This window comes from Acrocarpospora pleiomorpha (genome assembly GCF_009687885.1).
In the GTDB taxonomy this organism is placed as follows: Bacteria; Actinomycetota; Actinomycetes; order Streptosporangiales; family Streptosporangiaceae; genus Acrocarpospora; species Acrocarpospora pleiomorpha.
The window spans coordinates 1-57,671 of record NZ_BLAF01000012.1; the positions used below are offsets into that span (position 1 = coordinate 1).

The following is a 57,671-nucleotide window of genomic DNA, read 5'->3' on the forward strand; positions in this document are numbered from 1 at the left end:
CCAGGTCCAGGCGGGTGGGTCCGGCAGTGGCCGTGCCATGACCGTTATGACCCGTGCCCGCCTCCGGCTGGGACGCCGCTGCCGTGCCGGTCGGGACGATGCGCATGGTCATGCCCGCCGCACGGTGCCCGGCCACCGTGCACCAGCCGTCCACCGGCTCGCCCAGCGGCGCCAGCTTCAGCGTGGCGCTCTTGCCCGAGGCCAGCATCGGGGTACGCTCACCGGTCGCCAAGCGCAGGTCGTGCCGCTGGGCGTCGGCGTTCGTGACACGCAGGGTCAGCACGGTGCCCACGGGCGCCTCGATCACGGCCGGGCGGATACTCATCCCGGACAACGTCACCTCGACCGTACGGGAACCCGTCGCGGCCACCGTGGACGGACCCGACACGTCGGTCGTGGCGACGACGACCGCGGCAGCGGTCAGCAGGCAGCCAACGACCACCCCGGCGATGGCCGCAGGCGACTGGCGCCACGTCCTGCCGCCCTTCACCCTCATGGCCTCCTCGGCGGCGACCGCAGGCCCGGTGCCGGTCAGGGAGCGCGTGAGCACGATCACGCACCCGGCGAACATCAGCAGAGCGACCGCCGCAAGCACGCCACCCAACGTGCGCACGACTTGGGCGGCGGCCAGGTCCCCGGCCACCCGCACCACTACCGCCGCGTGCAGCGCCACCAGCGGCATGTAGAGGACGGGCCGGTACGGCAGCCGCAGCCGCAGCAGCGCAGGCAGGATCACGAGGGCGTGCCCGAACACCATCGACATGACGAAACCGAGGAAGAGCGCATGAAGCGCGGCGTCGTACAGATACCGGCCCGACGCCAGGCCGGTGGCCGCCCACAGCGCCCCGGCCACCGCCAGCCAGCAGTACCCTGCCAGCAGGCAGGCGGCCGCGTACCGGGAGAGCCCAGCACCACGCACGGTCCGCCGCGCCACGTCGAAAAGGCCGAGCCACCCGGCGACCACGACCATCCCCGCCCCGGCCGTACGCGCGCCCGCGACCGGGGCGGAGAGGGACACCACGGCCCCCACGCCCACCAGCGCGGCGGCGGCCAGCAGGCCGGCCCAGGCGATGGGCCGCAGAAACACGACGTGCGCCAACTCCAGCCGCTCGGCGGCGATCGTCAGCACGAGGAAGACGGCGAACCAGACGACCAGCTCCGGCACCGGCCGCCCCGTGAGCCACAACCCGCCGGCCACTGGCCACGCCACCGCCCCGCCGAGCTGGAGGAACATCTCACGCGACCGCCGCCGGCCGAGCAGCGCCAGGTAGATGGCCACCAGCCAGCCGCCACCGGCGGTCAGTGCCACGCGGCCCATCTGCTCGGCACCGGCGGCAAGAGCCACCGCCCCCGCCGCGGCGAACGCCGGCGCCACGTATCCCCAAGGGCGGCGCAGCGCCACCGCACGTTCGAGCGCGATCAATGTGCCGAGGAAGCCGAGCGCCATGAGCGGCCCGTGCTGCTCGATGAACGACGCCGGTGCCGGAATCTCGTCCACCAGCAGCGCGAGTCCGCCGACGACCCCGGCGACCAGTGCGACCGCCGCCCCACCCATCAGAGGCAATCGCCTCCAGGCCACTCGGCGCCCCGGCAGTCTTCGCCGGGTGGCCTGTCCCGGCTGATCGGAGTATCCGGGTTGCGCTGCCTGTGGCGGCGCGCTGGGAGTCTGCGGTGTCGCCATGGTCTGTCACGCCCTCCGTTGCGCGTTCGTCATGTCGTCCTCACGTGATCGTGGATTCATAGGTGGCCGCGGCTGCGCGCCGCGAAATGTCCTCGTCTCATCCCCAGCTCACAGGTCGTGGCGCGGCCTATGGACCAAGGTCCCGACCTTCGGGAACTTACGGAGTGTGGAGGTGCCGGGCCAGGTCGCTCTGGTAGGGGAAGCTGCCCGGCTCGTAGCCGCACCAGGGTTCTTCGGCGAGCACGTCGCCAGTGCAGGCGTACGCGCGCGACCGCGAGCCGCCGCAGATAGTCCGGAACTCGCACGCCCCGCACCGCCCGCCCAGCCGGTCGGGATCGCGCAGCGCGGCGAACAACGGGGCGGACCGGTAGATCTCGGTCAGCGGCCGATCGCGTACGTTGCCCGCGCCCAGCGGCAGGAACCCTGACGGGTGCACGGTCCCGGTGTGGGAGACGAACACGAAGCCGCGCCCGGCGTTCACATCGACGGGCGGACGGCGCACCCGCGAGTCCCTGATCAGCCCGGACCGCCGTGCCCGCCGGCACAGGTTCCGGTAGAGCGGACCCAGCGTCTCGGCGTGGTCGGCGCCATGCTCGGCCAGGATGAGCCGCTGGACGGCCACGCGCCGGAAATGGTGCGCCTCAGTGGTCTTGACCGGGATCGTGGTGCCGAGGTCGTACAGGAAGTGCAGCACGTCCTCGGCCTCGGGCGGGCTCAACGCCGACAGCGCGCGGCCCCGGCCGGTCGGCACCAGGAAGAAAACGCTCCGCAGCAGCGCGCCCTGGTCGCATACCAGCCGGGCGATGTCCGGCACGAACAGTGGCGCGGGCCGGCCGAAATCTGCCATCTGCCGTATCAGCTCGCCGGCCTCGGCGGTGGTCAGCTCCTCGGGGTGCCGATCAGGCACGGCCTCGGCACGGCAGTGCAGGCAGGCCAGCGGACAGGCCCGGGTGGCCTCCCAGATCACGATGAACGGGCCGTCCGCGACATCTCGCCGGACCCGCCGCAACGGTGATCCATCGGACGGCCGCCTGCTGGAGCGCCCGGTTCCCGGTGCGGCTCCGCCCGGCCGGCCGGTCTCCCGCGCCGGCTGGACAGCCTCCGACCGCTCGGTCATACCCGCGCTCCCAGCAGGATGTGGGCTACCACGTCCGCGGCGGCGTGCTCGGGCACGCCGTCGGAACGCGCCCCCGAGCCGGTCCAGCGGGCCAGCTCAGCACGGTAGGACTCCTCGGCGGCCAGCGTGCCCTCGGCCACGGCGACCAGGTCCAGCACACGCCGCGCCGCCCGGCCCTTGACCAGGACCAGCGTGGCACCCTCCGGATAGGCCGCGGTGACCAGGTCGAGGAAGACGTTCCTCGGCAGCGGCCGGCCATCGAAGGGAAAGCGGTTGGTACGCCGGTGCGGGATCATGTCGTACAGCAGCCGCTCGTCCTGGTCGGGCGGGCCACCCGGTTCGGCGCGTACGGTGGCCAGCAGGTCGGGACGCCCGCCGGGATCGGGCAGTGGCAGGACCTGGGGGTGGTGCCCCGTCATCCGGATCGCCAGCCGCAGGTTGAACAGCGCGGCCCCGCAACTGATGCCGAGCCCGCGCCCCATGGGATCGGTGACGGCCAGCAGCCGGTCGAGGTCGGCGTACAGGTCCATGGTGGCGTCGTCGACGCGGCGGAAGCGCCACGGCTGGGTGTTGTGCACTGAGGGCGCCGCGACGGCGGCGTGCACGAGCCTGCGCACGCCGGTCCGCGTGGCGAAGGGTTTCTCCCCGACTGCGGACTGCGGGACGGCATAGGGCCCAGCGCCGGGAACACCGGGCTCAGAGATCGTGCCGGTTCCGGTCATAGGGCCATTCCCAGCGCAGAGGTAAGAACGGACATGGACCCAAAGATCCCGCGTTGCACCGTGTTCACAGCAGGGACCAAAGTCCTTCAGAGCGCGTCTGATAGACCGCTTTCGCCAAGACGCCGAATGGTGATCACCCGAGCGTGCTGGAGGATGGCATGGTGCTGAGCGAGGCGGTCCCGGAGGCGTTACCGAAACAGCCCGGACGCCTTCTGGCGGGACACGCGGCGATCTTGGATACTTGGCTCATGACCATGATTGCCAGGGTCTGGTTAGGGGTGATGCTCCTCGGTGGGTTGCTCACGGGGTGCAGTGACGGCAGCCCTGCCGCGACCGGCCCACCTGCGGGATCTTCCATACCGACCACATCCACCACCACGTCCACCACATCGACCGCACCGGCACGGCCGTTCGCTCTGCCGACGGACTGTGACGATCCCCGGTTGGCCGCGGCCATGGGCGCGTTGATCAAGGGCAAGAAGTTCGACCAGCGGTATGACTCCGCCGGCAAGGTGACCTGCTCGTGGGGGAAGGCGGTTCCCACGGCCGCGGTGACGATCGCCCTACCGTCGGCGCCACCCACGTACAAGGACTTCCCCGTGGTCGAGGTCCCTGAACTGACCGCTCTCGGCGTCGAAGCGCAGTCCGGCGGCACCGAGATCGCCGTTGGCGAGCGATCCCTGTACAACCAGGCGTTCGTGGTCATCGCCCCGCAGTTCCGGCTCACCGTCGACCAGACGAGCGAGGAGCGCCGCGACGACGATCTGCGCGAGGCCGCCGTCGCCCTCACCACGTGGTTGATGTCGTAGCGCCCCAGCTCAGGACACCCCCAGCTCCCGGCTGCTCTCGACCCGGAAGGAGCTGCCGTCGGGGACCATGGTGAGCCTGCTCACGGTCCCGTCCGCGCCGAGGCGGAATACCCGTGCGCCCGCCGAGGTGACCGCTTCCAGGGCGATGGCGCGCGCACCGGCGCCCGACGCGGCCGACAGCAGCGTCGTCGCCCGACCGGACGGCCACTCCCCCGTGATCATCTCAGCCGAATTCGGCTGCGGATCGGCCGGCCAGACGTGATCCAGCTTCCACACGGTTCCGGCCTTGCGCATCTCCATGACCACGCCGCCGGTACGGTAGTCGGTGGTGGAATCGCTGGTCGTGACCGTCTGGCCCCAGACCAGCACGACGACCCGGTCAGTGCGTGCGGCGATGATGCCGCTCTCGGATGCCACTGCCTTCTGCACGATCTTGTCGCCGTGGATGCGCTGCGCCTGGTCCTGGAGCCGGCCGGTGTACTCCACGTCCGCACGTCCTGTGGTCGCATCGTCCACTGCCCGAAGATCCTGGTCAAGCGTCTTGTAGCCGAAGCCGTTGATGACGCTGTAGGCGCTGCGTGCCGCTGTCTCGGCCTGCTGGGCGTAGAGCGGCGGCGGCGCAAGTACACCCCGCGTCTCCGCGCTTACCTGCCCGCCTCCGTCGCCGGCCCCTGCCCGCCCTCTCCACGTCACCGCACCGGCCCCACCGGCGATCACGACGACTGTTACCACCGCAACGATCCATCCCCGCTTCCATCCACGCGTCCGCGCCGACACGCCGACAGGCTTCATCGAGGTGCGGTCGACGAGATGGTAGAGGAGGTCCTGGGCGGACGGGCGGACAGCTGGGTCTTTGGCCAGGCAAGTCTGGAGGATTGCGCGCAGGAAGCCGCCCACCTCGGTGTCCGTGCCCAGGTCGGGTTCCCGATGGAGAACGCGGTAGACGACGGTCGGCACCGCGCCGTCACCGAAAGGAGGACGGCCTGTCGCGGCGTAGGCGAGCGTCGCGGCCCACGAGAAGATGTCAGCGGCGGTGGTCGGCGGATGTCCGGCCAACTGCTCGGGCGCGATGAACGCAGGAGTGCCGGCAATGACGGCATCCGTGGTGAGGTCGCCGACGGCGCGAGCAAGACCGAAGTCGACGACGCGGGGGCCGTCCGGACCGATGATCACATTGCGGGGGGTCAAGTCGAGGTGGGCGACGCCCGCGCGATGGATCGCGGTCAACGCGGTGGCGGTGGCGACGGCCAGCCGTTCCAGCGCTCCACCGCGACGGGGACCCTCGCGCCGGACCAGCTCGGCCAGAGTCGGACCGGGGACATACTCGGTGACGATGTGTGGCGGGTCAGCGGCCAGATCGGCGTCGAGCACCTGGACCGTGCAGAATCCGGAGACCCTGCGGAGCAGATCGAGCTCAGCCGCCACGCGGTGCCGCGTGGTCTCATCGGAGATCCGGGGGAGCACCTTCACGGCGACCTGCCGTCCGTCGTCCCCTACGGCGAGAAGGACGACACCCTGGCCGCCCGCGCCCAGCCGTCCGAGCACCCGGTATCGTCCGACCCTTTCCGGATCCCCTGAACGCAGCGGGGCGAACGGGCTCATTGGGTGCGCCGCTCGAACATGGACCGGTTGTCCTTCGGTGACGTGACGTCCTCCACCTTCCATTGCCCGTCGACCCGGCGCAGGTGCAGCCGGTAACCCACGACGTTGTGGTCGGGGGCTCTGGCCGAGTCGCCGAGGTGGATCAAGGTCGCGACATCGGGCCCGTCGAACCGTTCGAAGGCCGTACCGATGTCTCGGTATTGCCAGGTCCACCAGTCGGGAACCTGGTCATCGGGGATCGCGGCCAACTCTCGCCACCACTGCCCGGCCCGTCCTGTAGTGCAACGATCGAAGAAGTCCGGACGCTCTTCCAGGCGGGGCCCGTTGATGAAGGCCTCGCTCTGGCAACGGGCGGCATCGGCGACCATGCCCCGAACCTCGGCCGGCGGCCAAGCAGCGTCGGCCGGAGCCGCGGAGCCGGATGGTGTGGTCCGCGCATAATCCATCTTCCAGCCCTCGCCTGAGGGAATCATCTCGGCGAACAGCAGGGGATCGTCCGACTTCGCCGGAGTTCCGTTCCGGGTGATGGCGCTGAGTCCCGTGACGATGACCGACACCCGCTGCGGCGAGGCCCACACGATTCCCACGGCGGTCGCCCGCGCCGTCTGCTTCGCCTTCGCGGCCACCACCGCGTTCTTGGAGTTGCCGATCAGATGCTGGTAGTCCTGCGCCGCCACCCCGGAGAGCAGCGCCAGCGTACGCCGCGCTCCGCCGTCGTAGTCGGTGTAGTCGAGGCTGTACCACGTCTCAAAGATCGTCCGTGCCGCCCCCGCCGCCGCCAGAGCATACCCGGGAGGCTCGTGAGTCGTTGCGGACTGCGTGACCGTCGTCGCCTTCCCCGTGCCGTGCGGGGTGTCTCTCGCCCACCAGAGGGCCCCTGCTGTCAGGGTGAGCGCCGCGACGATCGCGCCCGACGCTAAGATCGTCCGGCGCCGCACCCTTGGCGGCTTCGTTCGTGCTCCCGCCGCGCCGCGTCCGGCACGACGCGGCTCGGCTTGAGGGCTGACGCCGAGATCCATGATGGACAGCGGAAGCTCGGATGCCGTGGGGCGGTCGGCGGGATCCTTGGAAAGGCAGCGTCCTACCAGGGAGCGGAGATGGCCAGGAAGGGCGCCGAGGTCAGGCGGCTCGTGGAGCACGCGGAACAGGACAGCCGGAAGCGTGTTGGCCTCGAACGGGGAGCGGCCGGTGGCGGCGTGGACGATGGTGGCGCCCCAGGCGAAGATGTCGGCGGCGGGCCCGAACTCCTCGCCCCGGATCTGCTCGGGAGCCATGTATCGGGGAGTGCCCACGTGGGCGCTGGCGACGGCGGCGCCGTCCTGAAGAACGCGGGCGATGCCGAAGTCGATGACGCGTGGACCGTCGCGCCCCAACAGGACGTTCTGCGGTTTGAAATCGCGATGGACGATGCCCGCCCGGTGAATCGCGATGAGAGCCGTGGCCGTCGCCACCGCGAGCCGGTCAAGCTCGGCTCCCGTGAGAGGCCCGTGTTCGGCGATGAAGGCATGGAGAGACTGACCGGCAACGTACTCACTGACGATGTAAGGCGGGTCGGCCGTCACATCGGCATCGAGGACCTGCGCGGTGCAGAAGCCGGACACGCGCCGCAGAACGGCGAACTCACGCTCGAACAGGCGGCGGGCATCGGAGCCGACCTCGGCGTTGATGACCTTTAACGCCACCTGGGCGCCGTCTGGCGCGTTGGCCAAATAGACGATGCCTTGGCCGCCGGCCCCCAGCCGCCCCGTCAACGCATAACGCCCGACGTGCTTCGGGTCGCCTGGAAGCAGCCCTTCAACACTCATCACCGCACACAGTAATGGCCATTCAACCGACCGGCCAGACTCACGGCTCAACCGTGTCCTGGAGGGGTTGAGGTTCAGGAACCCGGCTGGTCGGGGTCGAGTGGGGAGCGCAGGGCGCCGACCACGGTGGCGATCTCGGCCAGGAGGCCGGACACGGTGGTTCGGTCGGTGCCGTTGATCGATACCGTGCGTACTTCCTGAGGCTTGGGTAGTTTCGCCATGATCTCGGGCAGGGAGGCGATCAGCAGCGCCTGCAGGCTGGCCGGGGTCTGCTGGTTCTCGATGTCGGCCCGCAGCCGCGCGCGCTCCACGTCGAGCAGGGCCCGCTGGTGGTCGGACTGCGCCTGGGAGCGGGCCAGCGCGAGTTCGCCGTCGAGTTCCAGGCGCTTGAGCTCCTGCTCGCGCTCGATCCTGAGCCTGCCGGTCTCGGCCTCCTCGGCGTGCCGGTCGCGTTCCATGCGCAGCGCGTGCAGGGTGGTCTCGGTCTCCAGCTCGGACACCGCCCTGGCGTCGTCGTGTTCCCGCTGGGTGCGCCGCAGCCGCTCGGCCGCCTCGGTGTCGAACTGCCAGGCCTCGTTGCGGGCGCGCAGTTCGGCGAGCTCCCGCTCGTACTCCAGGCGCTGGGTCTCCTTGAGCCGTTCGGTCGCCATCTCCCGCTGGGCGATGGCCTCCTCGGCCTGCAGCTCGGCCAGCCGGGCGATCTGACCCTGCTCGGACCGGTACGGCTTCTGCAGGTTCTCCCAGAGCCGCGACGAGCTGACGACGGCCTCCTTGATCTGGACGGTGACGATGCGCAGGCCGAGCCCTTGGTCGCTGTTGTCCTCGCCCTCGGCCACGGCGCGCAGCCGGGCGGTCAGCTCCTCGATGATGGGCTGCTTGTCGCTGAGCACGTCGCGGACGCCCATGGTCGCGACCTTGTCCTTGATCGCCGCCTCCGCCTGCTCCCGCAGCTGGAGGTTGACCAGCCGCATCGGGTCCTCCAGGTCACCGAAGTCCAGCTTGCGGTAGGCGGTGCCGAAGTCCTGGATGATCCACTGCACGTAGCCCTGCACCAGCACGCCCTGCAATTCCCGGCAGACGCAGTACGCGTTGATCAGGATGGTCTGGGTGGCCCCCGGCACCACCAGGAAGGAGTCGGTGGCGGGATTGAAGCGGAACGACTCCCCGAGCCCGATGTGCAGCGGCTTCGCCCGGCCGCGCCGGGTGTGCACGACGAACGCGTTGGGCGGCACGAGCACGTTCTTCCAGCGCCAGAAGCCGGTGATCCGCACATCCACCGGCCCTGGCGTCAGCTTCTCGGCCACGCCCAGTGCCCCATCGCGCTTGACCAGCGGGCTTGCCCGCCTGGCCGCCGGAGCCGCGGGCGCCGCTCCGGCCACGGCGGCGCCGCGGCGCGACTTGAGATCGTCCTCAAGCACCGCCTGCTGCGCGACGACCTGTTCCAAATAGGCATTGCTGCCTTTGTCGGCGGCGCTCATCGTCCCCTCCTCGTGATCGCCGACGAGTCTCGCCTAAGCCGCCAAGTCCCCGCAACCGGAATGCACCGGGAAAACCCGGTCAGCCGGCGATCAGCTGGTCGCGGAGGGTGGTGCGGACGTCGCAGTTGGCGAGGGCGAAGGAGTCGGCCAGGGCGATGAGGTCGTCGTCGGTGAGGTCGCGGAAGAGTTCGGCGTACTCCTGCGCCAGGGGCTGGGCCACGGTGAGGTTGAGGATCAAGGTGCGGACCCAGTCGAAGCGGCCCCAGGGGTACGGGTCGAAGTCGGGGAACTCTTCGGCGATCATCGAGTAGAAGGGCTTGGTGATCTCGGAGATGCCGTAGCCGTCGCTGCCCCACTGGTCGGCGCCGAGACGGTTCTTCTTGGCGACGAAATCACCGAAGCGCTTCAGGTACGGGGAGTCCGGGCGGACCATGACCAGGCCCTGGCGGCCCAGGTCCTTGTACATCCAGATGGACCAGCCGGCGTCGTCGCGGCGGTAGATGTCGAGCTGGTCGGTCAGCAGCTCGCGGCGCATGGCGTCGGTGCGCTCGTCGCCGGTGTAGATGGGGCCGAACTCGCCGACCCAGACGGGGGTGCCGGTGCGGCGGCAGTATTCGGTGCGCTCGGCGTACTTGGCTTCCAGGGCGGCCTTGTCGAAGTACCTGCCGTCGGTCGTGCCGGGGTAGTCGCCACCGCCGCCGAGGCCGGGCGCGGCGTAGTCGTGGCAGACGTAGACGGTGTTCTCCCACGGCTCGTCGAAGACGTCGAACTCGGTGGAGTAGGTGTTGCCGTCCAGGAACAGGATGTGCCGGTCGTCGATCGCGCGGATGGCCTCGACCAGGCGGGTGTAGAACGGGCCGACCACCAGGCGCGACTCGTCGGCGGGCTCGTTGATCGGGTTGTACCCGGCCACCCAGGGGTTGTCCTTGTAGTGTTCGGCGATATGCTCCCACATCGCCACCACGCGGTCCTGGAAGTGCGGGTGGTCCCAGAACGCGGGGCGGTGGGTGGGGTTGTCGGAGTGCCAGTGGTGGTTCTGCGAGCCGGGCAGCGCGTGCAGGTCGATGACCGAGTAGATGCCGTGCCGCGCGCACGCCTCGATGGCCCGGTCCAGGTGCCGGAACCCGTCCTTCTTGAACTCGAACGGCTTGCTGTCGTCCTCGAAGTGGCGGTAGTTGACCGGGAAGCGCACGCAGTTCATGCCCGCGCCGGCCAGCAGTTTCGCGTCGTCCTCGCCGAAGAACGCGGTCAGCAGGCGCTCGAAGAAGAGCTCGTAGCGGTCCTCGCCCAGGACGGCACGGACCGTGGCGCGCATGAGGGACTCGTTACCGGAGTAGCCGGTGATGAAGTTCTCCATGTTCAGCCAGCCGCCCACCGCGACGCCGCGCAGACGGACGGGGGTTCCGCTCTCGTCGACGAACTGGCGTCCCGCGGTACGAAGAAACGTCATGTATTCCTCACATCTTTCAGTTACTTGATCGCGCCGGCCGACAGGCCGCGCTCGAAGAGGCCCTGCAGGCACAGGTAGGCCACGATCTCGGGGATCGCGGTGATGACCGCGCTGGCCAGCACCTTGGTCTGGTCGTTGCTGAACTGGCTGACGAAGAACTGCGGCAGCAGCGTCACGGTCTGCTGGGCCGGGTCCTGGATGAGCACCAGCGGCAGCAGGTAGGCGTTCCACGAGCCGATCAGCGTCAGCACGACGATCGCCGCGGCGATCGGCCGGGTCATCGGCACGACGATGTAGCGGAAGGCCGTGAACGTGCCGGCGCCGTCGATCCGCGCGGCGTCGAACAGCGCGTCCGGCACGCCGTCGATGAACCTGCGCGCGATCAGGATGGTGAACGGGATCTGCAGGGCGGCCAGCGGCAGCACCACCGCCCAGTACGTGTCGTACACGCCGAGCGCCAGGGTCGTCGCGAACAGCGGGGTGAGCAGCACGACCTCGGGCAGGGTGAGCGCGGCCAGGATCATCCAGAAGTAGACCTCCTTGCGGCGGATGTGCAGCTTGGAGAATCCGAAGGCGGCGAGCATCGTCAGGACGTACACGATCAGGATCGTCGAGACGGAGATGATGACGCTGCTCTTGAAGAACGTCCCGATGGCGCCGACCTCGAACACCGCGCGGTAGTTGCCCGTGCCCTCCCCCGCCAGCGAGCCCTGCACCATGACGACCAGGGGGAACAGGTACGGGATGATCATCAGGGTGACCAGGGCCTGCAGCACGAGTTTGGCCGGCAGGCGGCGTGCCTCAAACACCGGTCTCACCGTCCTTTCGGTTGGCCCGGACGGCGATGGCGATGGCGCCGGCCAGGGCCAGGATGAGCAGCATGATCGACAGGGCCGCGCCGTACCCGACGTGGGCGCTGGGGATGCTGATCCGGTAGATGTACGTGCCGAGGAACTCGGTGGCGTAGTTGGGGCCGCCGATGGTCACCAGGTAGGGGACGTCGAAGGTCTTCAGCGCCCCGATCACGCTGAGCATGCCGAGCGCCACGGTGGTGCCGCGCACCCCCGGCCACACGATGCTGACCAGCGTGCGGATGTTGCTGGCCCCGTCGGTACGGGCCGCCTCCAGCGTCTCGGGGTCGATCTGCCCCATCGCCGCGTAGTAGAGCACGAACGTCAGGCCGGTGAAATTCCAGACGGTGATGAACATGATGACCGGCATCGCCGTGCTCGACTGGGCGAGCCACGGCTGGGACAGGAACCCCAGGCCGATGTGGTCCAGGGTCCAGTTGAGCTGGCCGTCGGCGGCGAACATCTGCCGGAACACCGGCGCCATCGTGGCCGGCGCGATGACCACCGGGGTGAACACGATCACCTTGTAGAGGGCGCCGAGCTTGACCTTCGAGTGCAGCAGCGCCGCGAACACGAACCCGATGGCGGTCTGCGCGGTGAAGGTCACGATGAAGAAGATCACGGTGTGCCAGATGGCCTGCCAGAAGATCGGGTCCTGCAGGATCCGCTCGTAGTTCTCCAGGCCCACCGGGGTCGGCGTCGGGCTGGTGCCGTCCCAGTCCAGGGTCGACAGGTAGCCGGTCTCGCCGATGCAGAAGTAGAGGATGCCGACGACGAGGATGAACGCCGGCATGATCCACGGAACGCCGGAGGGTCGCAGCACCCCTCCCCGGGAGCGTCCCGGGGAGGGAGGCGCGGTGGACGACGGACGGCGCGCCCCGGTCTTCCGCGAGGTCGTGGAGGTCATGGGTCTCCCTGCACGTAGTGAATGGGACGGGGCCGTCCGGGTGGATTACTTGATCTTCGAGGCGGTGGCCTGCAGCGTGGCGGCGGCCTGCTCGGGGGTGGCCTGACCCGCCGCCACCGTGGTGGACGCGACGCCGATCGCGGTCTGCAGGTCGGCGACCACGGTCGCCAGGCGCGGCTCGGTGGACTTGCCGGCGTCGGTGATCAGCTTCTCCAGCGCGGGCCGCTGCACCTCGGGGTTGACCAGCTTGACGCTGTCCCAGTTGGGCTGCGCGCTGGTCAGGGCGGGGATGTCGTTGAGGATATCGGCCACCACCTGCTGGCCCGCGGCGGAGGTGCCGAGCCAGGTCGCGAAGGTCGTGGCGGCGGCGATGGACTTGGACCTCTGGTTCACGGCCAGCCCGAAGTCGGCGTCACCGTAGAGCGCGCCGACGTTGCCGGTGCCCGCCACGTCCGGGAACGGGATGGGGAGCTGGGTGAACGGCTTGGGGTCGGCGACGCCGGCGCCGGAGATGGCCGCCGTGCTGCCTTCGACGGTGGAGTACTGCATGTACCAGGTGCCCATCATCACCATGGCGTACTTGCCGGACATGAAGCCGTTGTTGGCGTCGGGGTACTGCTGCATGCCGAGGGCGCCCTCCTGCATGATCCCGTCGTCGAACAGCTTCTTCCAGAGACCCAGCGCCTTGACGATCGCCGGGTCGGTCCACGGGACCTCGCCCTTGAGCGCCTTCTCCCACACGCCCGGCGCGACGTTGTCGGTGATGGCCTGGAGGGTGTCCTCGTTGAACGCGGTCTGCGCGGCGCCCTGCACGAAGCAGCCGACGTTGTTGGACTTGAAGGTCTCGCAGACCTTCTTCCATTCGTCGTACGTCTTCGGCGGGGTCAGCTGGTACTTGTCGAACAGGTCCTTGTTCACCCAGACCGTCCCGGAGAACACCGAACCCACCGACAGGGCGGCGAGCTTGCCGCCGTTCATCAGGCTGCTCACCCCGATCGGGGCCAGTTTCGACTTCCAGTCCGCGCCCAGCGCCTTCTCGACGGCGGGCGTGAGGTCCACGGCGTTGACGCCGTAGATGTCGACCGAGCCGTTGGCGGCGCCGGGCGCGACGTCGAAGACGTCCGGGCCCACCGAGGAGGCCAGGGCGGGACGGATGGCCGCGTCGTAGCCGTCGATGGTGAGTTTCTTGAAGGTGACCTTGATGTTCGGGTAGACCTGGTTGAAGGCCTTGATGTAGGCCTCGGCGGGGGCCGCGTCGGGCGTCCACCCCCACCAGGTGATGTTCCCCGAGTCGGCGGACCCCTTGTCCGCGGTTTCTGCCGGTGCGCCGCCGGCGCATCCGGCCAGCGTCAACCCTACGGCCATGAGCGCGGCGACGGTTCCAAAGGGCTTCCTGGTTCGCGAGGATCCCAGCATGTGATCTCTCCTTGCACGTGATAGGCACGCACCGTGGTATGACGCCGCCCTGCGAGCTACCGACGGTTCGACCGAACGACGAGAGCCGAACCTGTCTACAACTTCCGAAAGTTTCGAAAGTGGTCTCGGGAGAGCGAAACATCGGCCGCCCTACAGTGTCAAGAACTTGGGCTGAATTGTTTCCGTTGAGTTTCGAAACTCCCGATCTTCACGGCCGGGCAATCCCGGCTTGACCTGGCCGTCACGCTGACCCTCGACGGCGAGTTTCCGCTGTTCCAGGCACCCTGGACCACTCTGTCCGCGCCGATGCTACGGTTATAGAAAGTTTCGATAGACCGATCCGAAGCGTGAAGAGGTGTCGTGGCGATCGAACCGTTGGCCCCGAGCACACGGAAGCGGGCCACCAGCAAGAACCGGGTGACCATCGCGATGGTCGCCCGGGAGGCGGGCGTGTCCGTGCCGACCGTGAGCAAGGTGCTCAACGGCCGTGACGCCGTCGGCCCGGAAACCCGCCGACGCGTGCAGGACGCGCTGAGCTCGACAGGTTACCAGCGTAGGGCCAGGTCAGAGCCACGCAAGGTGGGCCTGGTGGACTTCGTGATCACCGAGCTGGACACCGCCTGGGCGTGCGAGCTGCTGCGCGGCGCCGAGCAGGAGGCGTACCGGCTGGGCACCCGGCTGGTGCTGACCGTCACGCACGACCGGCAGGCCAACCCGCGCGAGTGGCTGAGCACCCTCGCCTCCCGGCCGACCGACGGCGTGGTCCTGGTGGCGTCGAGCACCCGGCACGTGGCCGCGACGCGGCTGCGCACGATCGAGGCGCCGTTCGTGGTCATCGACCAGTTCGGCGTCATCGACCAGTTCGGCGGGTACGACCACGACATCCCGACCATCGGCGCCACCAACTGGGCCGGCGGTTTCGCGGCCACCGAGCACCTGATCGGCCTCGGCCACCGCCGCATCGGCGTGATCACCGGGCCGGACGACGTGCGATGCAGCCTGGAGCGCCTCGACGGCTACCGCGCCGCGCTGCGCCGCGCGGGCCTGCCGGTCGACGAGCGCCTGGTGCGGCAGGGCGACTTCTACGCCGAGGGGGGCAGGCGCGGCGCGGCCGCGCTGCTCGACCTGCCGGAACCGCCCACCGCCGTGTTCGCCGGCTCCGACCAGCAGGCGACGGGGGTGTACGAGGAGATGCGGGTGCGAGGCCTGCGGGTGCCCGACGATCTCAGCGTGGTCGGCTTCGACGACACCGAGGTCTGCGAGTGGATGTTCCCCAGGCTGACCACCATCCGCCAGCCCCTCGCCCAGATGGCCGTGCTGGCGGTGCGCAACGTGCTGGAGCCCGCGCACCCGGCGCTGCGCCTGGAGCTGTCCACCAGCCTGGTCGTCAGGGAGAGCACGAGCCGTCCCCGCAGGTGAAAGGCCCTCAGAGCGCGTCGCGCCAGGAGTGTTCCGGCTCGAACCCCAGCTCCTGCCGGGCGCGGGTGATGTCGAGCGCGCTCTCGTAGCCGTCCAGCGGGCGGCGCACCGGCACGCCGGGGAACACCTCCGTCGCCAGCTCGGCTGTGGGCCGGTCCATCAGTGTGTCCCGCGCGGCGATCACGTACGACGGGGCGCCGGTCACGGCGGCGAGCAGGCCGCGGCGGCACGCCTGCGCGACGTCGCGGTCGTCGATGTAGCCCCACAGGTCGAACACCCTGGTCAGCGGGTCAGCCCAGTAGGTCGGCACCCTGGGGTAGTCGGCGGCGGCGTGGATGTTGGACAGCCGCAGCGAGACGATCGGGATGCCCGACCACGCCGAGATGTGCTCGGCCATCGTCTCGCCGACCACCTTCGACAGGGCGTAGGTCGACATCGGGTACGGGTAATGGTCCTCGTCCACGGGCAGGTAGCGCGGCGGCGCGTCCGGGCCGAACGGGAACCCCAGCGCGGTCTCGCTGGACGCCCACACGATCCGGCCCACGCCGAGCTTGGCCCCTGCCAGGAAGACGTTGGCGTTCATGGCGTTGTTGGTGTTGAGCGTGCGGGCGTCGGTGAAGTAGCCGGGCGCGGGGATCGCCGCCAGGTGGACGACGCCCTCCACGCCGGTCAGCGCGTCGACGGCGTCGCCGAAATCGGTCAGGTCCGCGCGCAGCAGTGGCGTGCCAAGCTGTTCCCACAGCTCACCGCGGTCACCGGGCGCGCCGGCCACGTCGACGGCCCGCACCTCGTGCCCGTGCGCGAGCAGGTCCTGGAGCACGGCCCGCCCGGCCTTGCCACTCGCTCCTGTCACCGCGATCTTCACGGCAGGCCTCGCTTTCGTTCCGGAATCGCAGAGACCTACGGTAGTAGATCGGGTACCGAAAGTTCGTCGAAACTATCGAGCCCTCGAATTCATCGACCAGACCGCCCTGACAGGCAAAAATGCGGTCATCGGGCCCGGTCGTTCGGTACTCCGCCTTGACGTACGAGAGCGGGTCGTTCTACTTTGTCAACGTACCCCTGAAGTTTCGGATAGTTTCCGAAAGTTTCTGTGCCGATTTTCTGAAGGAGCCACCGGTGCCTCTGGTGCAGATCGACCTAGAGCGTTCCCTCGCCGAACGGCTGGGCGGGCAGATCAGCGACGGGATCCATCAAGCGCTGGTGGACGCGCTCGGGATGGACCCGACCGACAAGTTCCAGATCTTCCGCACGCACGCGCCGGGCGAGATCGTCTTCGACCCGGCGTACAACGGCGTCGACCGCCGCCGGCTGGTCAGCGTCCAGATCCAGATGGTCCACATGTACGACGTGACCACCAAGTGGGCGATGTTCGACGAGATCGCCAAGCGGCTGGAGGAGATCGGCGTCCGCAACGACGACCTGCTGATCAGCATCGTGGAGAACGGCTTCGAGGACTGGTACGCCGGCAAATCACGCAGCTGACCCGATCAACACTGGCTGGAGTCCACCATGAAGGTTCTCTATATCGGCGGCACCGGCACGATCAGCTCGTCGTGCGTGGCCGAGTCCGTGCGCCAGGGCCAGGACGTGTACGTCCTGAACCGCGGCCGCACCTCGGGCCGCCGCCCCCTCCCCGACGGCGTCACCCCCATCACCGGCGACGTCCAGGACCCCGAGTCCGTCCGCGCGGCGCTGGCCGGCACGGCGTTCGACAGCGTGGTCAACTTCCTCAGTTTCGGCGCCAAGGACGCCGAGGCGGCGGTCGGCCTGCTGGACGGCCGCGTCGGCCAGTACGTGCACATCAGCTCCGCCTCCATCTACCACAAGCCGGTCCGGCAGTGGCCGATCACGGAGTCGACCACCCGGCGCAACCCCTACCTGGCCTACGCCCGGGACAAGATCGCCGCCGAGGACGTGCTGCGCCGCGCGTACGAGGAGCGTGACTTCCCGGTCACCGTCGTGCGGCCGTCGCACACCTACGACGACGCCCACCCGCCGCTGCCCGGCGACTGGACCGCCTGGGACCGCGTCGCCCGCGGCGACGAGCTGGTCGTGCCCGGCGACGGCACCAGCCTGTGGACGCTGACGCACGCCCGGGACTTCGCCGTCGGCCTGGCCGGCCTGATCGGGAACTGGCAGGCCATCGGCGAGGACTTCCACATCACCTCCGACGAGGCGCTGACCTGGAACGAGATCTACGGCATCATCGGCCGCACGTCCGGAGTCCAGGCGCGGCTGCTCCACCTGCCGTCGGAGTTCCTGCCGAAGGTGGCGCCGGACTGGTTCTGGTCCGACCTGATCGTCGGCGACCTGGCGCACAGCGCGGTCTTCGACAACAGCAAGATCAAGCGGTTCGTCCCCGCGTTCCGGCCCACGACCACCTGGTCGGAGGGTGCCCGCCGACTGCACGACTGGCGGGCCGCGCACCCAGGGCAGACCCGCCCGGACCCGGCCACCGACGCGGTGCTGGCCCGGCTGGTCGAGGCGCACCGGACCGCCGTCGCCGCGCTCACCCCACTGGCCCCATGATGCCGGATGACCTGACCGCCGAGGTGTGGCTGGAGGTCTCCGGCGTGCACCTGGAGGGCGTGGTGTGGGACGACGTCGCGGACCGCCTGCGGTTCGTGGACATCCCCCGTGGGCGGGTCTTCGAGGCCGGGACCGGCTGGTTCGACCTGCCCGCCCCGGTCACCGCCGTACACCCGACCACCGACCCCGCGACGCTGTTGGTCGCGGACGGCGACGGCATGGCGCTGACCTCGGGCGGCGCGCTGACCGAGCGGCTCGCCGCGCCGCTCGCCGGGCGGCCGGAGATCCGCATGAACGACGCCAACGTCGACCCCGCCGGGCGCTACCTCGCCGGGAGCATGGCCTACGACGTCACGCCGGGCGCGGGCGCCCTCTACCGCCTGGACGCCGACCGCTCCCTGCACATCGTGCTGACCGGCGTCACCATCGGCAACGGCCTGGACTGGTCCCCCGACGGCACCTTGTGCTATTTCGTGGACAGCCCGACCCGCCGCGTCGACGTGTTCGACTACGACGTGACCACCGGCGCCCTGTCGGGACGCCGGACGTTCGCCGACACCTCCGGCCTGCCCGGCATCCCCGACGGCCTGACCGTCGACGCCGACGGAGGGGTGTGGGTGGCGTTCTGGGGCGGCTCGCGCGTGGTCCGCTACGACACCGGCGGCCGGGCCGAGCGCACCGTCCGTCTGCCCGTCACGCAGGTCACCTCGTGCGCCTTCGGCGGTCCCGGCCTGGACCAGCTGTACATCTCCACCTCCACCGAGGAGCTCACCCCCGACCAGCTCCGTGACCAGCCCACCGCCGGCGCGATCTTCCGGGCCGAGCCTGGCCGCCGCGGCCGACCCGCGAACAGGTTCGTGATCTGACATGATCCGCCGCCCATTCGGCCGCACCGGGCTCAGCGTGACGCCCATCTGCATCGGCACCAGCCCGCTGGCCAGCATGCCCGCGCTGTACGGCTACGAGGTGGACGACGCCAGGGCCGAGGCCACGGTGGACGCCGTGCTCGACGGCCCGTTCAACTTCCTGGACACCTCCAACAACTACGGCGGCGGCACCGCCGAGCGCCGCATCGGCGCCGTGGTGCGCCGCCGCGGGCTGCCTGGCGGGTTCGTGCTGGCCACCAAGGCCGACGCCGACCCCGGCACCGGCGACTTCTCCGGGGACCGGGTGCGCCGTTCGGTCGCGGAGAGCCTGGAACGCCTCGGGGTGGACCACGTACCGGTCATGTACCTGCACGACCCCGAGTTCCACGTCACCTTCGAGGAGGCCATGGCCCCGGGCGGCGCGGTCGAGGCGCTGGTCGCGCTGCGCGAGGAGGGCGTGGTCGGCCATCTCGGCATCGCGGGCGGGCCGGTGGAGCTGATGCGCCGGTTCGTACAAACCGGCGTGTTCGAAGCCGTGATCAACCACAACCGCTGGACCCTGGTCGACCGCGCCGCCGAGCCGCTGATCGAGGACGCGGTGGCGGGCGGGGTCGCCTTCGTCAACGGCGCGCCGTACGGCGGGGGCATGCTCGTCAAGGGCCCCGACGCGCAACCCCGGTACGCCTACCGCGACACCGCCGAGCCGGTACGCGAGGCGGTCCGCGCGATGCGGACCGCGTGCGCCGCCCACGACGTGCCCCTGGCCGCCGCCGCGCTGCAGTTCTCGCTGCGCGACCCCCGGGTGACGTCGACCATCGTCGGCGTCTCCGAGCCCGAGCGGATCGCCGCGACCCTGGCGCTCGCGACCACCCCGATCCCCGCCGAGCTGTGGCACGAGCTCGACCGGCTGACGCCCCCGCCAGGCGGGTGGCTGGAATGACCCGCCGTACCAAACGGAGTGACATATGACCCTCGTGAGCACAGACGCGTGGAAAGACGCCCGCCGGGCACCCGGAGAGCGGGTCGAGGCGCTGATGGCGCGGATGAGCCTGCCCGAGAAGGTGGCCCAGCTGTACGGCGTCTGGGTGGGCATCGACAACACCGACGGCGAGATGGCCCCGCACCAGCACGAGTTCACCTCGCTGCCCCTGCCGTGGGACGAGCTGGTCAAGAACGGCATGGGGCAGCTGACCCGGCCGTTCGGCACCGCGCCGGTCGACGTGGTCAAGGGCGCGGCCACCCTCGCCGCCGCCCAGCGGTCCATCATGGCGGCCGGGCGATGGGCCATCCCCGCGGTGGTGCACGAGGAGATCCTGACCGGCCTGGCCGCGTGGCAGGCGGGTGTCTACCCCTCGCCGCTGTGCTGGGGCGCCACCTTCGATCCCGGGCTGGTCGAGCGGATGGGCGCGCAGATCGGCGCCACCATGCGGCGCCTCGGCATCCACCAGGGCCTCGCCCCGGTCCTGGACGTCGCGCGCGACCTGCGGTGGGGCCGGGTCGAGGAGACCATCGGCGAGGACCCGGTGCTGGTGGGCACGATCGGCAGCGCCTACGTGCGCGGCGTGCAGTCCGCGGGCGTCATCGCCACGCTCAAGCACTTCGTGGGGTATTCGGCGTCCAAGGGCGGCCGGAACCTGGCCCCGGTATCGGCGGGCCGCCGCGAGATCGCCGACGTGCTGCTGCCGCCGTTCGAGATGGCGCTACGCGCGGGCGCCGGCTCGGTGATGAACTCCTACGCCGACATCGACGGCACCCCGGCGGCGGCCGACCCCGCCCTGCTCACCGACCAGCTGCGCGACCGGTACGGCTTCACCGGCACGGTGGTGGCCGACTACTTCTCCGTCGCGTTCCTGCAGACCCTGCACCACGTGGCGGCGTCCCCGGCGGACGCGGCCCGGCTGGCGCTCACCGCCGGGATCGACGTCGAACTGCCCACGGTGAACTGCTTCGGGCCGCCGCTGGTCGACGCGATCGAGCGCGGCGAGGTGGACGTCGCGCTGATCGACCGAGCGCTGCGGCGGGTGCTGCTGCAGAAGTGCGAGCTCGGCCTGCTCGACGAGGGCTGGACGCCCGAGCCGCCCGTGCTGGACGAGGACGGCGAGGTCGTGCTGGACGACGCCGAGGTGCGGGCCCTGGCCGGTGAGGTGGCCCGCCGCTCGGTCGTGCTGCTGCACAACAGCGCGGGCACGCTGCCGCTGGCCGGGGGCCTGAAGCTGGCCGTGGTCGGGCCGCGCGCCGACACCCCGCAGGCCATGATGGGCTGCTACTCGTTCCCGATGCACGTCGGCGTGCACCACCCGGAGACCGGGATGGGCATCGAGGTGCCCACGCTGGTGGACGCGCTGCGCGCCGACCCCGCCGGATACGACGTGCGCCACGCGCAGGGCGTCCCGGTGCTCGGCGGCGACGACGAGGGCATCGCCGCCGCCGTGGCGGCCGCGGCGGACGCCGACGTCTGCGTGGCGGTCCTCGGCGACCAGGCGGGACTGTTCGGGCGCGGCACCTCCGGCGAGGGCTGCGACGCGAGCGGCCTGCGCCTGCCCGGCCGCCAGGAGGAGCTGCTGGAGGCCGTGCTCGCCACCGGCACGCCCGTCGTTTTGGTGCTGCTGGTGGGCCGTCCGTACGAGCTGGGCCGGCAGATCGACCGGCTGGCCGCCGTGGTGTGCGGGTTCTTCCCGGGCGAGGAGGGCGCGGCGGCGCTGGCCGACGTGCTGTCCGGGCGGGCTGACCCGGCGGGGCGGCTGCCGGTGAGCTTCCCCCGGGACGGCGGCAACCAGCCCGCGACCTACCTCGGAGCGCCCCTCGCCCAGCGCGGCGAGGTCAGCAACGTGGACCCCACCGCGCTGTTCGCCTTCGGCCACGGACTGTCGTACACGCCGGTCACCTGGACGGGGATCGCCGGAGACACGTCGTGGACCACCGACGGCACGTTCGACGTGCGGGTGACGCTGCGCAACGAGGCGGACCGGGAGGTTTCCGAGGTGGTGCAGGTGTACCTGCACGATCCGGTCGCCGAGGTCGCCCGCCCCGTGCAGTCGCTGCTCGCCGCGCACCGCGTCGACCTGGCCCCCGGCCAGACGCGCGAGGTCACGCTCACGCTGCACGCCGACCAGACCTCCTACACCGGGGCGTCCTGGCGGCGGCAGGTCGACCCCGGCGAGGTGGAGCTGCGGGTGGGGGCGTCCAGCGCCGACATCCGGGAGACCATCGCCGTCACGATGACCGGCCCGCGACGCCACGTCGGCTTCGACCGGGTCATGGAAGCAACCGTCGTGTGAAAGACGGCGGCCCCGCGCAGGCGGGGCCACCGTCTTTCTCGTCACTCGCTCGGGTACCGCAGGCCAACCTGGGCCCGGACCTCATCCATCGTGCCCATGATCTGGCAGGACTCGTCGAGGGTGAGGGTCGGGCTCTCCAGCAGGCCCGCGCGCACGCAGCGCGCGACCTCCTCGGTCTGGAAGCGCAGCCCGTTGCCCGGCACGGCGAACTCGTACCGCTCCACCGCGCCGGTGCGCGCGGTCAGCGTGAAGGACGTCGGGCGATACCACCAGGCGTCGATGTCGATGCGCGCGTCCGTCCCCGCGATGGACGCGCGGTTGGGCAGGAACGCCTCCATGCTGCTCGTCGCCACGCCCTGGCGGCCGCCCGCGTACCCGGTGATCACCGCGGTCTGCCCGTCCACGCCGGTGTCGCCGAACTGCGTGGCGGCGAGCACCGTGGCGGGAGCGCCGAGCACCATGGACAGGAACGACACCGGGTAGACCCCGAGGTCGAGCAGGGCGCCGCCGCCGAGGTGCGGGTCGAACATGCGGTGCGCGGGGTCGCGGTGGAACCAGACGCCGTGCTCGGCGGTCACCAGCCGCACGTCGCCGAGCCTGCCCTCGTCGAGCAGCCGGCGGATGCGGACCATGTGCGGCAGGAAGCGCGTCCACATCGCCTCCATCAGGAACACCCCGCGGGCCCTGGCCGCCTTGACCAGCTCCTCGGCCTCGGCCCGGTTGATGGTGAACGGCTTCTCGACCAGTACGGCCTTGCCCGCCTCGATGGCGGCCAGCGCGGCGTCCCGGTGCGCGGTGTGCGGGGTCGCGACGTACACGGCGTCGATGTCCTCGGCGGCGAGCAGCTCGGCCTGGTCGCCGTAGGAGCGGGGCGCGCCCACCTGGGCGGCGAACGCCTCGGCGCGGGCCGCGGTGCGCGAGCCGACCGCCACCAGCTCACCGGCGTCGGACAGCCGCAGGTCCGCGGCGAAGGCCGCGGCGATGCCGCCGGTGCCGACGATGGCCCAGCGCAGCGGTTCGGGGGTCGGGGTGGTCATCGCAGCGATGTCTCCAAGGTAGGGGTGGGTTCGCCGGGCTTGCCGCGCACGATGGGGTTGCGCAGCACGCCCACGCCGCCGATGCCGATCTCGACCACGTCGCCGGGGGCGAGCGTGAACGGCGCCGGCGGCACCAGGCAGGTGCCGGTGGACAGCACGACGCCGTCGGGGTGCACGTCGCCGAACATCAGGTAGGCCACCAGGCCGTCCAGCCGCCTGCGCAGCCGGCCGGTGCTCGCCTCGCCGTGCCACGCCGGTGCGCCGTCGCGGTGGATCGTCATCCGGATGGCCAGGTCGTAGGCGTCCTCGACCGCCCACACCGGGGTGACCCACGGGCCGAGGCCGCAGGCGCCGTAGAAGATCTTGGCCTGGGGCAGGTAGAGCGGGTTCTCGCCCTCGATGCTGCGCGAGGACATGTCATTGCACACCGTGTACCCGACGATCTCGCCGAGGCTGTTCACCACCAGGGCCAGTTCGGGCTCGGGCACGTCCACCGTCGAATCGGGGCGGATGGAGAGGTCTCCCCCGGTGCCCACGGCCCGCCAGCCGGCCGACTTGAAGAACAGCTCGGGCCGCTCGGCGTCGTAGACCTGCTCGTAGACGGTCGCGGAGCGCTCGCTCTCCTCGACCCTGGCCTCCCGGGACGTCTCGTAGGTGACGCCCGCCGCCCACACCTCGGTGCGGCCGTCCACCGGGGCCAGCAGCTCGACCTCCGCCAGCGGCACCCGCTCACCGCGCGGGCCGGCCAGCCTGGCGCGCAGCTCGTCCAGCGGCAGCGTCCACAGCTGCGCGAGGGACGCGACACCGGTCAGCTCGGCGACGGCGCCGTCGTCGTGCAGGCCGATCCGGGGTTCGGCGGATTGTCGCGTGCGATACCTGACGATGTTCACCTGACTCCTTCTAGCGCGTGGGCCCGCAGGTAGTCCATGTCGAAGTCGAGCCCGAGGCCGGGGCCCGGCGGCAGCTTCAGGCGGCCGTCACTGTTATCCAGCGGGGTGCGCAGGAACCGGTTGTACGCGCTGAGATCGTGGCCGCTCGACTCGAGGCGGTAGAAGTTCGGCACGGTCAGCATGACGTGGCCGCCCGCGACGAGATTGACCGGGCCGCTCGCGTCGTGCGGGGAGACCGGGACGTAGTACGCCTCCGCCATCGTGGCGATCTTCTTCAGCTCGCTGATCCCGCCGGTCCAGGTGACGTCCGGCATCACGAAGTCGGCCAGCCGGTTCTCCAGCACGGGGACGAAGTCCCAGCGGGTGTGCAATCGTTCGCCCACCGAGATGGGCACCCGCATCCGGTCCCGTACCTGCTGGAGGGCGTGGCGGCTCTCCGGGGGCACCGGCTCCTCGTACCAGTGGATGCCGCCCACCGCGTCCAGGGCCTGGCCCAGCCGGATGGCGGTGGGCACGTCGAACCGGCCGTGCGCGTCGACGAGCAACTCGACGTCGGGCCCGGCGAGCTCGCGGATGAGCCCGGTCAACTCGATCGCCTCACGCTCCAGCGCCCGGCTCAGCCGGCCGTCGAGGTAGCGGTCGTTGGCCTCCGGCTGTCCGGGCTCGTGCGGGAACGGGTCGAACTTGATTGCGGTGTGCCCGGAAGCGACGATCTTCCCGATCTCCTCGGCCACCCCGTCCCTGGTGCCGAACTTCGACTGATCGGGATGGGTGTACAGGAGCAGGTCGTCGCGTACAGCGCCGCCGAGCAGATCGTGCACCGGCACGCCGAGCACCTTGCCGCGGATGTCCCACAGCGCGATGTCGACGGCGCTGACCACGTTGGTGCCTGCGCCGCGGCTGCCCATGTAGGTGAACGCCCGGAACAGCTTGTGCCAGATCTCCTCGATCCTGGCCGGGTCGTGCCCGGCGAGCAGCTCACCCGCCTGCCGCAACAAGGCCGCGACGCCGCGGTTGGCCGCGCGGGTCGTGGTGGTGACCTCACCCCAGCCGTCCACGCCCTGATCGGTGCGCACCTGCAGGAACAGGAACTCCCCCCAGTAGGAGCCGCCGGACCGCACCAGCCACGGCACCAGCTCGACGATCTTCACTCGCCCGCCCCCACGCGCCGGGCGCGCCGCCAGCGCTCGTACTCGGGCGTGGCCTCCTCCGACAGCGGATAGTACGTCCTCAGGTCACCGCCCTGGGACAGCCGCTGGCGGGAGAACTCCTCCCATTCGGCGTGCCGGCTCGCCTCGGCCAGCAGGTCCGGGGCCAGCTTGATCGGGACGACCACCGCGCCGTCGTCGTCGGCGACGATGATGTCGCCCGGCATCACGACGGTGTCGCCGCACGCCACCGGCACGTTGACGGCGGTGGGGAAGATGCCGGTCTGGGAGTGGAAGTTCGGGGTGGCGCCGCGCACCCACAGGCCGAGGCCGAGGTCCCGCACCTTGCCGATGTCGCGCACGCAGCCGTCCACGACGACGCCGAGGCCGCCGCGGCGCTTGAAGTACAGCAGCATCATCTCGCCGAACACGCCGCTGCCCATGTCGCCGCGCGCGTCCACCACCACGATGTCGCCCGGCCGGGTGTGATACAGCACGTGCCGGTGCAGCTGCTTCTCCGGGTCGGCGTACTCGTCGACCGGGTAGAGGTCCTCGCGTTTCGGCATGAACTGCAGGGTCAGCGCCGGACCGGCGACGCAGATGCCGGGCGTGTGCGAGACCGGGCCGCGGATGTGCGCGCTGCGAACCCCGAGGCGGTTGAGCTCGCTGCTCGCGGTGGCGCTGCCGATGGCCTGCAATCCGGCGACGAGCTCGCCCGCCGGGCGGACGATGTCGTGCGTCTCGATCACGTCGGTCTCTCTTTCACCCGGAGATGCTCGGCTAGTTTCGAGGGAATTTCGGAAACAGTAGCCGACGCAATGGTAGCGTCCTCGGGCTTTCCGGGCGACGTCCAGGCCAAACCGTCGAAACATCGGATCGAAACTCGGTGCTCCTGTTCAGCGCGTACGGCGCCGGGCCAGCGGGGCAGTACTGCCGCGCACCACCAGCTTGGTGGACAGTTCGACCCGGCCCTCGGGCATCTCGGTGCCGTCCTGGTGCGCGAGCAGCGTGCGGACGGCCAGGGCGGCCAGTTCCGCGATGGGCTGCCGCACCGTGGTCAGCGGCGGGGTCACCCACTGCGACATGGGAACGTCGTCGAAACCCACGACGCTCAGGTCGTCGGGCACCCGCAGGCCCCGCTGCTGGATCGCGGCGTAGACGCCGAGCGCCTGCTCGTCGTTGGCCGCGAAGATGGCCGTGGGCGGCTCCGGCCGGTCCAGCAGGGCCAGCGCCAGCTTGAGGCCGGAGGCGTAGTGGAAGTCGCCGTGCTCGACGAGCCCGTCGTCGGCCGTGATCCCGGCCCGCTCCAGCGTCGCGCGGTACCCGGCCAGCCGCGCCTGGCTGCACAGGAAACGCATCGGCCCCGTGATCACCCCGATGCGCCGGTGACCGAGGTCGATGAGGTGCTGGGTAGCGGCCATGCCGCCGCCCCAGTTGCCCGCGCCGATCGACGGGATGCCGATGTCGGAGTCGCCGACCGGGTCGACGAGGATGGCCGGCACGCCGAGCTTGGCGATGCGCTTGTGGTCGGCCGCCGTCAGCTCCGACATCGCCAGGATGATGCCGCGCGGCGACCGTTCGGCGATGTCCTCCAGCCACTGCTGCCCGCGCCCTGGGCCGCTGTCCAGCACGGACACCACGATGCCGACCCTGGCGGCCCGGGCGGCCTCCTCGGCGCCGCGGATCATCTCGGCGGCCCACGGCGTGCTCGGGTCGTTGAACACCATCTCCATCAGGCCACCGCCCCGGCGTTCGGCGATCACCGGCCGCTTGGTGCGCTTGGTGGGGATGTAGCCCTGCGTGACAAGCGCGGCCTCGATCTGCACCCGGGTGGCGGGCGCGACGTCCGAACGGCCGTTGAGCACCTTCGACACGGTCGCGCGGGACACCCCGGCCTGGGCTGCGATGTCGGCGACAGTGACGCGCCGTTCGATCGAGTCGGACACCAACCGTTGCTCCATCACCGAAACTTGGGCTTCATTGTCTAGTCACCATCGTACGGCGCGGCGGTCATTCGAACCTAATGCTTGGTCGTTTGCCCGATCTGTCCCGAAACCAGGCCCGTCAGTGCGAGTCGCGCGGCACCTCGCTCCCGCGACAGCCCCGCAGGAACCCGAAGTCCGCGCCGCCGTCCGCCTGCAGCACGTGCTCCCGGTACAGCCACCGGTAGCCGCTGTCGTCCCCGGACTTGGGCGGCAGCCACTCGGCCCGCCGGCGCGCCAGCTCCTCCTCCGGCACCAGCAGCGTCAGCCGCCGGGCGGGCACGTCCAGCTCGACACGGTCCCCCATACGCACCAGCGCGAGCGGGCCGCCGACGGCCGCCTCGGGCGCGACGTGCAGCACCACCGTGCCGAAACCGGTGCCGCTCATCCGCCCGTCGCTGATCCGCACCATGTCGGTCACCCCGGCGCGCAGCAGCTTGGCGGGCAGCGGCACGTTCCCCACCTCGGGCATGCCCGGGTAGCCCTTCGGCCCGGCGCCCCGGATGACCAGGACGTCGTCGGGGCTCACGTCGAGGTCGTCGTCGTCGCAGACCGCGTGGTAGTCCTCGGGCGAGTCGAACACCAAGGCCCGGCCCACGTGGCGCATCAGCGCGGGCGAGGCCGCCGACTGCTTGATCACCGCGCCGTCCGGGGCGAGGTTGCCGCGCAGGACCGCGGTGCCGGTGCCCGCCGGCTGCAGCGGCTCGGCCAGCGGGCGGATCACCTCGGTGTTCCAGCAGACCGCGTCCGCGACGTTCTCCCCCATGCCGCGGCCGGTCACCGTCAGGGCGCCGGAGTTCAGCAGGCCCGCCTCGTCCAGCTGGCGCAGCACCACCGGCAGGCCGCCGGCGTAGCAGAAGTCCTCCATCAGGAACCGGCCCGAGGGCATCAGGTCGACGATGGTCGGCACGGCCCGGGCCAGGGCGTCGAAGTCGTCCAGGGGCAGGTCGACGCCGAGCCGTCCGGCCAGCGCGGTCAGGTGGATGATGGCGTTGGTGGAGCCGCCGATCGCGGCGTTGGCGCGGATGGCGTTCTCGAACGCCGCGCGGGTGAGGATCGCGCTCGGCCGCAGGTCCTCCTCGACCATGGCCACGATGCGCTGGCCCGCCTCCTGCGCGACCTCCATGCGGCGCGAGTCCACGGCGGGCCAGGCCGCCGAGCCGGGCAGCTGCATGCCGAGCGCCTCGGCCACGCACGCCATCGTCGAGGCCGTGCCCATCGTCATGCAGTGGCCGTTCGACCGGGCCATGCAGCCCTCGGCGACGTGGCCCTCCTGGACGGACATGCGGCCGGCCTTGATCTCGGCCTCGAACTTCCACACGTGAGTGCCGGAGCCGACGTCCTGGCCCCGGTACTTGCCGTTCAGCATCGGGCCGCCGGTCACCATCACGGCCGGCAGGTCCACGCTGGCCGCGCCCATGAGCAGGCCCGGCGTCGTCTTGTCGCAGCCGGACAGCAGCACCACGCCGTCCAGCGGGTTGGCGCGGATCAGCTCCTCGGCCTGCATGGCGAGCATGTTGCGGTACAACATCGCGGTCGGCCGCAGCAGCGTCTCCCCGGTCGCCATCACCGGGAACTCCAGCGGGAACCCGCCCGCCATCCAGACGCCGCGCTTGACCGCCTCGGCCACCCGGTCCAGGTGCGCGTTGCACGGGGCCAGCTCCGACCACGTGCTCGCGATGCCGATGACCGGGCGGCCGTCGAAGACCTCCGCGCCGAATCCCTGGTTGCGCATCCAGGAGCGGTACAGCATGCCGGAGCGGCCCTCGGCCGCGAACCAGTGCGAGCTGCGCCTTCTGGTCCCGCTGTCCTCTTTGTACGCCATGGGGTCTCCGTTCACATCCATCCGCCGTCGACGATCCACTTCTGGCCGGTGCACAGGGCGCTGTCGTCGGCCGCCAGCCACAGCACCAGCCGCGCCACGTCGGCCGGCATGACGTTGTCCGGCAGCGACTGCACCTGTGCGAGTTTCTCCCGGACCTCGGGCGTGACCCAATGGGTGAGCTGCCGCTCGGTGAAGACCCAGCCCGGGATCACGCAGTTGACCCGGATGCGGTCCGGCCCGAGCTCCCTGGCCAGGGTCCTGGTCAGGCCCTCGATGGCGGCCTTGGCGGCGATGTACATCGGCAGGCCGACGAGGTCCACGTGGGCGCTGATGGAGCCGAGGTTGATGATGGAGCCGCCGCCGAGTCTACGCATGCCCGCCATGACGGCCTGGATGGCGAAGAAGTGGTGGCGCAGGTTCACCGCGATGCCGTGGTCCCAGTCGGGGGTGTCCACGGTCTCGATGTCGGTTCGCGCGTCGTTGGCGGCGTTGTTGACCAGGATCGAGATCGGGCCGAGCGCGTTTTCCACCGTCGTGATCGCCGTACGCAGCTGGTCGATGTCGCAGACGTCGGCGTGGACGTACAGGGGCTCGGGGCAACCGGTGCCGGTCAGCTGCTCCAGCAGCCGGTCGGCGCCCGCGTCGTCGATGTCGGCGAATGCGACCCGGGCGCCCTGCGCCGCCAGGGAGGCGACGAATTCCGCGCCCAGGCCGGTCGAGCCGCCGGTGACGAAGGCGACTTTTCCCCGCAGACTCGGGTAGACGGCGTACCTCGCCTGGGTGGTGTCGGTCATGGCGTCTCCCCCGGCATGACCACGCCACGGCCGACGGAGCCGCTGGTCAGATCGGTGAATGCTTCGTTGATGCGATCCAGCGGGTACCGCCGACCGATGAGGGTGTCGAGCGGCAGCCGGCCCGCGAGGTACAGCTCGAACAGGCGGGGCAGGTCGATGAGGGGGTTGGCCGAGCCATACAGGCTGCCGATCACCTTCTTCTCCCGCTGGACCAGCATGTTCAGGGGCACGTTGAAGGTCTGCCCGACTTTTCCGAGCCCGACCGCCACCAGCGTGCCGCCCGGCCGCAGCACCTCGATCGCCGTCTCCAGGGTCGCGGGCCGCCCGATGGCCTCAATGGCCCACTCGGCGCCGCCGGGCCGGATGTCCTGGATCGCCGCGGCGACGTCCGCCCGCGACGCGTCGACGGTGTGCGTGGCCCCGAGCCGCTCCGCCATGGCGAGCCGCTCCGCGACCACGTCCACGACGACGATGGGATTGGCCCCCGCGAGCACCGCCCCGAGCACGGCCGACAGCCCGACCCCGCCCGCCCCGAAGATCACTATGGCCTCGCCGGCGCACCGCCCGATGGCGTTGAGCACGGCCCCCACCCCCGTGATGACCGCGCAGCCCGCGATGGCCGCGATCTCCGAAGGAACCCCCTCCGGCACCGGCACCACCGCGCGCTCCGACACCACGCAGTACTCCGCGAAGCAGGACACGCCGAGCAGGTGATGCACCCGCGCCCCATCCGCGTGCAGCCGCGTAGTCCCGTCCAGCAACCCGCCGGACCCGACCATGATCCCCGCGGCCTCGCACAGCGCGGGCCGCCCCACCAGGCAGTTCCGGCAGTGCCCGCAGCGCGGCCGCCACATCAGGCAAACCCGATCCCCCACCGCGAACCGCGTCACCCCCGGCCCCACGGCCTCCACCACGCCGGCCCCTTCGTGCCCCGGCACGACCGGCAGCGGGCATCGCAGGTCCCCCGCGAGGTAGTGCTGATCACTGTGACAAACCCCAGCCGCCTCGACCCTGACCAGCACCTCTTCCGGCCCCGGCGCATCGAGATCCAGCCCCCGCACCACGAGGGGCGCCCCGAACCGTTCCAGCAGCGCAGCCCTCATCCGACCCCGTTCTCCCGCTACCGCCCACCAGCCTTCGGACGAGCCGCTTCCACGCTCGGCCGATACCTTTACATGGGCTCCGAACTCGATCGCTGCAACGGTAGGTGTAACGAACACATGACGTCAACAGTTTCGCAACTTTCCACCGCACACCCGACCTATCTGGCCTCGCCACCCCCGTCCCTCGATCGCCCGTCGAGTCAGGTAGCACATTTCAAGCTGGTGTTATGCCGCATACACGGGTATCGAACATCACCCGGATACACCCCGAAACTTTCCTCGACATAGCCACAGCCGTCCTGAGGGACGACGCGACCCACTCCACGTCTCGCAGACCCCTGATCCGGACGACGGCGACCGCACCTCGCAGTTCGCGGGCCCCGTCGCGCACGCCCATATTTGTCCCGACTGGTCCAAGCCACCCGTGGATGCGGGAACTCGACCTGTGGTGCAGCCTGCGATGATGCTGCGATCAAGGCACCGGGTCTGGCTGTGGTCGCAGGACATCGTGTGGTCTCTGCTTTACCTGATCGTCCGACGTCCCGCCGCGGGATTGGTTCTCCTTGCGCGTGATGACGATGCCCAAGGAGGTGGAGATCATGGTGCTGCGGCATGACGTTGCCGTGCCGCGCCGACAGATCGCTCGGCCATTGCTGCAACCCGCCGACCGGATATCGCTGGCCGCGCTACCCCGCCCGCTACCCCGGGCCCGCTGGACTACATAAGCCCCGAAACTCACATTGACGTGTAGGAAAGTTGGTTGGTTTCCGAGGACGGAGTGATCCGAAACGAGATCCCTGTGGTCTTTCATGGGCATGGGGGGCCGTAAGGGTAGTCAGGAACGTACTGATTCCAATCCGTTTCGGGCAGCGCCCGGCCACTGACATAACACGCGCTCTTGATGGCTTGAGGTAAGTCGATAGTCCAGAGGATAGATGTTGTATCGCTACTTCCGGTGACCAGTGTCCGGTCGTCGTTGCTGAAGTCCGCTGACCAGACTCCACCGGTGTGACCCGTCAATACCGCCATAAGCTCGGGTGCTTTTCGCTGAGATATGTCCCACACGCGAGCTGTCTTATCCATGCTGGCGGATGCCAGGAGCCTCCCATCATGACTGAAAGTCAACGAGAGGATGGCAGTTTTGTGACCGCTCAGGGGAACCTCGAGGGAGAGCGGGCGACGACGGTCGGCTATGTCCCACATCCGCACCACCGAATCCGCTCCAGCAGCGGCGAGAGTCCTGCCATCTGGGCTGAAGGCCACCGCGAGAACCGACTCTTCAGGTCCGTCGAGGGAATCACCGAGGGGCGTCGCAATGCCTGCACTGGTCACGTCCCAGAGCCGGAGCTGGTGATCACCTCCACCCGAGGCCAAGGTGCGTCCGTCACGATTGAACGCTACCGAGGCCACCGATCCGGAGTGTCCTATCAAAGGCGTGCCGATGGAACGTGGATTTCCGGCGTCGGAGACATCCCACAATTTTATTGTTCTGTCGTCGCTCGCGCTGGCCAGAACGGTCCCGTCCGGGCTGAACGCGACCGAGTTAACCGGCTTAAGATGTCCGAAAGAGCTAAGGAGACGGGGAGCCTCAGGATTATCGACCGCCCAGAGTTGTACGATGCCGTCGTTGCTTGGAACGGCGAGAACGCGGCCGTCGTTCCGGAAGGCCATTCGATTGATATACCCCCTCCCAACGCGAACGGGTGCTCCGAGCGGAACCGGCTGACGAGGGTCACGGATGTCCCAGAGCCGGAACGTCTCATCTACACCACCTGTTGCGAGAACGCTCCCCTTCGGGCTGATCACAGTCGAGAGCACAGCATGAGTGTGACCGGCGATGACTGGCCCAGGAAGTTGCCAAAGACGAAGTGATCCGTCAGCCGCGCCCACGGCGAGAGTGTGCTCGTCGGCCCCAAAGGCCACACTCTCCACGGTTCCGGGATGGGGCAGGGTTTGAAGAGTACGTTTGCCGGCCAGGTGCCAGATGCGAACGGTGTTGTCATTCGCCCCGCTGGCAAGCATCTGACCGTTTGCGCTGAAGGCGACGGAGTACACTGGAGTGGCATGGCCTTCGAGGATGCCGGAAAGTGATAGATGACGCCTGTCATCCAGCTTCCAGAGTTTTATTTTCTGATCCTGGCTCCCGGTCGCAAGGGTTCTGCCGTCGGGGCTGAACGCCAGTGTAGTTACGACGGATTCGTGGGCACGAAGTGTCTTACCCAACGAGACAAGCTTTCTTTCGCGGGTAACGTCCCATAACCGTATTGTGTGGTCCGCACTTCCTGTCGCGACTGTGCGGCCGTCAGGGTTGAATCGCACAGTTCGAACTGCACCGCCGTGAGCAATGATTGGCTGGCCGAGTTGCTGTGAATGAGCCGGGTCGGCGAGATCCCATGTGCGTACGCTCCCATCCAATCCACCCGTGACGAGAAGAGTCCCATCCTGAGGACTGAACTCGACCGAGTACACCGGTCCCTTATGCCCGGAAAGAGATTTGGGGAATGCTGTGGGCCGATGGGGGTCGGCGATGTTCCATAAACTGATGGATCCATTGTAATTCCCGGTAGCCAGAACACGCCCGTCCGGACTCACCGCGACCGCGAACACCGCTCCGGCGCCCAGGCTGATAGGTTCTCCAAATCGGACGGGCCGATGGGGATCTCTTACATCCCACAAGCTCACTGAACCGTCGACGCCGGCAGTCACGAGAAGATGCTTGTCCGCGCTGAAGACGACCGACCAAATGGTGCCTATGTGGTCGGGCATCTTGACGGCAGCCGGTGCGGCAAGCGAACTCAGCAACGTACCGGCAGCTTCTTGGGTCGGAGCTATTCGGTAAGCGGCAAGAGCGAGCTGTATGGCCTCGGAAATGTCAGTGGTCCGCAGGCGATCAGCCTCGACGGCGACGTGGCGCGAATTCGCGATGTCACGTTGGGCGAAAGCCGTGTCGCGTTGCTGGAAGGCGACGACGGCGGCGACGAGCGCGATGACGGCCAGTCCAGCCAGGGTGGCGCGCGTGACTTGTCGTAGCCGGGTGCGGCGAATTTTCGCTCTGGTGCTGGCGGCCATGAAGTCGCGGGACGCGCCGGTGAGCGCGGGGTAACGGTCGGGGTCGGCATGCCAGCTGGATCCGGCCAGGCGGATGGCGGCCAGGCGGGTGCCGCGGTAGAGGTAGGAGGAATCGTTGCTCTTGTGAGCCCATGTGTCGGCGTCTTCGAGGAGTTGACTGTACAGGGCCCGGTTGATGGGGTCTTCCTCCAGCCACTCCCGCAGCTTGTCCCAGGCGTGCAGGAGCGTGTCATGGGTGATTTCGGCTGTCCCGTCGGTCACGGTGATGAGTCGCTGCGCGGCGAAGGCTTCCACCACCGCGTCCGCATCGGAGCGCTGATCGGCGCGCGGGTGGTAGGTCATCGGGTGGCGCACGACCGCACCCTGGCGGGTGATCTTGGTCATGCGGTGGAACACCTGGCGGGCGGTGGCCTGCTGCGGCGGTGTCAGGTTCTTGAAGACGGCTTGGGCGCTGGTCTGGATGGACTTGATGACCCCTCCGGACAGTCCATAGCCGCGGCTGGTCAGCCGATCATTCTCGCGGTGGCCCCAGGTGACACGCATGGCCTCCGACAGCAAGGGCAGCGCTCCGGCCTCATACCCGCCGGTGGCCGAGATGGGCAAGTCTTTCATGATGCTGTCGACCAGGCCCGGCTCGATCCGCAGGTCGGCTTGCTGCGCCGGCCCGGTGATGGTGCGTCGCAACTCAGATTCGCTCATCGGGCCGACCAGGAACAGCCCATCCTGCAGGGTCGCCGCCAGTTGGGGGTACACCGCGCAGGCAGCCAGGAAGTCGCTGCGGACCACGATCACCACAACGGCGGCGGGCTCATCGTTTGGCCCACAGGGCAGGGTCGCCGCCGCGTGCAGCGCCGCGATGAAATCCAGTCGCTGCCTGTCGGCCCGGGCTACCGCGTCCTCAGCACCGTCATCAGGCGGGGCGAAGACGCGCTCGAACTGGTCTACCACCAGGACCAGCCGATCATCGCCGACGGTGACCGGGGAGGAGGCGTGGGATGACACCGCATCACGCATGACCTGATGTGCCCGTCCCGGCTCGCCCGCCAAGTCCGACCGAATGACCGAGGGATCACCACCCGCAAGGTCGGCCAGAACCCGCGCCAGCTCGTCGAGCGGTGCCATGGTTGGGTACATAACCCGCACCGGCCACGTGGTCGAGTTTTCTCCGAGCTCGCCCGCGGCCAGCGCGGGCAACAAGCCCGCGCGCAGCAACGAGGACTTGCCCGCTCCGGACGCGCCACTCACCACCAGGACCCCAGGATGATCCAGCCGGTCGGCCAGCTTCTCCACCAACCGCGCGATCAGCTGCTCCCGCCCGTAGAACACCTCGGCCTGATCCTGCTCGAACGCGGACAACCCTCGATACGGGCACACCCCTGCCCACCGGCTCGCATCGTGCTCGGCCGCATGCGAGGCCGGAGATGCTCGTGCGTCCCGCAGCCACCGCCTCCATACGGACTCCTCCAGCAGGCCCACGCTCCCCTGGCGAGGATCAACGCGGCCACGGCAACGCTCGATCACCGCCCGGATGACAGCAGCGAACGCCTCATCGGACCGAGGAAGATGCGCGCCTCGTCTCCAATCGCTGATCCGCCTTTCATCGACTTCCCACGACTGTCCCGCGCGGCGCCTGCGGTTCGCCTGATCGGCGATCCGATCGACTGGCAGGTCCGCGAGCCTGAGTAACTCGTCCAGCCTGACGGCGAAGAATCCCCGCGGCGTCAGCTCCTGGCGCTCCTCGCCACTCATCTCCAGGGCTCCCAGTTATGCTCGGCGCCTTCCGGACCGGACCGGACCGGAAAATCACCGTAAATCATCTACCAGCGGTAGTTGCCCCGTTACAACCCAACCGGCATCGATCCCACGCTCCCGCATGCGTCAATCGCCAGTGGCAACCCAGCCAGCTACTTCCCGGGAGCGTCCTTGTGACTACAACCATCCTCAGCGTGATCAGCAGTATCGTCCTCGTCCTCGGCGCTGCCACGTGCCTACCCCGCGCGGCGGCTCACCTCATTCGTGCGTGCGTCCCTCTTGCCACCGCCATCACCGAACTCCGTACCGCGATCACCAACAACAGCACCCAGGACATTTCCCACCCCAAGGCCGAACTCCCCCACCTCCCAGATCAACAACTGGATACGAAACGTTCCTCGACATAGCCGTAGTCTCTCTAATGAGTGACGCGACCTCACCCCCAACGTCACGCAGACCCTAACCAGGACGACGGTGACCGCGCCCGCAGGTGATGTAGCGATTAAGGATGCATCTGGGCGCCTTTGGTCACGCGGTCCACCGCGTTGCGAGGGCCGTACACGGCGATCCCGACCAGATCGAGGGCGCTTGTCCTGACCGCGCGGATCGCCGCGCGGTTGTCGCGGTCGTGGCCGGTGGCGAACAGGTCGGAGGTGAAGACGGCCAGCGGGAGATCGCGGGTGAGAGCCCTGCTGTGGGCCGTGGACAGTTGTTCCTTGGATGCCTCGAACACGAGCACCGGCTGGCGGAACATCGGCAGGTAGGTGCTGTCGTCGGCGTCGCGATAGGGCTCGCCGATCACCTCGGGTACGGCGGAGCCCAGCCCGCTGACCAGGAAGGTCGTCACGTTCAGCCGCTGCCACACCAGAAGGTCGTCCCGGAGCAGGACGGCGATCTTGGTGTCGAAACGGACGGTCTCAGGTCTTTGTTCCATGGGTGGACGCTGCCGGACTCGCCCGCGACCGGTCTTGTACGATCCTGGCATGGCGGCCGAACGCGAGCTCGTCAAAGCATGGCGACCGGCGATCAAAGGGATCGCGGAAGTCCTCCACGCACGATTCACCGAGCACGCCTATCCCATGCACGTCCATGACTCCTGGACGGTGCTGATCATCGACGACGGCGCGGTCCGCTACGACCTGGACGGGCACGAGCATGGTGCGCTCAGCAAGCTGGTGACCCTTCTTCCGCCGTACGTGCCGCACAATGGGCGGGCCGCAGATGCGCACGGTTTCCGTAAGCGGGTGATCTACCTCGACCGGGCCGAACTCGGCGAGGAGCTGATCGGTCCTGCGGTCGACCATCCGGCGGTCGTGGATCCGGAGCTGCGCCGCTGCATCGATCGATTGCATGGTGCGCTGATCTCTCCTGGTGGCGAATTGGAGGCCGAAAGCAGGCTGGCCGTTATCCGGGAACGATTCCTCCGGCACCTCTCGCGTATGCGACGCGACGATCCGGCCGACCCCCGGCTCGCGCGTCAGCTGCGCGAACTACTGGATTCACGGGTGCGCGACGGCATTTCACTCGACGAGGCCGCCCGGCTGCTGGGCCGCCACCCGACGCACCTCATTCGCGCGTTCAGCCGGGAATTCGCGATGGCTCCCCATCAGTACCTGATCTCCCGCCGCGTGGATCGGGCCCGTCACCTGCTGCTTCAGGGCCTGCCGGCGAGCACCGTGGCGGTGGAGGCCGGTTTCTACGACCAGCCGCATCTGACCCGGCATTTCAAAAGAATCCTCGGCGTCAGCCCAGCCCGCTATGTGACCGGCCGAACGTGACACAGCGTGGAACGGAATGTCACGCCTTATGGAGGTCCTTCGTACCTTCATAAGGGAATATTTGAGATGGCATTAATACGGCGTTTCGGAGTCGCCATAGTGGCGATGACGGCGTTCGTGGCGGTGGCGGCGCCTCCACCAAGATTCTGATGTCCGTCACCGGCCTGCCGCAGGGGGTGACGGCGACGTTCAACCCGGGCGTGTTGATGAGCGGGGGCGCGTCCGCGCTTACCTTGACGGCCAGCCCGCAAGCGTTCACGGGTTGGTTCACGATCGCCATCATCGCGACCGCGCCGGGGCACACGGCTTCGGCTACGTACGAGGTGAACGTGGCCGACCCGATCGAGTGACGCGGTGCTCAGCCAGTGGAAGCGGCGGTCTTCATCACATAAGTGACGAAGACCAGGCTGGTCGTGCCGAGCCGGCCGGTGACCTCCCAGCAGCCTTCCGCCGGGAAGTAGAGGCCGCTGGCCTGGAAGCCGGTCGGCTCGTAGCCGACCGGTACGTCCGCGCGCAGGTTCGGGGCCGGGCCGTCGAGGCGGCGGCCGGTGATGTCGAGCTTGCCGCGGACGCCGCGCCACCAGCCGAACTTCATCCGGATCGAGCCGTCCTCCTCGACGAAGTCCGGCCCGGCCTCGATCACGCCGCCCGGCCAGAGACCTCCCACCGAGAGCGTGCTGTCGCCGTGCGAGCGGTCCCAGCCGAAAAGTGCCTCCTCGGGGATCGACGCGGGCCCCTTGGCGGGGAGCGTCACCGGGCAGTTCTCCGGGCCGGGCCGCACCTGCGCGGCGGCGGCGGTGGCGGTGGCCGCGGGGGATGGCTCTCGCGCCGCGGGGCCCGCGCACCCGGTCGCGGACAGGGCAACGGCCGCGATCACGGCCGGGATCTTCTTGCTCATGCCCCCCATACACCGGCCGCCCGCGCCGGGTTCCCTTACCGGCGCTTGATCGCTATCACGCTGTACGGAGTCGTCGGCGTCGGGGTCGTGGTGAAGCGGGCGTTGGGAAGGTAGAGGCGATCGCGGAAGGGGGCGATGGTGGTGGGCACGTCGAAGCGGGCGTCCACCAGTCTGCGTACCACCTTGCCGGACTTCGCGTGCCGGTCCAGGTTCAGGACGGTCACGGTGTTCAGGCGGTTCTGCACCACGTAGAGGGTGCGGCCCTCCACCAGCAGGCCGTCACCGTTGGCCAGGGACTCGGTGCCGACGTCCACCAGGGTGGCGACGCCGGTCTTCGAATCGACGCGGAACAACTTGCCGGTGTTGGACTGGATGACGAGCAGAGCCTCCCCGTCGGGAGCCGGGGCGATTCCGTTGGCGTTGATGCCGGTCGCATAGACGAGGTCACCGCTCAGCGGAATCTTCACCGCCTCGGACGGCAACGCTCCCCCACGCCCGAACGGCAGCTTGTACAGCACGGGGTTGGTCGAGTCGGTGAAGTAGGCCGCGTGGCGGGTGAGCGCGACATCGTTGATGAACGCGGCGCCGGAGGCGAGCTGATAGCTCGCGAGCACCTGGCCGCTGCGAGAGTCGATCACACGGGCATCGCCGCCCGTGCCACCGGAGACGAACAGCCGGCCGCGCCCGTCGATCTTGAGGCCGAGCGACGGAGTCCCCGGGCCGGGATTGATGATCTGCCCCTGCCCGGTACGCAGATCGGCACGGTAGATCGCGCCGGTCGCACGCGAGCCGAAGTACGCGGCCGCGTGGGACCCGATGGCGATCCCTTCCGGCTGGAAACCATCCGGAAGGGCGACCTCGGTGGGGAAGGCCGGCGTGCTCGCGGAGACCGCCTGGGCCGCCGCGGCCGGGGCTGCCACGAGCACGGTTAGGAACCCTGCTAAGACAACTGCCAACTTCATCGAAGAACATCCCGTCTGTCAGGGGGAAGGACGAGTAACCGTAGTGCCCGCCTGGGCAACGGTTATACGACCGAACGGCATCGCCTGGATTCATCGCCCGGTGCCCGAAATGCCCACTCGGCGCGGAGCGCGGTGGCTGGGCGGGTGCGGGCGGCCCAGGTCGCCGGAATCAGCGCGCCGAGTACGACCAGCGGCACCCCGGCCGTGGCCGTGGCGAGCGTCGGCGCGGCGAAGGCACATCCAGGAGCTCTCGGCCGGCGGGGAGCAGGCCGTCCGCTCCTTCATCTACAAGTCCTTCCAAGGGATGGCCAAGGCGATCCGGAACTTCCACGGCCCGGTGATCAGCGCCGTCGACGGCCCCGCCCTGGGGCTCGGCACCGATCTGGCTCTCGTGGCCGACGTCTGCTACGTGGGCGAGACCGGGTGGATCGAGCAGGGCTGGGGGAAGATCGGCGCCATTCCCGGGATCGGCGGCGCGTACCTCACCGCCCATCGCGCCGGCAAGGCGGCCGCCTGGGAGTTCGTCATGTCCCAGCGCCGCTGGACCGGACCCGAGCTGGAACGGCTCGGGCTCGCGATCGCGGCGGAGGACGCGGAGAAGACCGCCGTGGAGCGGGCCCAGTGGATCACCAGCAAGCCCGGCGGCGCCGCGGAGATGTACAAGTCCCTGCTCCAGCACGTCTTCGACGAGAGCTACGACGTCCACCTGGAGCGGTGCCGGAACTACCAGGCCAGGCTCCGGATGGACCCGGCGCGGCAGAACATCGCCGCCCAGGTGCTCGACGAGAAGAGGTAACCGGCCATGGACCTGCACCTGACCGAAGAGGACCGGACATTCGGCCTCGAACTCCGGCGCTGGCTCGACGACAACGTCCGGCCAGACTGGCGCTCGGCGGCGAAGACGCACGCGGACTACGTCGACGTGCAAAGAGACTGGGAACACCGGCTGGCCGCCGCCGGGTTCACCGGCATCTGGTGGCCCCGCGAGTTCGGCGGCATGGGCGCCGGCCCCACCCAGAAGGCCATCTTCGCCGAACTCACCGCCCGATCAGGCGCCCCCGAGGGACTGGGGCGCACCGGGCGTCGCCTCCTGGGCCCCGGAGTCATGAAGTACGGCACCCACGAGCAACAGGCCGAGATCCTGCCCGCGATCCTGACCGCGCGAACGTTCTGGTGCCAGGACTACTCCGAACCGGAAGCGGGATCCGACCTGGCCGGAGTCCGGACCACAGCCGTCCTCGACGGCGACGATTACGTCGTCAACGGGTCGAAGACCTGGACCTCCAACGCGCAGTTCGCCGACCGCTGCTTCCTGCTGGTCCGCACCGGACCCGACAAGCACGCCGGCCTGTCCGTCCTCCTGGTCGACCTGAGCCTGCCCGGCATCGAGATCAGGCCCATCGAACAGATCACCGGAGACCGCGGATTCTGTGAGGTCTTCTACAGCGACGTCCGGGTCCCGCGGGCCAGCCTGCTCGGAGCCGAAGGGCAGGGCTGGGAGATCGCCAAGTACATCCTCCGCTACGAGCGCGGCGCCGTCCACGTGTTCGACACCCTGGTACGGATCGACCGGCACCTCGCCGCCACGATCAGGACCGCGGGGGACGACCCGGCCGCGGCCGCCAGGATCGGCCGGTCCGGTGCCCAGGTCGCGGCCAGCCGCCTGATGGCCTACCGGGTGCTGACCGAGCAGATCAAGGGCGGGGAACCCACGGACGCGGGCTCGATGGCCAAGCTTTACTGGTCGAGCTCCTGGCTCGGCCTCGCCGAGACGGCCACGGCCATCGCCGGGGAGGGTTCGTTCGCGCCGGAGACCGACGACGAGCGCGCGGTGCTGCGGGGCTTCTTCGAATGCCGCCCCGGCACGATCGCGAGCGGTTCCTCGGAGATCCAGCGCGGGATCGTCGCCAAACGCCTGCTCCGGCTGCCCAGCAGGACCTGACTCCCCCGGACGCATGACGACGACAGAAGGAACCCATGTTTCTTGAACTGAGCAGCGACGAGCATGCCCTCATGGACGCGCTCCGGACCATGTCACACCGGCTCGGCCCCGACGCCGGCCCCGACCGGTGGTCGGACGCGCTGACGTCCTCCGGCTACTGCGGCATCACCGTCACCGACGGCGACTCGGCGCTCCAGGCCAGCTGCGCCAGCCAGATCATCGGAGAGGTGCTGGCACCGCTGAGCCTGGCCGGAATCCTCACCCTGGAATCCATGCTCGGCCCCGACGCCGCGATGTCTCCCGGTGGCGTCTTGGACGAGGCGCGTTCGGCCTGGCGCCGCGGCGAACGCCATCGGTTCGCGCTCGCGTACCAGACCGCTCCAGGTCGTGGCATGGCCGAGCTCCTGGGCCCTGAGCCCGATCTCGTGGTGCTGTGCGACGAGGAGGGCGCTCGGGTGGCCCGCCCCGGGGCGGTCGAGCTCGGCGAGCCGTCCGGCTGGACCGGCATGCCGGCGGTGTGCCGCGCGAGCTGGGACGCCGCCGCCACGATGGAGGAGATCGCCCCACCGCCGCAGGGGACCTGGAACGACCTCAACCTGCTCCTGCACGCGTCCGAACTGCTCGGGCTCGTGCGAACGGCGACCGAGCGAACCATCGAGTACGTCAAGCAGCGCCACCAGTTCGGCCGGCCGCTCGCGGCCAACCAGGTCATCGCCCACCGGGTGGTCGACGTGGTCACCGAGATGCACGCCGTACAGGCGCTGCTCGAGTACGCGGCCTGGGCCTGGGGTGACGGGCGGAGCGCACCCGAGTCGGGCTGCTGGGCGCACGCGGCTTTCGGGCTGACCTCCGAGTGGGCGGTGAAGGCGCTCCGTGAGGCCTTCCAGTTCCACGGTGGCATGTCCATGACCGCCGAGCTGTGGCTCCACCACTGGTTCCGGCGCGGCAACCGCCTGGCCAACTTCCAGGGCGACGCGACCGCGCACTTCGCGAAGGCCGGCACCGGCCTGATGCGGGGCGCCAGCCTGGCCGTGCCGATCTTCCCATAATGTTCTCCAAGCTCAGGGGGTTCTCGTGAACAGCGCTCGGGACGTCGTCATCACCGCACCGGTGCGGACCCCGATCGGCCGGTACGGCGGAGGCCTCAAATCGTTTTCCGCGGCGGACCTGGGCGCGCTGGTGCTGCGGGGGCTCCTCGCCCGCACGGGTGTCGCCGGTGAGGCGATCGACGACGTCGTCGTGGGCCATGCCAACGGAAACTCCGAGGCGCCCGCGATCGGCCGGGTCATCGCGCTCGACGCGGGTCTTCCCGACACCGTGCCGGGCCAGCATGTCGACCGGCGGTGCGGATCCGGCCTGCAGGCGGTGATCAACGCCGTCATGCAGGTCCACTGCGGAGCCCACGACCTCGTTGTCGCGGCGGGCGTCGAGAGCATGAGCAACGTGCCGTTCTACTCGACGGACATGCGATGGGGTGGCGCCCGCTCCGGGATCCGCGTGCACGACGCGCTGGTCCGGGGGCGGGTGACGGCCGGTGGGCGCTTCCACCGGATCGCGGGCGGCATGGTGGAGACCGCGGAGAACCTGCGCGCCCAGTACGGCATCTCACGCGAGGAGCAGGACGCCCTCGCCGCGGAGTCGCACCGGCGCGCCGTCGCCGCCCAGCGTGCCGGTCTCTTCCGCGACGAGATCATTCCGGTGGAGATCCCCGGCAAGGAGGAGGTCCGCGACGACGAGCACCCCAGGCCCGGCACCACCGCCGAGCGGCTGGCGAAACTCACGCCGGTGCTCGACGGCGTCATCGAAGGCGCGACCGTCACCGCAGGGAACGCCAGCGGCCAGAACGACGCCGCGGCGGCGTGCATCGTAACCACGCGGGAGCGCGCCCGGCAACTCGAGCTGCGCCCCGCGCTACGGCTTCGATCGTGGGCCGTCGCGGGAGTCGGCCCCGAGGTCATGGGGATCGGCCCGGTGCCGGCCACAGCCCGTGCGCTGGCCATCGCGGACCTGAGCCTCGACGACATCGATCTCATCGAGCTCAACGAGGCGTTCGCCGCCCAGGCCCTCGCCGTCATGCGCGAGTGGGACGTCACCGACGGCGACCGGGACCGGATCAACGTCAACGGGTCGGGCATCTCGCTCGGACACCCGGTGGGCGCCACCGGGCTGCGGATGCTCGCCACCCTGGCACGGGAGCTCGACCGGCGCCGGGGGCGGTACGGGCTGGCCACGATGTGCATCGGCGGCGGCCAGGGCCTGGCCGCGGTCTTCGAGGCCTGTGACGGTGAGGCCCAATGAGGGTTCCCGGCTTCAGGTCACGCTGCGGCGCAGCTGGGTCCGGTAGGAGTAGAGCTCGGGCAGGAACCAGCTGATCGCGAGCTCGACAGGGGTCCCCTTGGTGTCCCGGTAGAGGCGGTCGATCCGCAGCAGGGGGTGGCCGACGGCGCAGCCGAGCCGGCCCCCCACCTCGGCGTCCGCGCGCGAGACCGTGATGCTCTGGTCCGCCTCGGCGATCGGCGCGTCGAGCAAGGTGTCGAGCAGCCCGATGATGGTCACCTCGCTGGTCGATCCCTCGGCCATCAGCTCCGGCACCGAGGACAGGGCGAGGCCGGCCGACGGGGGGACCGACACCACGGTCAGGCAGAGTGGGGCCCCCTCGTGGGAACGGCGGAAGACGACGGTGTGGACCACGTCACCGGACAGGCGCAACCGGCTCGCGGCGTTCACGTCGACCTGGCGGCGCAGCGGGGCGACGACCTCCATCCGGGTGTCCTCGGACAGCCCCATGAGGTCCTCGATGGAGCCGAACTGGCGCAGGTAGGCGCCGTCGCGCGGCGCCGCGAACGTGCCCCGGCCGGGGACGCGGTAGACCATGCCCTCGGCCACCAGGTCCTGGAAGGCGCGCCGGACCGTCTGCCGGCTGACGCCGTGCCGCGCCGACAGCTCCGCCTCGGTCGGCAGCCGTTGACCGTCGGCATACCGTCCTTGGAGGATCTGGCTCCTGACCTCGCGCGCCAGGGCCGTGTAACTACTCTCCCGACGTCCAGCACTCGCCGCCATGCTCCCTCATTCCCGTCATCCGGCAAGCATGACCACGAACCGCCAGTCGAGGACGTCGGCCGGCGGGAGACCGTCCCGGCGCGCGCGGACCCGCGACCGCAGACGGGCGAGGCCGCCCCGGGCCAGCCGCTCGGTCTGCTCCACTTCGATCGTGCTGGTCAGCGTATCGCCCTCCCGCACGGGGTCGACGTGGTCGCATCCGTGCCAGCCTACAACGGTGACGATCTCCGGAAGCGCCCGGACCGCCTGGTGGAGGGCGATCCCGATGGTGTGCCCGCCGTAGACGAGCCGGCCCGCGCCACCGGACGCGTCGTGGTGAACCTTGGCCACGTTGAGGGTGAGCCGGGCCAGTTCGGGCGCCGAGGTGACCACGTCTCCCCCGGCGACGTGGAAGACATCGCCCGGGGTGAGGTCTGCGAGCGGCCGCCCGCGCACCCGGGCCCGGTAGGCGTCCAGGTCCCAGTCCGCCGTCACCCGCGCCAGTTCGCCGAAGGCCGGGGCCGCGCCGATGGCGGAAAGATCGTCCGCGTGGCCGGTTTCCCGTTCTTCCTCGCGCAGCGGCAGCATGGCGCAGCGCCAGAAGTCCAGGACCGGCCGGTCGTGCTGGTCCCGGGTGCTGATCCGCAGGGCGGCCAGCCCGGTCGCGCGCCGTCCGGCACGCCGGGAGTTCTGGCGCAGGCCGACGACCTCGGTCACCGTCCGCAGGGTGTCGCCGATCCGGGGGGCCCGCCGGAACACGACGCCCCGGTAGAAGAGGTTCGCCGTCACGGTGTGCGTCGCGACCGTCGACTGGCCGATCGCGATGTCCCAGACCAGGTTGGGGCCGGCGAGGGCGGCGTCCTCGCCGGTCACCCTCCTGGACAGCTCGTGGTCCAGCACGAGCGGCAGCCGGCCCCCGACGATCGCCTGGTGTGCCGCCGCGAGGCCTTCGGTGAGGGTGAGGCCGGGGCCGTCGCCGAATCGTTGGCCGTGCCGCAGATCTTCGAAGTAGGGGCCGTCGATCAACGTCTGCAACGGGATCTCCTCTACGCTCAATCAATGTACGGCCAAATAGTACATCCACTCCACCAAACCCTCCTGTTGACACAGGAAGTACAGTCCGTCCAATATGGCCGTACAAATACGAGGAGGGGTATGGACCCGCAAGCCGTGCCGACGGAAGGCAGGCCCCTGGCCGGGCTGCGCGTCGTCGAAGTGGCCACATTCGTCGCCGCTCCCCTGGGCGGTATGACGCTGGCCCAGCTCGGCGCCGACGTCATCCGGATCGATCCGCCGGGAGGCGCGGCCGACCACACCCGCTGGCCGCGAGCCGCCTCGGGAGTGAGTCTCTACTGGACGGGCCTCAACAAGGCCAAGCGTTCCCTGTGCGTCGACCTTCGCTCCCCTCGGGGCAGGGATCTCGTCACCAGGCTGATCACCGAGTCGGGCCCGGGAGGCGGCATCGTGCTGACCAACGCGGCCCGCCCCTGGCTGAGTTACGAAGCCCTCTCCCAGCTGCGGCCCGATCTGATCCATCTCCGGATCGAAGGGCATCACGACGGGAGCCCCGCCGTGGACTACACGGTCAACGCGGCGACGGGGTTCCCCCTGGCGACGGGCGGGGAAGGCCAGGACGACCCGGTCAACCACGTGCTGCCCGCCTGGGACGTCGCCTGCGGGCTCTACGCGGCGATCGGCCTGCTCAGCGCGGAACGGCACCGCCGGATCACCGGCAGGGGGCAGGAGCTGAGCGTGGCACTCGGCGACGTCGCGCTCGCGACCGCGGCGAATCTCGGATTCCTGGCCGAAGCACAGGTCAACGGCGTCACCCGGCCCAGGATCGGCAACCACCTCTACGGCGGCTTCGCCCGCGACTTCACCACACGCGACCGGCACCGCGTCATGGTGGTGGCCCTCACCGCGCGGCACTGGGCGGACCTCGTCACGGCCACCGGGCTCCGCGCGCCGGTATCCGCGCTGGAAGCGGCACTGGACGCCGACTTCTCGCGGGAGGACGACCGGTTCGCCTACCGCGACGTCCTGGCCGGTCTGGCGCAGCGCTGGTTCGCCGGGCACGACCTGGAGCAGGTCCGGCAGGCGCTGAGCCGTACCTCCGTGTTGTGGTCGGTCTACCGGAGCTTCTCCGAACTCGCCGAAGACGACGACGTGCGCGCCAACCCCATGATGGGCCTCATCGACCAGCCGGGCGTGGGCGAACACCTCGCCCCGGCCTCCCCCCTCGGCACGACCGAGGCGCGCAGGCCGGTCAGGGCGCCCGTGCTCGGCGAGCACTCCGCCGAGATCCTCCGTACCGACCTCGGGTTGAGCGATCACCAGATCCGGGACCTGCAGGAAAGCGGGGTGGTGGCCTCCCCCCTCCCCGAGAAGAAAGGCACGCCATGAGCCGCCTAGCTCAGACCGAGGGACTCACCGACGTCCAGCGGGAAATCATCGCCACCGTCCGGGAGTTCGCGGACCGGGAGATCATCCCGTACGCCCAGGAGCTCGAACACGCCGACGAATACCCGCAGCGGATCGTCGACGGCATGCGCGAGCTGGGGCTGTTCGGCCTGACCATCCCCGAGGAGTACGGCGGGCTCGGCGAATCCCTGCTCACCTACGCCCTCGTGGTCGAAGAGATCTCGCGTGGCTGGATGAGCATCTCGGGCATCGTCAACACGCACTTCATCGTCGCCCACATGCTGCTCCAGCACGGCACCGAGGAGCAGAGACGACGCCACCTGCCGCGGATGGCCTCCGGTGAGCTGCGCGGCGCCTTCTCCATGTCGGAGCCGGGCTGCGGATCTGACGTGTCCGCCATCAAGACCAGGGCGGCTCGCGAGGGCGAGGCCTACGTCATCGGCGGGCAGAAGATGTGGGTGACCAACGGCGGGACCGCCACGCTCGTCGCGGTGCTCGTCAAGACCGACGAGGGAGCGGACTCGGTCTACCGGAACATGACCACATTCCTGGTCGAGAAGCGGCAGGGCTTCGGTGAGGTCGAACCCGGCCTCACCGTGCCCGGCAAGATCGAGAAGATGGGCTACAAAGGCGTCGACACCACCGAGCTCCTCTTCGACGGCTACCGCGCGTCGCCGGACCAGATCCTCGGCGGGACCCCGGGACGCGGCTTCTACCAGATGATGGACGGCGTCGAGGTCGGCCGCGTCAACGTGGCCGCGCGGGGCTGTGGGCTCGCGCTGCGCGCGTTCGAACTCGCCATCCGGTACGCCCAGCAGCGCGAGACCTTCGGCAAGCCGATCGCGGCCCACCAGGCTGTGCAGTTCCGCCTCGCCGACATGGCGACCAAGGTCGAGGCCGCGCACCAGATGATGGTCATGGCCGCGCGCAAGAAGGACTCCGGCCAGCGCAACGATCTGGAGGCGGGCATGGCCAAGTACCTCGCCTCGGAGTACTGCCGGGACGTCGTCGAGGACTCCTTCCGCATCCACGGCGGCTACGGCTTCTCGAAGGAGTACGAGATCGAACGCCTCTACCGGGAAGCTCCCATGCTTCTCATCGGCGAGGGAACCGCCGACATCCAACGTATGATCATCGGCCGCCGCGTCCTTGAGAACTACAAGCTTCAGAGCAGCGTGAACAGATGACAGTGGACACTTCCGGGCCGGAGGAACAGGCGGCGGTAAGCAGGCTGGTCGAATCGGCGACCACGTGGCTGTTCGTGCCCGGTTCCCGGCCGGATCGCTACGCGCGGGCGCTCGGCAGCGGCGCCGACGTCGTTATAGTCGATCTCGAGGATGCGGTGGCGCCCGGCGACAAGGGCCGGGCCAGGGAGTCGGCCGCCGGGCTGCTCGCGTCGAATCCGGCCGTGGCGGTGCGGGTGAACGGCGCGGGAACCCCCTGGCACGCCGGCGACCTCGCCCTCGTCGCCCGGTACTCGTGCGCCGTGGTCCTCCCCAAGGCCGAGTCGCCCGACGCGGTGGGTGACGTGGTGCGGGCTTCACGGTCGAAGGTCGTGCTGCCGCTGGTGGAATCCGCGCGGGGCGTGGTCCACGCCACGCAACTGGCCGCCGTCGAAGGTGTGCGCCGCCTGATCCTCGGCAACGCCGACCTTGCGCAGCAGCTGGGCGTGGCGCCGGACGACCGCCAGGCGCTGCTCATGTCGCGATCCCAGCTCGTCGCCGCGAGTGCGTACGCGGACCTGGTCGCACCCGTTGACGGTGTCACCCTGGAGCTCACCGATTCCTCCGTCTGCGCCGGCGACGCCCGGCACGGACGCGAGATGGGGTTCGGGGGAAAGCTCTGCATCCATCCCGCCCAGGTAGCCGCCGTACGCGACGCCTACCGGCCGACGGAGGCGGAACTGACGTGGGCGCGGAATGTCATGGCAAGCGCCGAAGCCGGCGCGGCCCGCGTCGGCGACACGATGGTCGACCGGCCTGTCGTGCTCAGGGCCGAGTGGTTGCTCCGGCAGGAGCGCTCCCTTTGACGGGGCAAGCCGACCCCGGCCAAGGCGATCCCCGGGCGATCTTCACCGCCGAGCTGCGGCGGGTGCTCGACGCCGCCCAGGGTACGGCCGGCGACGCGTGCCTTCCCGGCCACACGGCCACGGTCGCGGCGACCCTCACCCAGGTGATGGAGGCCCAGCCGGCCGCGGCCGGCCGGCCAGGCGTCACCACCGATCTCCAGGTCACCTACCGGCGGCCCATCCCGCCGCGCGCCGGCCTCACCGTCCGCGCCGGTCACCGCCTTCTCGACGACCGCAGAATCCTCCTCTGGGCTGAACTTGAAGCGGACGGCGAGCTTACCGCCGAGGCGACGGCGACCTTCGTCGCCGCCCTTCCGCTCGACGGAAATGTGTCGTGGCCCTGAACGAGAGCTCCTACTGACGGGTGCTCGATCTGCCCTACTCGGCGCGGAGCGCGGTGGCTGGGCGGGTGCGGGCGGCCCAGGTCGCCGGAATCAGCGCGCCGAGCACGGCCAGCGGCACCCCGGCCGCGGCCAGGGCGACGAGCTGGCCGGGTGGATAGATGTCGCGGATGCTGTCGGGGATGCCGGTCCCGGCGGCGTTGCCCATGACCGGCAGGACGACGCGGTGCAGGAACCAGCCGAGGGGCACGGCGGTCAGACCGGCGATCAGACCGACCCCGGCCATCGCCGTGATGACCATGGCCTGGATCTGGTACGGCGTCATGCCAAGCGACTTGAGCACCCCGATCTCGTGGATGCGCTCGCGCGTGTTGAGCACGACGGTGTTGAACACCGCGAGCGCGGCCACGGACGACAGCAGCAGGGTCAGGGTCGCGACCAGGCTGATCATGATGATGACGGTCTGCTGGCCGCTGTGGTCGGCGCGTATCTCGACGACGGCGTTCTGGCCGGTGAGAGCGCTGTCCAGCGCCTCGCGATAGTCGTGCGGATCGGTGCCGTCGGTCAGGGCGATCTCAAAACCTTCCAGCGGTTGGTCCCCGCCCAGCGGCGCCAGAGTGGCGGCGGCCCCGACCACGGCGAAGCCCTCGTTGCCGTTGACGAAGCCCTCCCCGACGACGCTGACCTGGATCCGCCGGTTCTCCCTGGTCAGCGTGAGGGTGTCGCCGACGGCCGCACCCGTGACGCTCAGCAGGCGCGAGCCGGCCACCACCTCGCCTGGACCGAGGTACCAGCGCCCGGAGACGAGCTCATAACCGACCCAGGACGCCTCGCCGTCGTAGGCGGTGACCGAGACCGGGTGGCTGACTCCGGTCACACCGGCGCTGGTGTCCCAGGTGCCCACCACGTGAGCGGTGCCGGGCAGGGCGTCGATGGCGGCCCGTACCGCCGCCGGGTCGGCTCTGCGGGGCGCCGTCCCGCGGTCACCTTCGCGGGCGTCGAGCTGCACATCGATCGGTACGGCGGCGACGCGGGTGAACGCGACCACGGCCCGGGACAACGAATAGGTCAAGCCGACGGCGAACACGACGGAGGCCGCGCCGATGAGCACGGCGAGCAGGGTGGCGACCGATCGGACCGGCCGGGCCGACAGGGTGCCGAGGCCGAAGCTGACCGGCCGGGGCAGCCGGGTGGCGGCGAGCCGGCGCCGGATGCGGTGGCCCCGGCCGACGCGCGGAGCGCGCCCCATGCTGATCGCCTGCACGGCGGAGATCCGCCCGGCACGCCAGGCCGCGGCCGCGGCGGTCAGCCCGACCGTGACCAGGATGGCGAGCGGGATGACGAGCCACACCCAGGGCGGGAGCGCCGCGTCGGCTGTGACGTCGAAGGCGCGCTGCGCCTGCCCGAGCACGGGCGCCGCGACCATGTTGCCCGCCCCTGCGCCGAGAGACGCGCCGATGATGCCGGGGAGGAGTATCTGCCCGATGTACACGGAGACGACCTGCCCGGGAGTGAAGCCGAGCGACTTGAGGATGCCGATCGTGTGGAATCCCGCGACCACCGCGCCGTTGACCACGTTCGCGACGATGAGCACCGACATGAGGATGCCGAGCACGGCGAACGCGACGACGAACGGCGCCATCGGCGCGGCCAGGCTGTCGGCCTGCAGTTTGCTGGACAGATAACCGGTGGAACCGAGCAGGGCTTGTTTGGGCAGCGTGGCCGTCGCCGCGGCGAGGCTCTGCTGAACGGCGGTGGCGTCGGCGGCCGAGGAGAACCGGTAGAGCATCTGCTTGCTCGCGGTCCCACCAGCGGCGTCGAGGAAGTCCTGGGTGGGCCAGACCCAGGCGTCGCCGGTGTTGGTGATCGAGTCGGCGATGCCGACCACGCGTAACGGCCCTGTCCCGGGCAGGTTCACCGTGACATTCGACTGGCCTGGCTGGATGACCTCCCGGCCCTCGTCCTCGGGCGGGACAGTGTGGCGGGCGAGCACGATCTGACCGGGACCGGTCAGCCATCGGCCTTCGTCGAGGGTGAGCCGGTCCACGGCGCCGAGCTGCTCGGCCCGTCCCACCACGGTCGCCACCGGTATTCCCATCCGCTCCGTGCCGACCTCGAGGTCGACGGTGATCGCGTCGAACGGGCCGGCCGCCACGGTCACCCCTGGCCGGTGGGCCGTCGCCGTAAGCGCCGCCGTACCGGCCTGGGCGGGATCGAAGTAGGCGGCGGCATGCGCTCCGGCCTGGTGGGCGAAGGCATGCGCGAACGGGGCGTCCGACACCACCAGCAGGCCCGTGCCCAGCACGGCGGTCGCGGTGGACAGCAGCGTCACCACACCGACGACCAGGGTCTGCACCCGCCGCCCGGCCACCGCGGCACGCACCGCGACCCGCACCGCCTTCATGCCCGCACCCCCGGGTGTGCCACGACGCACCCGTCGGCCAGCTCGACCACCCTGCCCGCGCAGCGGGCGGCCAGCGCGGGATCATGGGTGACCAGCAGCAGCGTCTGCCCGCCCTGCCCGAGCTCGCGCAGCAGCTCGGTGACCTGCCCGCCGGTACGGGCGTCCACCGCGCCGGTGGGCTCGTCGGCCAGGAGCAGCACCGGCCTGTTGATCAGCGCCCGGGCGATGGCGACCCGCTGCCGTTGCCCGCCGGACAGCCGGGCCGGATAGGCGTTGGCCTTGTCCGCGATGCCGAGAGCTTCCATGAGCTCACCGGCGCGGGCCCGGGCACTGCCCGCCGGTACGCCCGCGAGCTGCGCGGGCAGCAGCACGTTGTCCCGCGCGGTCAGGTCGTCGAGCAGGTGGAAGAACTGGAAGATGATCCCGATATGGGTGCGCCGGAACAGCGCCAAGCGCCGTTCGGAAAGCCGGGTCAGTTCCGCCCCGGCGACCTCGACGGTGCCGGACGTGGGCCGGTCGAGACCGGCGACCAGGTTGAGCAGGGTGGATTTGCCGCTGCCGGAAGCCCCCATCACCGCCACGGCCTCGCCGGCGGTCACGCCGATGGTGACCTGATCGAGGGCCAGTGGCCCCGCGGATTCGTACTGTCTGCTGGCGGCGTTGAGTTTGACCAGTTCAGCCATGGTGTTGCCCCTTTCGCGCGGTCTGGCCGGTAACGCTAGGCCGACCGGGTCCCAGGGCGCGTCGCACGTGGGGTTGGTCTCGGCTACCTCTCCCGGTGGAGGTGAGCCTCAGGTCATCCTTGCGATGTACAGCGGGCGATGGACGCGTGGCCGGGAGGTGAGGCACAAAGATGGTGGGTATGTTCCGCGCCACGCTGGCCACGATCCGCGCGCACCCGGCGCGGGTGGACCTGGTCATGGCGGTGCTGTTCAGCCTCGCCGCGACCTGGTTCGCGCTGCGGACCGGGCCGAACTCCACGTTCTCTTCGACACCGCAGGTCGACACCGACCCCTTCCGGCCAAGGCCGGAGATCCTCGCCGAGGAGGGAGCTGCCGCGGATCCGCTGCGGATCGCGGCGCTGAGCCTGCTGGTGACCCTTCCGCTGGCGTGGCGGCGCCGCTGGCCGCTGGCCGTCTTCGCGATCCAGTTCGCCGGAGTGCTCGCCGTCGGGAGCGGCTCCGGCGCCGCGGCGAGTTTCGTGGCCGTTCTCATCGGCGCGTACTCGCTGGCCGTGTACGGACGCCGGCCTGTGCTGTCGGTCGGCGCCCTCCTGGTCACGTGCGTCTTCGTCGCGGTCACCTTCGCCGAGGTCACCCCGCCCATACCCGGCTGGGCGAGCTCGTTCGCGATCCTGCTGCCCATCGCCCTGTTCGGCCTGACGATCAGGGCGGCCCGCTCCCGGGCCGACGCCTGGGCCCAGCGCGCCGAGGCGCTGCGGGACAGCCAGGAGGCCGCCGCCCGGGCCGCGGTCGCGCAGGAGCGGGCCCGCATCGCCCGCGAGCTGCACGATGTGATCAGCCATCATGTCAGCGTGATGGTCATCCAGGCCGGGGCGGCCGAGAAGGTCATCGGCACCAGGCCGGACCTGACCCGGAGCTCGCTGACCGCGATCGCCGCCAGCGGCCGGGAGGCCATGGGCGAGTTACGCCATCTCCTGGGCGTCCTCGCCGCTCCCGCCGAGGACCGCGATGATCCGCTTCGCCCGCAGCCCGGCCTGGAGCAGCTGGACGCGCTGGTGGACAAGGTGCGTGCCGCCGGGCAGCCGGTCACCATCCGGCGAACCCGCGCCGACCTCACCCGGAGCGCCGACATGGCCGCCTACCGCGTCGTCCAGGAGGCGCTGACCAACGCGCTCCGGCACGCGCCCGGCGCCGCCACGACCGTGGTCGTCGAACTCGACGGGCCCACCCTGGTCGTGGAGGTGAGCGACGAAGGGGCGCCGGGCAGCGTGGTGGTCCCCGCGGGAGCCGGGTCCGGGCTGCTCGGGCTGGCCGAGCGGCTGGCCATCTACGGCGGAACGCTGAAGACCGGTCCTCGGCTCGGCGGCGGCTTCAAGGTGTCCGCGCGAATCCCGGCGCAGAGTTCATGACCGCGCCGTTCGTGCCCGCGCCCCGCGTGCTCATCGCCGACGACCAGGCTTTGGTCCGTACCGGATTCGCGATGATTCTGGCCGCCGACGGAATCGACGTCGTGGGCGAGGCCGCCGACGGCGGCGAGGCCATCGCGGCGGTCCGGCGACTCCATCCCGACGTCGTCCTCATGGACATCCGCATGCCCGCCATGGACGGGTTGGAGGCCACCCGCCGCATCCTCGCCGACCCCGCCACCACCGAGACCACCCGGGTCATCATCCTGACCACCTTCGACCTGGACCAGTACGTCTACGCCGCGCTCACCGCCGGAGCCAGCGGTTTCCTCCTCAAGGACGTCACCCCCGACCACCTCGTCCACGCCGTCCGGCTGGTACGGCGCGGCGACGCGATGCTGGCCCCGGCGATCACCCGGCGCCTCATCCAGCGCTTCGCCCGGACCGGCCCGGACCACCCCCGGCTCCATCGCGACCTGGCCGGGCTAACCCCTCGCGAGCTGGAGGTCCTCACCCTGCTCGCGGGCGGGCTGAGCAATGCGGAACTCGCCGGAAGCCTGTTCCTCAGCGAAGCGACCGTGAAGACCCATGTCACCAGGATCCTCACCAAACTAGGACTTCGTGACCGCGTCCAGGCTGTCGTCGTCGCGTACGAGACCGGGCTGATCACCCCCGGCCAGAAGCCGGACCAGCCCTACTGACGGGTGCTCGCGGGGGTGAAGACGGGGACGGCCTCGCCTCCCTCGGGCCGTTCGAAGGCGACGCGCACGCGCAGGTCGGACAGATCCTCTGGCAGGTCCCCGGTGAGCTGGACCTGCATCCAGGGGCCCTCGTCGAGCTCGACGATCCCGACCGTCACGGGCGGCAGGCCCTTGGTGTGGACGACGGACCAGGTCACCACCGTTCCCGTCCCGGCGGCCGGAGTCCACGACAACTCGGGCGAGGCACAGTGCGGGCAGGTGCGCGTCTGCGGCGCGGCCCATCCGCCGCAGCGGTCACAGCGGCGGATCAGCAGGTCACCGCGCGCGGTGCCGTCGAAGAACTCGGCGGTGGCCGCGTCGCGCCGGACGATTCCCACGGGCATCGGCGGGGCTCCTATCGCGGATTCGGGCTGAGGACGAGGGTCGAGTGATGGTCGAGCAGGCCGCCGTTGCCGCTGACCAGCACCAGGTCGTGGCGCGGGGCCTGGCGCTCGCCACCCTGGCCGCGGGCCTGGATTACGGCCTCGGAAAGCGGCGTCATGCCCCACATGTAATAGGAGGACAGCTGGCCGCCGCCGGTGTTGACCGCCAACCGTCCCCCCGGGCCGAGCGCACCGCTGGCCGCGAAAGGGCCGCCTTCGCCCTTGGCGCAGAAGCCGCAATCCTCCAGGGAGAGCAGCGCGGTGAAGGTGTAGCAGTCGTACAGCTCGGCGACGTCGATGTCGGCGATGGTCGCGCCGGCCATCTTCAGCGCCGTCGGGCCGGAGATCGCCGCGCCGCTGACCAGGCCCAGGTCGCTGCCGGGGCCCATGACGTAGCCGGGGTGGGCCTGGCCCCAGCCGAGGATGTGCACGGCCGGCTGGGGCAGGTCGGCGGCGCGGTCGGCGGAGGTGACGATGACCGCGACGCCGCCGTTGCTGACCAGGCAGCAGTCCAGCAGGTGGAAGGGCTCGGCGATCCACCGGGAGTTCTGGTGGTCGGCCAGGGTGATCGGGTCACGCATCTGGGCCAGCGGGTTCCTCGCCGCCCAGGCCCGCTGGGCGACCGCGATGTGGCCGAGCTGCTCGCTGGTGGTGCCGTACTTCCGCATGTGGCGGCGGGCGGCGAGGGCGTACATCGTGTTCGCGCTGTAGATGCCCGAGGCGGCGGCCAGGCCCTGCCAGCCGGTGGGCCTTCGTCCGGCGCCCGCGTAGGCGGCCCCCGCTCCGGACGACGGATCCTTCAGGGGGGCGTCGGCGAAGACGCAGGCCACCACGTCGGCCATGCCGGAGCCGACGGCCATGGCGGCGTACTGGACCATGGCGCCGGCGGAGGAGCCGTACGCCTGGATCTCCGACAGCAGTCGCAGGTCGCGCAGGCCCAGGTCCCGCTGGAGGCCCAGGCCGACGTCGCCGCTGATGCCGGTGTTGGTCAGCAGCCCGTCGATGTCGGGCACGGCCAGGCCCGCGTCGGCGGCGGCCAGCCGGACCGCGTCGGCGGCGAACTCCGCCGCGGTGCGGCCGTAGACCTTGCCCATCTCGGTGATGCCGAGACCGGCGATGACCGCGTTCATCGGCCCTCCCACACGGGGGCGCGTTTCTCGGCGAACGCGCGCGGCCCTTCCTTCGCGTCGGCGGACTTCATGATCAGCTCCGTCTCGGCGGCCGTGCGGGCCCAGGCGTCCGCCTCGGAGAACCCGCGGGCGATCCGCTTGCTGGCCTGCACCGACAGCGGCGCGTTGGCGCAGATGCGCCCGGCCAGTTCGAGCGCCGCCGGCACCACCTGTTCCTGCGGCACGACCCGGTTGATCAGGCCGAGCCGGAGCGCCTCGGCGGCCGGGACGGGATCGCCGGTGAGCAGGATCTCCATGGCGACCTTGGCCGGCAGCTGCCGTACCAGCCGGAACGCGCCGCCCGCGCCCGCGATGATGCCGCGTTTCACCTCCGGCAACCCGAAGCCGGCCGTCTCGGCGGCGACCACCAGGTCGGCCCACAGGGCGATCTCGGTGCCGCCGCCGAGGGCGAACCCGTTGACGGCGGCGACGACGGGCTTGCTGATCGGATGTGTGACGCATCCGGCGAATCCCCAGTGGGGTGGCAGCCCTTCGGTGGTGAACTCGCCCCGGGCCACCGCCTTCAGGTCCGCTCCGGCGCAGAAGGCCTTGTCCCCGGCCCCGGTCAGCACGACCGCCCGGATCGAGGGATCCGCGTCGGCCTCGTCGAGGGCCGTTCCGACGGCCCGCGTCAACGCCGCGTCGACGGCGTTGCGGACCTCGGGACGATTCAATGTGATCAGCATGACGTGGTCAAGGCGCTCGGCGAGCGCGGCGGGCTCAGTCATGGTCGGCTCCTTCCAGTACACCGGCCTCGATCAAGGCCTCGATCTCCGGTTCCGCCAGGCCGAGCAGCCTGGCGGCCACCGCCCGGGTGTGCTCCCCCGCCAGGGGAGCCGGGCGCAGTTCGGGGTCGGCCACCCCGCGGAAGCCGGCGGGCCCGTTCTCGGTGCGCACCACATGGCCGATGTACGGCTGGCGCATCTCCCGCAGGAACCCGCGCGCGCTGAGTTGCGGATCGTCCAGGTACTCGATGACCCGCTGCATCATCCCCGCGGGCACCCCGGCCGCCTGCAGGACCGCCATGCACTCGCGCGGCGGCCGGGCCGCCGTCCACGCGGCGATGTCCTGAGATCCGACGACCTCGCGCAACCGGCGCCGCTGCTCGTCGGTCTCGGCCGCGACGACGATCCACTCGTCGTCGCCGGCGCAGGGGAAGATCCCCTGGAACAGGTCCCCCGGGTCGGTGAACGAGCCGGGCGCCAGGGACTCGTGCAGGAAGTTCGTGGAGAACTGGGTGAGGATCGTCTCGGCCTGCGCGACGCTGACCGTCCCGCCCTTCCCGGTACGGCGCCGCTCGATCAGTGCCGCCAGCACGCCCACCGCGCCCACCCGGGCGGCGACATGATCGGGGTAGATCGTGATGGCGTCGCAGAACCCCGCCTCGACCCCGTGGTCCCGCCACAACATGGTCAGCCCGGTCGACGCGCGGACGAGCGGGCCGTACCCCATTCTCCTGCTCCACGGCCCGGTCGAGCCGAGGGCGCTGCTGTCGGCCATGACGATGCGCGGGTTCAGCGCGCTGAGGACGTCGTAGCCGATGCCGAGGGACTCCAGCGTGCCCGGCTTGAAGTTGGACAGGACGACGTCGGACTCGGCGGCCAGCCGTTTGAATAGCTCCAGCCCTTCGGGGGATCGCAGGTTGATCCCGGCGCTGAGCTTGTTGCGGTGCCCCCAGGTGAAGCTGACGCTGATGGTCTCCCCGGTGAGCGACTGGCGGCTGCCGTCGGGGTAGGCCCGGCTCTCGACCTTGATGACCTCGGCGCCCTGGTCGGCCAGGAGCCGCCCGAGTTCGGCGCCGACCACGATCACGCCCAGGTCGAGCACCCGCAGCCCGGCGAGGGGCCGTTGTTTCGGCGGGGCCGGCCGCTTGGCGGGCGGGGCGGGCCGGGTCTCCGCGAACA

50 protein-coding genes (1 of these 50 running past the window's edge) are annotated in these 57,671 nt (G+C 70.1%); 19 read left to right on the forward strand and 31 right to left on the reverse strand.

All coding sequences use genetic code 11. The annotated features are described in order from the left end of the window. The 3 genes from Aple_RS11525 to Aple_RS11535 all read right to left on the reverse strand — a co-directional run. Nucleotides 1–1,555: DUF8744 domain-containing protein (locus tag Aple_RS11525; RefSeq protein WP_155344535.1), on the reverse strand; the 1,555-nt coding region annotated here is incomplete at its 3' end. 283 nt (nt 1,556–1,838) lie between these two features. Beyond that, on the reverse strand, nt 1,839–2,798 hold the full coding sequence (locus Aple_RS11530) for a radical SAM/SPASM domain-containing protein (RefSeq protein WP_246264378.1): 960 nt from the start codon (nt 2,796–2,798) through the stop codon (nt 1,839–1,841). Next, entirely contained in the window at nt 2,795–3,520 is a 726-nt protein-coding gene (locus Aple_RS11535; protein ID WP_155344536.1) for a nitroreductase family protein, read from the reverse strand. Before Aple_RS11535 ends, Aple_RS11530 begins: the two co-directional genes overlap by 4 nt. 443 nt (nt 3,521–3,963) lie before the next feature. Between Aple_RS11535 and Aple_RS11540 the strand changes: the two genes are divergently transcribed. After that, entirely contained in the window at nt 3,964–4,329 is a 366-nt protein-coding gene (locus Aple_RS11540; RefSeq protein WP_155344537.1) for a hypothetical protein, read from the forward strand. Between the two features lie 9 nt (nt 4,330–4,338). Here Aple_RS11540 and Aple_RS11545 read toward each other — a convergent pair whose 3' ends face one another. From Aple_RS11545 to Aple_RS11575, 7 genes are all read right to left on the reverse strand, one after another. Next, on the reverse strand, nt 4,339–5,931 hold the full coding sequence (locus Aple_RS11545; protein ID WP_170321409.1) for a serine/threonine-protein kinase: 1,593 nt from the start codon (nt 5,929–5,931) through the stop codon (nt 4,339–4,341). Then, nucleotides 5,928–7,736 carry a serine/threonine-protein kinase gene (locus tag Aple_RS11550; RefSeq protein ID WP_155344539.1) on the reverse strand — a complete coding sequence of 603 codons (1,809 nt, stop codon included), beginning with the start codon at nt 7,734–7,736 and terminating at the stop codon, nt 5,928–5,930. The genes Aple_RS11545 and Aple_RS11550 overlap by 4 nt, the downstream gene beginning before the upstream one ends. Nucleotides 7,737–7,810: 74 nt before the next feature. Further along, complete coding sequence (locus tag Aple_RS11555) at nt 7,811–9,214, reverse strand: SPFH domain-containing protein (protein WP_155344540.1); 1,404 nt, start codon at nt 9,212–9,214, stop codon at nt 7,811–7,813. Between the two features lie 79 nt (nt 9,215–9,293). Continuing rightward, on the reverse strand, nt 9,294–10,664 hold the full coding sequence (locus Aple_RS11560) for a glycoside hydrolase family 5 protein (protein WP_155344541.1): 1,371 nt from the start codon (nt 10,662–10,664) through the stop codon (nt 9,294–9,296). Between the two features lie 20 nt (nt 10,665–10,684). Continuing rightward, nucleotides 10,685–11,473: a carbohydrate ABC transporter permease gene (locus Aple_RS11565; RefSeq protein WP_155344542.1), complete on the reverse strand. Its 789-nt coding sequence runs from the start codon at nt 11,471–11,473 to the stop codon at nt 10,685–10,687. After that, nucleotides 11,466–12,422: a carbohydrate ABC transporter permease gene (locus Aple_RS11570; RefSeq protein ID WP_155344543.1), complete on the reverse strand. Its 957-nt coding sequence runs from the start codon at nt 12,420–12,422 to the stop codon at nt 11,466–11,468. Before Aple_RS11570 ends, Aple_RS11565 begins: the two co-directional genes overlap by 8 nt. 45 nt (nt 12,423–12,467) lie before the next feature. After that, nucleotides 12,468–13,838 (reverse strand): ABC transporter substrate-binding protein, encoded by a 1,371-nt coding sequence (locus Aple_RS11575; protein ID WP_155344544.1) that lies wholly within the window; start codon nt 13,836–13,838, stop codon nt 12,468–12,470. 360 nt (nt 13,839–14,198) lie between these two features. Between Aple_RS11575 and Aple_RS11580 the strand changes: the two genes are divergently transcribed. Beyond that, nucleotides 14,199–15,257 (forward strand): LacI family DNA-binding transcriptional regulator, encoded by a 1,059-nt coding sequence (locus tag Aple_RS11580; protein ID WP_246264380.1) that lies wholly within the window; start codon nt 14,199–14,201, stop codon nt 15,255–15,257. A gap of 7 nt (nt 15,258–15,264) precedes the next feature. On the opposite strand, the gene Aple_RS11585 is transcribed toward Aple_RS11580, so the two are convergent. Beyond that, complete coding sequence (locus tag Aple_RS11585) at nt 15,265–16,122, reverse strand: NAD-dependent epimerase/dehydratase family protein (protein WP_218038256.1); 858 nt, start codon at nt 16,120–16,122, stop codon at nt 15,265–15,267. A 254-nt stretch (nt 16,123–16,376) separates the two neighbouring features. Between Aple_RS11585 and Aple_RS11590 the strand changes: the two genes are divergently transcribed. From Aple_RS11590 to Aple_RS11610, 5 genes are read left to right on the forward strand one after another with little or no spacing between them, the layout of a single operon-like run. Beyond that, entirely contained in the window at nt 16,377–16,742 is a 366-nt protein-coding gene (locus tag Aple_RS11590; protein WP_170321410.1) for a tautomerase family protein, read from the forward strand. Between the two features lie 27 nt (nt 16,743–16,769). Then, a complete protein-coding gene (locus Aple_RS11595; protein WP_155344546.1) occupies nt 16,770–17,789 on the forward strand; it encodes an NAD-dependent epimerase/dehydratase family protein in 1,020 nt (339 codons plus the stop codon). Next, nucleotides 17,786–18,655, forward strand: a complete 870-nt coding sequence (locus Aple_RS11600; protein ID WP_246264382.1) for an SMP-30/gluconolactonase/LRE family protein — start codon at nt 17,786–17,788, stop codon at nt 18,653–18,655. The genes Aple_RS11595 and Aple_RS11600 overlap by 4 nt, the downstream gene beginning before the upstream one ends. A gap of 1 nt (nt 18,656) precedes the next feature. After that, nucleotides 18,657–19,595, forward strand: coding sequence for an aldo/keto reductase (locus Aple_RS11605; RefSeq protein WP_155344547.1), 939 nt, complete (start codon nt 18,657–18,659; stop codon nt 19,593–19,595). Between the two features lie 25 nt (nt 19,596–19,620). Next, complete coding sequence (locus tag Aple_RS11610) at nt 19,621–21,933, forward strand: beta-xylosidase/alpha-l-arabinosidase (RefSeq protein ID WP_155344548.1); 2,313 nt, start codon at nt 19,621–19,623, stop codon at nt 21,931–21,933. A gap of 41 nt (nt 21,934–21,974) precedes the next feature. Here the strand turns inward: Aple_RS11610 and Aple_RS11615 are convergent, their stop codons facing one another. From Aple_RS11615 to Aple_RS11660, 10 genes are all read right to left on the reverse strand, one after another. Beyond that, entirely contained in the window at nt 21,975–22,970 is a 996-nt protein-coding gene (locus tag Aple_RS11615) for a Gfo/Idh/MocA family protein (RefSeq protein WP_155344549.1), read from the reverse strand. After that, entirely contained in the window at nt 22,967–23,860 is an 894-nt protein-coding gene (locus Aple_RS11620) for a fumarylacetoacetate hydrolase family protein (protein WP_155344550.1), read from the reverse strand. The genes Aple_RS11615 and Aple_RS11620 overlap by 4 nt, the downstream gene beginning before the upstream one ends. Further along, nucleotides 23,857–25,011 (reverse strand): mandelate racemase/muconate lactonizing enzyme family protein, encoded by a 1,155-nt coding sequence (locus tag Aple_RS11625; RefSeq protein WP_155344551.1) that lies wholly within the window; start codon nt 25,009–25,011, stop codon nt 23,857–23,859. Before Aple_RS11625 ends, Aple_RS11620 begins: the two co-directional genes overlap by 4 nt. Next, nucleotides 25,008–25,757: a ribonuclease activity regulator RraA gene (locus tag Aple_RS11630; protein WP_155344552.1), complete on the reverse strand. Its 750-nt coding sequence runs from the start codon at nt 25,755–25,757 to the stop codon at nt 25,008–25,010. Before Aple_RS11630 ends, Aple_RS11625 begins: the two co-directional genes overlap by 4 nt. 147 nt (nt 25,758–25,904) lie before the next feature. Continuing rightward, the gene (locus Aple_RS11635) at nt 25,905–26,954 is read right to left on the reverse strand and encodes a LacI family DNA-binding transcriptional regulator (protein ID WP_155344553.1); all 1,050 of its coding nucleotides are present in this window, start codon (nt 26,952–26,954) and stop codon (nt 25,905–25,907) included. Nucleotides 26,955–27,072: 118 nt separating this feature from the next. After that, the gene (locus Aple_RS11640) at nt 27,073–28,815 is read right to left on the reverse strand and encodes an IlvD/Edd family dehydratase (protein WP_155344554.1); all 1,743 of its coding nucleotides are present in this window, start codon (nt 28,813–28,815) and stop codon (nt 27,073–27,075) included. A gap of 11 nt (nt 28,816–28,826) precedes the next feature. Continuing rightward, complete coding sequence (locus Aple_RS11645) at nt 28,827–29,609, reverse strand: SDR family NAD(P)-dependent oxidoreductase (RefSeq protein WP_155344555.1); 783 nt, start codon at nt 29,607–29,609, stop codon at nt 28,827–28,829. Next, nucleotides 29,606–30,712: an alcohol dehydrogenase catalytic domain-containing protein gene (locus Aple_RS11650; RefSeq protein ID WP_170321411.1), complete on the reverse strand. Its 1,107-nt coding sequence runs from the start codon at nt 30,710–30,712 to the stop codon at nt 29,606–29,608. The genes Aple_RS11645 and Aple_RS11650 overlap by 4 nt, the downstream gene beginning before the upstream one ends. 807 nt (nt 30,713–31,519) lie before the next feature. Beyond that, on the reverse strand, nt 31,520–35,530 hold the full coding sequence (locus Aple_RS11655; protein WP_155344556.1) for an NACHT and WD repeat domain-containing protein: 4,011 nt from the start codon (nt 35,528–35,530) through the stop codon (nt 31,520–31,522). Between the two features lie 505 nt (nt 35,531–36,035). After that, nucleotides 36,036–36,467 (reverse strand): DUF2000 domain-containing protein, encoded by a 432-nt coding sequence (locus Aple_RS11660; protein WP_218038258.1) that lies wholly within the window; start codon nt 36,465–36,467, stop codon nt 36,036–36,038. Nucleotides 36,468–36,516: 49 nt separating this feature from the next. Here Aple_RS11660 and Aple_RS11665 point away from each other — a divergent pair, with 49 nt between their 5' ends. Next, nucleotides 36,517–37,311 (forward strand): helix-turn-helix domain-containing protein, encoded by a 795-nt coding sequence (locus Aple_RS11665; RefSeq protein WP_155344558.1) that lies wholly within the window; start codon nt 36,517–36,519, stop codon nt 37,309–37,311. Between the two features lie 149 nt (nt 37,312–37,460). After that, a complete protein-coding gene (locus tag Aple_RS11670) occupies nt 37,461–37,661 on the forward strand; it encodes a hypothetical protein (RefSeq protein WP_155344559.1) in 201 nt (66 codons plus the stop codon). An 8-nt stretch (nt 37,662–37,669) separates the two neighbouring features. On the opposite strand, the gene Aple_RS11675 is transcribed toward Aple_RS11670, so the two are convergent. Together Aple_RS11675 and Aple_RS11680 are read right to left on the reverse strand one after the other, a co-directional pair. Next, nucleotides 37,670–38,209, reverse strand: coding sequence for a hypothetical protein (locus Aple_RS11675; RefSeq protein WP_155344560.1), 540 nt, complete (start codon nt 38,207–38,209; stop codon nt 37,670–37,672). 35 nt (nt 38,210–38,244) lie between these two features. Beyond that, entirely contained in the window at nt 38,245–39,135 is an 891-nt protein-coding gene (locus Aple_RS11680) for an SMP-30/gluconolactonase/LRE family protein (protein ID WP_246264384.1), read from the reverse strand. A 145-nt stretch (nt 39,136–39,280) separates the two neighbouring features. On the opposite strand from Aple_RS11680, the gene Aple_RS11685 reads away from it, so the two are divergent. The 4 genes from Aple_RS11685 to Aple_RS11700 are packed head-to-tail and all read left to right on the forward strand — an operon-like array spanning nt 39,281 to nt 43,411. Further along, a complete protein-coding gene (locus tag Aple_RS11685) occupies nt 39,281–39,967 on the forward strand; it encodes an enoyl-CoA hydratase/isomerase family protein (protein ID WP_155344562.1) in 687 nt (228 codons plus the stop codon). A gap of 6 nt (nt 39,968–39,973) precedes the next feature. Further along, nucleotides 39,974–41,113, forward strand: coding sequence for an acyl-CoA dehydrogenase family protein (locus Aple_RS11690; protein ID WP_155344563.1), 1,140 nt, complete (start codon nt 39,974–39,976; stop codon nt 41,111–41,113). Between the two features lie 35 nt (nt 41,114–41,148). Next, entirely contained in the window at nt 41,149–42,162 is a 1,014-nt protein-coding gene (locus Aple_RS11695) for an acyl-CoA dehydrogenase family protein (protein ID WP_155344564.1), read from the forward strand. Between the two features lie 25 nt (nt 42,163–42,187). Next, nucleotides 42,188–43,411 carry an acetyl-CoA C-acetyltransferase gene (locus tag Aple_RS11700; RefSeq protein ID WP_155344565.1) on the forward strand — a complete coding sequence of 408 codons (1,224 nt, stop codon included), beginning with the start codon at nt 42,188–42,190 and terminating at the stop codon, nt 43,409–43,411. 12 nt (nt 43,412–43,423) lie between these two features. On the opposite strand, the gene Aple_RS11705 is transcribed toward Aple_RS11700, so the two are convergent. Both Aple_RS11705 and Aple_RS11710 read right to left on the reverse strand, forming a co-directional pair. Then, nucleotides 43,424–44,173, reverse strand: a complete 750-nt coding sequence (locus Aple_RS11705; RefSeq protein WP_155344566.1) for a GntR family transcriptional regulator — start codon at nt 44,171–44,173, stop codon at nt 43,424–43,426. 15 nt (nt 44,174–44,188) lie between these two features. Then, entirely contained in the window at nt 44,189–45,187 is a 999-nt protein-coding gene (locus tag Aple_RS11710) for a MaoC family dehydratase (protein WP_218038259.1), read from the reverse strand. Nucleotides 45,188–45,307: 120 nt separating this feature from the next. Between Aple_RS11710 and Aple_RS11715 the strand changes: the two genes are divergently transcribed. The 4 genes from Aple_RS11715 to Aple_RS11730 are packed head-to-tail and all read left to right on the forward strand — an operon-like array spanning nt 45,308 to nt 48,985. Next, nucleotides 45,308–46,555 (forward strand): CoA transferase, encoded by a 1,248-nt coding sequence (locus Aple_RS11715; protein ID WP_155344567.1) that lies wholly within the window; start codon nt 45,308–45,310, stop codon nt 46,553–46,555. Continuing rightward, a complete protein-coding gene (locus Aple_RS11720) occupies nt 46,552–47,760 on the forward strand; it encodes an acyl-CoA dehydrogenase family protein (RefSeq protein ID WP_155344568.1) in 1,209 nt (402 codons plus the stop codon). The genes Aple_RS11715 and Aple_RS11720 overlap by 4 nt, the downstream gene beginning before the upstream one ends. Continuing rightward, entirely contained in the window at nt 47,757–48,602 is an 846-nt protein-coding gene (locus Aple_RS11725; RefSeq protein WP_155344569.1) for an HpcH/HpaI aldolase/citrate lyase family protein, read from the forward strand. Before Aple_RS11720 ends, Aple_RS11725 begins: the two co-directional genes overlap by 4 nt. Beyond that, a complete protein-coding gene (locus Aple_RS11730) occupies nt 48,599–48,985 on the forward strand; it encodes a hotdog fold domain-containing protein (RefSeq protein WP_155344570.1) in 387 nt (128 codons plus the stop codon). The genes Aple_RS11725 and Aple_RS11730 overlap by 4 nt, the downstream gene beginning before the upstream one ends. 34 nt (nt 48,986–49,019) lie before the next feature. Here the strand turns inward: Aple_RS11730 and Aple_RS11735 are convergent, their stop codons facing one another. Together Aple_RS11735 and Aple_RS11740 are read right to left on the reverse strand one after the other, a co-directional pair. Beyond that, a complete protein-coding gene (locus Aple_RS11735; RefSeq protein WP_155344571.1) occupies nt 49,020–51,386 on the reverse strand; it encodes an FtsX-like permease family protein in 2,367 nt (788 codons plus the stop codon). Beyond that, nucleotides 51,383–52,069, reverse strand: a complete 687-nt coding sequence (locus tag Aple_RS11740; RefSeq protein WP_155344572.1) for an ABC transporter ATP-binding protein — start codon at nt 52,067–52,069, stop codon at nt 51,383–51,385. Before Aple_RS11740 ends, Aple_RS11735 begins: the two co-directional genes overlap by 4 nt. Before the next feature lie 179 nt (nt 52,070–52,248). On the opposite strand from Aple_RS11740, the gene Aple_RS11745 reads away from it, so the two are divergent. Beyond that, nucleotides 52,249–53,478, forward strand: a complete 1,230-nt coding sequence (locus tag Aple_RS11745; protein WP_170321412.1) for a sensor histidine kinase — start codon at nt 52,249–52,251, stop codon at nt 53,476–53,478. Next, nucleotides 53,475–54,176 carry a response regulator gene (locus tag Aple_RS11750; protein ID WP_155344574.1) on the forward strand — a complete coding sequence of 234 codons (702 nt, stop codon included), beginning with the start codon at nt 53,475–53,477 and terminating at the stop codon, nt 54,174–54,176. Before Aple_RS11745 ends, Aple_RS11750 begins: the two co-directional genes overlap by 4 nt. On the opposite strand, the gene Aple_RS11755 is transcribed toward Aple_RS11750, so the two are convergent. The 4 genes in view from Aple_RS11755 to Aple_RS11770 are tightly spaced (at most 11 nt apart) and all read right to left on the reverse strand, a layout consistent with a single transcriptional unit that may run on beyond the window. Then, nucleotides 54,170–54,559, reverse strand: a complete 390-nt coding sequence (locus Aple_RS11755) for a Zn-ribbon domain-containing OB-fold protein (RefSeq protein ID WP_155344575.1) — start codon at nt 54,557–54,559, stop codon at nt 54,170–54,172. The two genes, Aple_RS11750 and Aple_RS11755, sit on opposite strands and share 7 nt — an antisense overlap. An 11-nt stretch (nt 54,560–54,570) precedes the next feature. Beyond that, entirely contained in the window at nt 54,571–55,728 is a 1,158-nt protein-coding gene (locus Aple_RS11760) for a thiolase family protein (RefSeq protein ID WP_155344576.1), read from the reverse strand. After that, nucleotides 55,725–56,495, reverse strand: coding sequence for a crotonase/enoyl-CoA hydratase family protein (locus Aple_RS11765; RefSeq protein ID WP_155344577.1), 771 nt, complete (start codon nt 56,493–56,495; stop codon nt 55,725–55,727). Before Aple_RS11765 ends, Aple_RS11760 begins: the two co-directional genes overlap by 4 nt. Beyond that, nucleotides 56,488–57,671: the 3' portion of a CaiB/BaiF CoA transferase family protein gene (locus Aple_RS11770; protein WP_155344578.1), read on the reverse strand. It continues 1,102 nt past the right edge of the window; the window shows 1,184 of its 2,286 coding nt (coding positions 1,103–2,286); its start codon lies beyond the right edge, outside the window; the stop codon is at nt 56,488–56,490. The genes Aple_RS11765 and Aple_RS11770 overlap by 8 nt, the downstream gene beginning before the upstream one ends.

Excerpts from the sequence above, each read along its gene's own strand:
- Aple_RS11530 (WP_246264378.1), bottom strand. The coding sequence starts at position 2,798 with ATGACCGAGCGGTCGGAGGCTGTCCAGCCGGCGCGGGAGACCGGCCGG.
- Aple_RS11535 (WP_155344536.1), bottom strand. The coding sequence starts at position 3,520 with ATGACCGGAACCGGCACGATCTCTGAGCCCGGTGTTCCCGGCGCTGGG.
- Aple_RS11545 (WP_170321409.1), bottom strand. The coding sequence starts at position 5,931 with ATGAGCCCGTTCGCCCCGCTGCGTTCAGGGGATCCGGAAAGGGTCGGA.
- Aple_RS11550 (WP_155344539.1), bottom strand. The coding sequence starts at position 7,736 with ATGAGTGTTGAAGGGCTGCTTCCAGGCGACCCGAAGCACGTCGGGCGT.
- Aple_RS11555 (WP_155344540.1), bottom strand. The coding sequence starts at position 9,214 with ATGAGCGCCGCCGACAAAGGCAGCAATGCCTATTTGGAACAGGTCGTC.
- Aple_RS11560 (WP_155344541.1), bottom strand. The coding sequence starts at position 10,664 with ATGACGTTTCTTCGTACCGCGGGACGCCAGTTCGTCGACGAGAGCGGA.
- Aple_RS11570 (WP_155344543.1), bottom strand. The coding sequence starts at position 12,422 with ATGACCTCCACGACCTCGCGGAAGACCGGGGCGCGCCGTCCGTCGTCC.
- Aple_RS11575 (WP_155344544.1), bottom strand. The coding sequence starts at position 13,838 with ATGCTGGGATCCTCGCGAACCAGGAAGCCCTTTGGAACCGTCGCCGCG.
- Aple_RS11595 (WP_155344546.1), top strand. The coding sequence starts at position 16,770 with ATGAAGGTTCTCTATATCGGCGGCACCGGCACGATCAGCTCGTCGTGC.
- Aple_RS11600 (WP_246264382.1), top strand. The coding sequence starts at position 17,786 with ATGATGCCGGATGACCTGACCGCCGAGGTGTGGCTGGAGGTCTCCGGC.
- Aple_RS11605 (WP_155344547.1), top strand. The coding sequence starts at position 18,657 with ATGATCCGCCGCCCATTCGGCCGCACCGGGCTCAGCGTGACGCCCATC.
- Aple_RS11610 (WP_155344548.1), top strand. The coding sequence starts at position 19,621 with ATGACCCTCGTGAGCACAGACGCGTGGAAAGACGCCCGCCGGGCACCC.
- Aple_RS11615 (WP_155344549.1), bottom strand. The coding sequence starts at position 22,970 with ATGACCACCCCGACCCCCGAACCGCTGCGCTGGGCCATCGTCGGCACC.
- Aple_RS11640 (WP_155344554.1), bottom strand. The coding sequence starts at position 28,815 with ATGGCGTACAAAGAGGACAGCGGGACCAGAAGGCGCAGCTCGCACTGG.
- Aple_RS11645 (WP_155344555.1), bottom strand. The coding sequence starts at position 29,609 with ATGACCGACACCACCCAGGCGAGGTACGCCGTCTACCCGAGTCTGCGG.
- Aple_RS11650 (WP_170321411.1), bottom strand. The coding sequence starts at position 30,712 with ATGAGGGCTGCGCTGCTGGAACGGTTCGGGGCGCCCCTCGTGGTGCGG.
- Aple_RS11655 (WP_155344556.1), bottom strand. The coding sequence starts at position 35,530 with ATGAGTGGCGAGGAGCGCCAGGAGCTGACGCCGCGGGGATTCTTCGCC.
- Aple_RS11660 (WP_218038258.1), bottom strand. The coding sequence starts at position 36,467 with ATGGAACAAAGACCTGAGACCGTCCGTTTCGACACCAAGATCGCCGTC.
- Aple_RS11665 (WP_155344558.1), top strand. The coding sequence starts at position 36,517 with ATGGCGGCCGAACGCGAGCTCGTCAAAGCATGGCGACCGGCGATCAAA.
- Aple_RS11670 (WP_155344559.1), top strand. The coding sequence starts at position 37,461 with ATGTCCGTCACCGGCCTGCCGCAGGGGGTGACGGCGACGTTCAACCCG.
- Aple_RS11675 (WP_155344560.1), bottom strand. The coding sequence starts at position 38,209 with ATGAGCAAGAAGATCCCGGCCGTGATCGCGGCCGTTGCCCTGTCCGCG.
- Aple_RS11685 (WP_155344562.1), top strand. The coding sequence starts at position 39,281 with ATGCCCACTCGGCGCGGAGCGCGGTGGCTGGGCGGGTGCGGGCGGCCC.
- Aple_RS11690 (WP_155344563.1), top strand. The coding sequence starts at position 39,974 with ATGGACCTGCACCTGACCGAAGAGGACCGGACATTCGGCCTCGAACTC.
- Aple_RS11695 (WP_155344564.1), top strand. The coding sequence starts at position 41,149 with ATGTTTCTTGAACTGAGCAGCGACGAGCATGCCCTCATGGACGCGCTC.
- Aple_RS11705 (WP_155344566.1), bottom strand. The coding sequence starts at position 44,173 with ATGGCGGCGAGTGCTGGACGTCGGGAGAGTAGTTACACGGCCCTGGCG.
- Aple_RS11715 (WP_155344567.1), top strand. The coding sequence starts at position 45,308 with ATGGACCCGCAAGCCGTGCCGACGGAAGGCAGGCCCCTGGCCGGGCTG.
- Aple_RS11720 (WP_155344568.1), top strand. The coding sequence starts at position 46,552 with ATGAGCCGCCTAGCTCAGACCGAGGGACTCACCGACGTCCAGCGGGAA.
- Aple_RS11725 (WP_155344569.1), top strand. The coding sequence starts at position 47,757 with ATGACAGTGGACACTTCCGGGCCGGAGGAACAGGCGGCGGTAAGCAGG.
- Aple_RS11735 (WP_155344571.1), bottom strand. The coding sequence starts at position 51,386 with ATGAAGGCGGTGCGGGTCGCGGTGCGTGCCGCGGTGGCCGGGCGGCGG.
- Aple_RS11740 (WP_155344572.1), bottom strand. The coding sequence starts at position 52,069 with ATGGCTGAACTGGTCAAACTCAACGCCGCCAGCAGACAGTACGAATCC.
- Aple_RS11745 (WP_170321412.1), top strand. The coding sequence starts at position 52,249 with ATGTTCCGCGCCACGCTGGCCACGATCCGCGCGCACCCGGCGCGGGTG.
- Aple_RS11750 (WP_155344574.1), top strand. The coding sequence starts at position 53,475 with ATGACCGCGCCGTTCGTGCCCGCGCCCCGCGTGCTCATCGCCGACGAC.
- Aple_RS11755 (WP_155344575.1), bottom strand. The coding sequence starts at position 54,559 with ATGCCCGTGGGAATCGTCCGGCGCGACGCGGCCACCGCCGAGTTCTTC.
- Aple_RS11760 (WP_155344576.1), bottom strand. The coding sequence starts at position 55,728 with ATGAACGCGGTCATCGCCGGTCTCGGCATCACCGAGATGGGCAAGGTC.
- Aple_RS11765 (WP_155344577.1), bottom strand. The coding sequence starts at position 56,495 with ATGACTGAGCCCGCCGCGCTCGCCGAGCGCCTTGACCACGTCATGCTG.